This window comes from Pseudomonas triticifolii (genome assembly GCF_014358015.1).
Taxonomy (GTDB): Bacteria; Pseudomonadota; Gammaproteobacteria; order Pseudomonadales; family Pseudomonadaceae; genus Aquipseudomonas; species Aquipseudomonas triticifolii.
The window spans coordinates 113119-169009 of record NZ_JACONV010000003.1 but is presented as its reverse complement, the minus strand read 5'-3'; the positions used below and the strand labels follow the sequence as shown (position 1 = coordinate 169009).

Below are 55891 nucleotides of genomic sequence, written 5' to 3'. Positions count from 1 at the left end.
GAATCGATCACCTTGGATCGCGAAGTCGCTCACCTCAAGGATGAGCTGATGGCCAAGTACGCCAGTCTGATCTACACCGGCTACTGGTGGAGCCCTGAGCGTCTGATGCTGCAACAGATGATCGATGCGTCTCAGGCGCACGTGAATGGCGTTGTGCGCTTGAAACTGTACAAGGGCAACGTGATCGTGACCGGCCGCAAGTCTGACGATTCGTTGTTCGATGCCAACATTGCAACGTTCGAAGATGATGCGGGTGCCTACGATCAGGCTGACGCAGCAGGTTTCATCAAGCTCAATGCCTTGCGCATGCGCATCGCGGCGAACAAGGGTCGCAAGCTGTTCTGACCCAGTGGTTCGTTCGTTTGAAAATGCAGCCCTGAACGGGCTGCATTCAAAATTCAGGTTCGTTGATTGACCCGTTACGCTTTAAACGTTTTTCCCCTGCCTGCTTTACGTGCCTTTCCCTCGCGTCCTCCGTCAGCCGTTTTCTGCTCGCTCACGTTATTTGCAAAGAGTCCGAAAGGTGAGTTCAGAAAACTCAACAGGTCTTCTTTTTTCAGGCTGTAACGATTCATCAGCGAAAACAGTCTCTTCTCAAACTCCATCTCCTTCGACAGTTGGCTGTTGCCTTTCAGGCATTCCAGTCGCTCCATAAGAGCGTTCAGTTTTTTCTCAAGGTCTCGATACTCGCTTAACTTCGACATGGTGTGTCCACCGAAAGTTGGTTGAAAGAAAGTGTGTGTCACGGGTCAGGCTTTCCGGTGCGGCACGCTGTTTCATACCGCAGGGAGTGTTTATATATTTCACTGCATGTATAACCGTCTGGCGGCGTCTGAAGAGGCGCAGTGTTAGCGTGTTGAGACGGCATATAAAGCGCCTTGGGGTTGAAGTTTATCGTCAGAAAGAACAGCAGGACCAACGCGGAGGGGAACGCGATCAGGAACCAGATATAGATCTGTTGATTGTGTTCGTCCAGGTGTGGCAGTACGGCAGTTGCTGAAGCCTCGGATAAACTTGCGAATATCGCAATCATACTGATCGGGTTCATGACAGGGAGACGATTTTTCATAGCTTGACGTGCTTCTGTGAATGTAACGTTATCGAGTAGGGCGCTGATCATGCCGCCTGCCTCAATGCGACGTGCAGTGCGCAGGCAGTGCATGATCAGCGCGGTGTCATGGGTGTGTTTTACGGCAATGTTTGAGCGGTGTGCGTTAACGTTATATTTCAGGACTTTTTATTGCGTTGCAGCCTTCGCGTAAACACTCATGTTTAAATGACGCTGGTGCAGCCATCGGCTTCCAGCCGGTACCGCGCTAACGGTCCGGGTCGTGGCTGACCAGGCCACGTCTTTGGTTGAACTCGAACCGATAGGCCTTGCCGATATTCCATACCTCGCGAAGGCTCAAGCCCAGTACCTGGGCGATTTCGGGCGCTGTATAGCCCAGGCTGGAATAGTGCATCGCATGGCCAGCAACGACGTCATCAATATCGGTCGTGTCGTATCGTTTCTCCTTCTGGGTTAAGCGTATCGGTCGACTGAAGTTAAGCTTTATGCCATTTTCAACCGCCATCTGGCGGATGGCTTTCTTATTCATGCGCAGGGAATATTGAAGGGTGGAAACGCCAGCGCCCTTGGCCACAAGGTCTTTCAATAATTCGAGTTTGGCGAGTTTTTCGGCGTTAGAATCAAGCGTCGTTTCACGATTCAATAAAGGGCCTGACGTTTCTGTTCTTTCATCGTCATCAATGACGGCGATGATCCCACCCTGTGCAACGAACGCCTCCACGGCGTTGATCAGATCAAGTCTGGCGGGGTCGTCAGGGGGGTTACAAGCTTTCTTGATGTTCATGGTTCATTCCTTTTTGAACATGGTTATACACATGGCTCTATCTGCGGTTGTGCCAGTGCTGACAGGTAACTGCCCGCAGGCCGATGCAGGTGATGAGCCATGTTCATGTCGCCAGAATCCTTTCTGCTCTCGATAACAAGAGTCTATATAAGTGGTGCTTTTATAATATTGCTGGCTGGCAACGCGTGTCACAACACTTTAATAGTAGTGAGGTGAGTGCAAGCATCAATATTAATGAATGTGCTGTTAAAAAAGTAACGACTGGTAATAAAATTTGCAAGTAAAAAAGTAGAGCGTTACATGAATTGATTTGCGGGTTTTGACGTCGTCTTACGTACTCTATAACGTTGTCTGTAAGTTTTGTAGTACATTTCTTCTTTGCTCGACTGGCTATGGCTTTATAGCTGGATATGGTATTAGCTACTTGTCGGATGAGCTATTTTTGACAGTCGGCGTAAGATGCCAATGAAGGTTTCCGTAAGAAATACCTGTGCCGGTCGCTGATTTGATTGAATCTCGGGCCCGGAAAGTGTCGTCAGTACAGGATGTCGAGTCTTTCGAACGGTCAATTGGATGTAGGAAGTTTCTGTAATTTTTGTAGCTAAAGTCGTTAAACATTTATTTGTACAAAACTGCTGCTTTATGCGTGTAATTTCTCAACAGGATCCAATGATAAATGATGGCCATTTACATGTTAGCCGACCGATATGGACGCTTGAAAAAGCGTGCCTGTTTTCTGAGCGTTGACGCCAGTGCTCAATCGAGAAACGCGATTATCAGACAAGGCGCGTGGGCGTTGGGTCGTTGGAAGTGCACACTGAATGCGGCGGTGGATACCAGGACTCACCTGTTTTTAGACGGCATTGGCATAACGCAAGCCCGGCTTTATGTTCTGTGAGTGTGTGCAAGCAGCTTGTGTTGTAGAGCGTCACGAACCTGGCTCTACCTTGCGGGTTACTATCAGATTCTTCGACCCGCCGTGAGGGATATTGCCTTACCTCCCGGGAGAAACTCATGGATTCTAACGGCAATGCTCTATATCGGCGTTCTCTGTGGTCACAAATTATTGGATTCTCAAAAGGAAGGCTTCGTGAAAACTGTAAAAAAAGTGTTCGCTCACGGCGAGATTTGTAGGAGTTTTCTGCTGTGGTTGTATGAATGGTCTTTGGCTGTTAGTCCGCGGGGGTAAGCGCCATGCAAAGCACTAAACGACTAAGCTATTGTGCTGACTCTAAAAACTCGAATAGCGAAAATTGGACTGCCCATGAATAAAGTGCTGATCGTGGATGATCATCCCGTCATTCGCCTCGCTGTACGCATGCTGATGGAGCGTCATGGCTACGAGGTCATTGCGGAGACTGACAATGGAGTGGATGCGCTGCAGCTTGCCCGTGAACACCTGCCGGATATCGTCATTCTGGATATCGGTATTCCCAAGCTCGACGGGCTGGAGGTGATTGCGCGCCTGTCGGCCATGACCCTGCCGTTCAAGGTGCTGATCCTGACGTCCCAGGCTCCTGGCCATTTTTCGATGCGCTGCATGCAGGCGGGCGCGGCGGGCTATGTCTGCAAGCAACAGGACCTCACCGAGCTGTTGAGTGCGATAAAGGCCGTGTTGTCGGGCTACAGCTATTTCCCCAATCAGGCGCTGCATACGGTTCGTTCCAGTATGGGAAATGCAAGCGAATCAGATATGGTCGACCGGCTGTCCGGGCGCGAGATGATGGTTCTGCAACAACTCGCAAGGGGTAAAACCAACAAGGAGATTGCAGACGGCATGTTTCTGAGCAACAAGACCGTCAGCACATACAAGACACGTTTGTTACTCAAGCTGAATGCGCACTCACTGGTCGATCTCATCGAACTGGCACAACGAAACGGGCTGGTGTGAGGTGAGGCCCATGAGGGGCCGTGTGGCTGTTTGCCGTTCAATGCGCAGTACGTCAACCCGATTGAAGCCCCTTGCCAAAAGAGGCTTCAATGACGCTGGCATGCTCTGGCCATCCCGTACTCGAAACGGCTAGAGGTCGAAATCGTAGTCGGCCAGTTGCTTTTGCAGGCGTCGCTCCTCGAGCAGATTGTCAATGGTGCGCCGCTTGCTCAGATTGGTCTTGGCCGGTTCGTTCGGGGCTTGTTCGGTATCGTCCGCTTCGACGGCGACAAAATCGTCATCGATGTCTAATTGCTCTTTGCCAGTACTCATGAAGGTGACTCCAGGCTTCGGCTCTGTTGGCGCACCTTATATCGACAAACATGAAGCGGGTAAAAAAGATTTTTTCAATCGATCGGCCGGCAATAATCTATCTGCCTCAATCGTCGGACGTTTTTAGTTTGTAATCGCACAAATCTTCGATTCGGCAACTGCCGCAACGGGGCTTGCGTGCCTGGCATACGTAGCGGCCATGCAATATCAGCCAATGATGTGCATCCAGCAGATAATTTCTGGGTACAAATTTCATCAGCTGCTTTTCGACCTCCACGACGTTTTTGCCAGGAGCGATGCCGGTTCGGTTGCTGACCCGAAAAATGTGCGTATCAACGGCCATGGCAACCTGGCGAAAGGCCGTGTTGAGTACCACGTTGGCGGTTTTGCGTCCTACGCCCGGCAGTGCTTCCAGCGCTTCGCGGGTTTCGGGCACTTCACTGTTGTGCTGCTCCATGAGCAACCGGCAGGTTTCAATGACGTTTTTGGCCTTGCTGTTGTACAGGCCAATCGTCTTGATGTATTCGGACAGGCCATCGACGCCCAGCGCGTAGATCGTCTCGGGCGTGTTGGCGACGGGATACAGCCGAGCGGTTGCCTTGTTGACGCTGACGTCGGTGGCCTGCGCCGAAAGAATCACCGAAATCAGCAGCTCGAACGGGGTGGTGTACGCCAGTTCGGTCTTGGGATCGGGATTGTCCTCGTGAAGCCTGCGAAAAATTTCCAGACGTTTTGCAGCATTCATGAAAAACGCGATTCCTTGGGTGGGTCAGACTGCCAGATGGTGGCTGGGATCGTAATTTGCCACTGTACCGTCGGTTTGCCAAATGGCCCGGTGGCAGTGGGTCAGGTCGGTTAGTCAGCCGATGTCGACAGCGCGCGTTCTTCAGCGTCGAGTTTCTGCTGCGCATCCTGCAGTTGCTGATTCAGCGTGTCCAGATGCTCTGGCGCAGCGGCCGCCGTCTGCGCCTTCGCAAGGGCTGCACGGGCCATGGCCTGCTGAATTCTGGCGCGCTTGACTGCGCTGTCATCCTTCTTGGCTGTCGGTGGTGCCACCACAACGTGTGTAGCGCCAAGAAGCTGTTCCAGAGCCTGCTCGGCGGCTTCGTATTCGAGTTGAAGCTCGACCAGCCGTCTGGCCTGTTCGGCAATGGGCGGGTGCCCGAAGGCCTTGAGCGACTTGTTCAACTGCGCTCGACTCATGGCGACCGTGATACGGGCTTTTTTCAGTGCCTGCTCATCAATGGCAGCCACTTCAGTGCTGCTGTTCTCTTGCCGAGAAGTCGGGCCTGGAGCCGTTTTCTGCGCTCTGGCCATCCGTTCGGCCTGACGCTGGTCCTGTTCGCGCTGCAGGCGTCTGTTGCGCGATTCGAAGCGGCGGCGGGCGTGGTCGCGCTTGTGGAGACGGGCTTGCCGCTGCAGTGCGCTCAGTGCCAGGTCACCCACCAAGGGGATAACTGCGTTCACGGGCGATACCAGGGCTGGCAGAGGATGCATTTCAATGCAGTCCACAGGGCACGGTGCAACACACAAATCGCAGCCTGTGCATTCGTCGATGATCACCGTGTGCATCAACTTGGCGGCGCCGACAATCGCGTCGACAGGGCAGGCTTGAATGCATTTGGTGCAGCCGATGCACTCAGCCTCTCGAATGAAGGCGACCTGAGCCGGTGCCGATCCGCGCTCCGTATCCAGAGGCAGAACCGGAAGGGCCAGCAGTTTTGCCAGCCCGGCAATGGTTTCGTCACCTCCGGGCGGACATTTGTTGATTGCCTCGCCATCGGCAATGCCTTGCGCATAAGGCTTGCAACCGGGGTGCCCGCACTTGCCGCATTGTGTCTGCGGAAGGAGAGCGTCAATGTGCTGGATCAGGTTCATGCGCTTGCCGGGTAGCGAACAGGCGTTAGCCAGTAGGGTTCAGAGAGGGGCATTGTTGCGGATATGCAAAAGCCCGGCACCCGCCGTCTATCGGCGGATACCGGGCTTTTCTGTCGCTTACTTGATGCGTTGGCCCGGCTTGGCGCCGCTGTCCGGGCTCAACAGGTAGATTTCTTCACCGCCAGGACCTGCCGCCATCACCATGCCTTCCGAGATGCCGAAGCGCATTTTGCGAGGCTTGAGGTTGGCAATCATCATGGTTAGGCGACCTTCCAGCTCGCTCGGGTTCGGGTAAGCGCTCTTGATACCCGAAAACACATTACGCTGCTCGTCGCCGATATCCAGTGTCAGGCGCAGCAGCTTGTCTGCTCCCTCCACATGCTCGGCCTTGAGGATCAGGGCAACGCGCAGGTCGACTGCTGCGAACGCGTCGAAGTCGATTTCTGCTGAAAGAGGATCCTTGACCAGCTCGCCGTTGCCTTGAGGCGCGGTGTCGGTGGCGCTTGCTGCCAGATCTTCCCTGGATGCGGCGGTCATGGCTTCAACCTTGACCGGATCAATCCGCGTCATCAGTGCCGAGAACGGATTGAGCGTGTGGTTGACCAGCAGTGTCTTGTGGTCATCCCAAGTCAAAGGTGCGACGTTGAGGAACGCCTCGGCGTCGGCAGCCAGTTTCGGCAATACCGGCTTGAGGAAAATCACTAACTGGCGGAACAGGTTGATACCAAGGGCGCACACAGCCTGGACTTCATCCTGCTTGCCTTCCTGCTTGGCCAGCGCCCAAGGAGCCTTTTCAGCGATATAGGCGTTGGCGCGGTCGGCCAGGGCCATGGTTTCGCGCATGGCGCGGGCGAAATCGCGGGCTTCATAGGCCTCGGCAATGCCTGGCGCAGCGGCCAGGAATGCGTCAGTCAGCTCCGGCGCAGGGTTGGCAGACACCATGACCCCGGCATTGCCTTTATGGATGAAGCCTGCACAGCGGCTGGCGATGTTCACCACCTTGCCGATCAGGTCGGAATTGACCTTCTGGATGAAGTCTTCGAGGTTGAGGTCCAGGTCATCCACGCCACGGCCCAGTTTCGAGGCGTAGTAATAGCGCAGGTATTCGGGCGACAGGTGTTCAAGGTAGGTGCGCGCCTTGATGAACGTGCCACGGGATTTGGACATCTTCTGGCCGTTGACGGTCAGGTAGCCGTGAACATTGATCGCAGTTGGCTTGCGCAGGCCAGCCCCTTCCAGCATGGCTGGCCAGAAGAGGGCGTGGAAGTTCACGATGTCCTTGCCGATGAAGTGATACAGCTCGGTGGTCGCGTCCTTGCCCCAGTAAGCGTCGAAGTCGAGCTCAGGGCGGCGTGCGCACAGGTTCTTGAAGCTGGCCATATAACCGATAGGCGCATCGAGCCATACGTAGAAATACTTGCCTGGCTCGTCCGGGATCTCGAAACCGAAATACGGCGCATCGCGGGAGATGTCCCACTGTTGCAGGCCGCTGTCCAGCCATTCGGCAATCTTGTTGGCGACGGCGTCCTGCAGGGTTCCGCTGCGCGTCCAGTGCTTTAGCATGGCGTCGAACGCCGGCAGGTCGAAGAAAAAGTGTTTGGAGTCTTTGAGAACGGGTGTCGCACCGGAAATCGCCGACTTAGGGTCTTTCAGATCCGTGGGGGCGTAGGTCGCGCCACATTTTTCGCAGTTGTCGCCGTACTGATCCTCGGTACCGCATTTCGGACACGTGCCCTTGATGAAGCGGTCGGCCAGGAACATTTTCTTTTCCGGGTCGAAATACTGGGTGATCGAGCGCGTGGCGATGTGGCCTGCATCGCGCAGACGGGTATAGATCATGCTCGACAACTCGCGGTTTTCATCCGAGTGCGTCGAGTGGAAATTGTCGAAATCCACCAGGAAATCAGCAAAGTCGGCGCTGTGTTCGGCCTTGACGTTGGCGATCAGTTGTTCAGGGGTAATCCCTTCCTTTTCGGCACGCAGCATGATTGCCGAGCCATGGGCGTCGTCTGCACAGACATAGGTGCATTGATTGCCGCGATGCTTCTGGAAACGCACCCACATGTCGGTCTGAATGTACTCGAGCATGTGACCAAGGTGGATGGAACCATTGGCATAGGGCAGGGCGCTGGTAACGAGAATCTTGCGTGGCTCGGACATGGGGCTCGGCTACTTGAACTGAAACGGAGGTCGGCCACTATAAAGGTCTGAGCGATTTTTTTCACCTCGTGCGGTTGTGGGCATGCTCCTGGATGTGGAGTGAAACCATGTCGGCGTCCGGCAGAACAGGTAGGATAGCCGCCTGTTTTACTCAGTCTTTTTTCGGAGCGAGCCCATGAGCGCTGTCAATCGCGCGGCGGTGGAGACGATTCTTCGCCAGTACACCGACCCCTATCTGAATCAGGACCCGCTCAGCGCTGGCTGTGTACGGGCCATCGAGATCGAGGGGTCGCAGGTCACCTTGCGACTCGAACTGGGCTATGCCGCCGACTTGTTCAAGAACGGCTGGGCGCACGTCCTCAAGACGGCCATCGAGAATATTGAAGGTGTATCCGCTGCCAAAGTCGAAATCAGTACCGTCATCAATGCACACAAGGCTCAGGGCCAGATCCCCGGCCTGGCCAATGTGAAAAATATCGTGGCCGTGGCTTCTGGCAAAGGCGGCGTTGGCAAATCCACCACGGCGGCCAATCTGGCGCTGGCGCTGTCTCGCGAAGGTGCGCGGGTAGGGATTCTCGATGCCGATATCTACGGGCCCAGCCAGGGCGTGATGTTTGGCATCCCCGAAGGTACAAGGCCAAGGATCAGGGATCAGAAATGGTTTGTGCCGATTGAGGCGCATGGCATCGAAGTGATGTCGATGGCGTTTCTGACTGATGACAATACACCAATGGTCTGGCGTGGACCGATGGTGTCGGGGGCGTTGTTGCAACTGGTCACGCAGACCGCATGGAATGATCTGGATTACCTGATCATCGACATGCCGCCAGGCACCGGGGACATCCAGCTGACGTTGGCACAGAAAGTCCCGGTGGCCGGTGCTGTCATCGTCACCACACCGCAGGATCTGGCGTTGCTGGATGCGCGCAAGGGCGTCGAGATGTTCCGCAAGGTCAATATCCCGGTGCTGGGCGTCGTTGAAAACATGGCGGTACACATCTGCTCGAACTGCGGGCATGCCGAGCATCTGTTCGGTGAGGGCGGTGGCGAGAAGCTGGCTTCGCAATACGACGTCGAGTTGTTGGCCTCATTGCCGCTGTCGATGCTGATTCGCGAGCAGGCTGATGGCGGCAAGCCCACAGCGATTGCCGAGCCGGACAGTCAGATTGCGATGGTGTATCAGGAGTTGGCTCGCCATGTCGGCGCGCGGATCGTCTTGCAGGAGGCGGCCAGTCCGGCCATGCCGACGATCTCTGTCAGCGATGACTGATCGGTAGGTCGTTTGTTGAGAGCGGGTCGGCCTTGTTTGGCCCGCTTCAAGCCGGGATTACGGTTGGGCTTAAATCGCAGGCAATAAAAAACCCCGCTTTTGAGGGCGGGGTTTTTAAGCGAATCAGTACAAGTTAGATAACTTGAACTTCTTCAGCTTGCATGCCTTTCTGACCGCGGGTAGCGATGAAAGAAACCTGTTGGCCTTCTTTCAGGCTTTTGAAGCCGTCGGATTGGATAGCTTTGAAGTGTACGAACAGGTCGTCACCGGATTGTGGAGTGATGAAGCCGAAGCCTTTTTCATCGTTGAACCACTTAACGGTACCAGTTTGGCGATTGGACATAGTATATCTCCTTGGACAAAGTTAACTGCGGCGTAGGAAGAGCCCTGGCCGAGACTGAGTGCAAAGAGCTGGAAAATTCATGGAGATGGTTGGATCGAAATTCAACATCGTGTAGAGATTCTCAGTGACACAAGCAACACAGTGACGCCACCTTAACCCTTTTTGTCTGACGTGCCAATGGTCTGTCGAGGATTATTTCCATTCGCGTCGAAAGTGCGGCTCAGGTCTCATGGATGGCAGATATGTTGCCTTTGAACACGTGGCGCAGGCCCGGTAAGATGCAGCACATCTTTTTCACCTCGTAGATCAGGACATTCCCATGAGCATCAAATCGGACAAGTGGATTCGCCGCATGGCGCAAGAGCACGGCATGATCGAGCCCTTCGTCGAGCGTCAGATGCGTGGCGAAGGCGCAGACCGACTGATCTCCTACGGGGTGTCCAGCTACGGCTACGATGTGCGTTGCGCCGATGAATTCAAGGTCTTCACCAACATCAATTCGGCCACTGTCGATCCGAAAAACTTCGATGAAAAAAGCTTTGTCGACGTCAAGAGCGACGTGTGCATCATCCCGCCGAACTCGTTCGCGCTGGCACGGACCGTCGAATATTTCCGCATTCCGCGCAATGTCCTGACCATCTGTCTGGGAAAAAGCACTTATGCGCGCTGCGGCATTATCGTCAACGTCACGCCGCTGGAACCGGAGTGGGAAGGCCACGTGACCCTGGAATTCTCTAACACCACCACCTTGCCGGCGAAAATCTACGCCAATGAAGGCGTGGCCCAGATGCTGTTTCTTGAGTCTGACGAGGAGTGCGAGGTTTCCTACAAGGATCGCGGGGGCAAGTATCAAGGGCAGCGCGGCGTTACCCTGCCACGCGCCTGATTTTTTCGGTGTTCTCTGTCACACGATGGAATTAATGTTCGTTTTCGCACTCTATTGCCTCACATGCATTCGTTTACGGTTGTAGGCGAAAGCCATTGCTCAGGAGTGACCTATGAAGACCACGTTCAAAACCTCTGAACAGGAAACATCTCCTCCACTCAACGAGATCGGACTGCTGGCCTGGTCACTGATGGCTCATACAGAGTTGAACATGGTGGGGGGCGGCATTCCGGGAGATCCGGGACCAGACACGCCCTATCCCGAGCCGAGCGAGCCGGGTGTACCTACCGTGCCGGACGAGCCACCACCTGCACCTGTTGCCTGATTCCCGAACGCCCGCTGTCTCTATCGAGACCGCGGGCGTTTTCGTTTATCAAGCCTTCACGCTACCGGCCAGATTGCCCCGTCTCCGGTGACATAAATCATTGTGTTCTTCGCTGGGCGGATAGCGAAGCCCCCGGTGAACTCGCCGAACGCAGGCAGCAGGCTGACCTTCTGGCCGAGATAGAAACACGCCAGTCTCAAGCTCTGCCGACCCCGCCCATGCAGGCGGTAAACCGGGTGGACATGTCCTGCCAGAACATGATGCGTCGCGTGCGCGTCGGGTTCGTGTTGTAACGCGAACGGGCCCAGCAACAAGGGTTCTGCCACCACCTCTATATCCAGGCTGGTTGGCGGGTCGCCTGCACGCTTGTCGTGGTTGCCGCGTATCAGGGTGATTCTCAGTCCTGCCCGGCTCGCCCGCCATTCATGCAGCGAATGGAGCGTGCCCAAGGCATGAGACTCGGGGGCATGCATGAAGTCCCCGAGAAAGATCAGGTGCTCGCAGAGGTAGTCATCAAGTAACCGGTCCAGACGCCGCAGGTTGGCCTGGGTAGTGCCGTGCGGTACTGGCTGGCCCAGTTTGCGGTAGGCGGCTGCCTTGCCGAAATGTGCGTCGGCGATCAGCAGGGCGCGTTCGGCAGGATAGTAAATGGCCTTGTCGGCCAACAGCCACAGCTCTTCATCTGCCAGCGTGATAGCAATGCAGGGCTTCATTAATCAGATTCCGGGCCAGCGGCTTTTTCCAGATCGCGCACCATGCGCGCGATACGGTCAGCCAGTTTTTCCGAGCTGAGGCTCTCGCGAAAGCGCTCCACCAACAGGGGGAAGGCAAGTGGGGTGGCGCGTTTGATTGGATGCAGGTCGAGCCTGCGGGTGTTGATCTGGCGTAGGGTATGCGCCAGTCGGGCCAGGTCCAGTTCCTGGCGCAACACCTCCTGCTCAGCCTGCGTCAGCAACATGTTGTCGGCGTCGTATTGTTTGAATACCTCGAAAAACAGTCCGCTGGACGCCTGCAACTGACGGTTGCTCTTGGCCGCACCGGGATAGCCCGAGAACACCAGGCCCGAGATGCGGGCGATCTCGCGAAAGCGCCTTAGCGCCAGTTCGCCCGCGTTGAGGCTGGCCAGAATGTCGGCCATCAGGTCTTTCTCAGAAAACAGGTCAGCCTGCAATGCCTGTCTCCAGTCCATTTCGCTCGCGCTCAGCAGTTCGAGGCCGTAATCGTTGACGGCGATCGAGAAGGTCAATGGCCGGTGCTGGCTCAAGCGCCAGGCCAGCAGGCTCGCCAGCCCCAGATGCACATGGCGACCGGCGAACGGATAGAGAAACAGGTGCCAGCCCTCACGGGACTTAAGCGTTTCAGCCAGCAGCGTGTCGCGTTGTGGCAGCCCGGACCATTCTCGTTGTACTTCCAGCAGGGGTTTGACGGCCTGCATCTCGGGGCTGTCGAAATGACCATGCGCGGCGGCATCGAATTTCTCCACCACGGCGTCCGCCAGTTCGCTGGACAGTGGCATACGCCCACCATTCCAGCGCGGCACGGCGGCTTTCTTGCCCGTGGCGCGTTTGACATAGGCGGTCATGTTCTCGACCCGTACCAATTCCAGCAAGCGTCCCGCAAACAGAAAGCCGTCCCCGGGCTTGAGGCGTGCAATGAAGCCCTCTTCGACGCTGCCCAGAGAGCCGCCACCGCCGCCTTTCTTCCAGTATTTGAGATTGATCGTAGCGTCGCTGACGATGGTGCCGACGCTCATCCTGTGTCGACGTGCCAGCCGCGCATCAGGCACGCGCCAGATACCGTGCTCGTCCGGCTCGGCCCGTCGGTAGTCGGGGTAGGCCGTCAGCGAGTGGCCGCCATTGCGTACGAAGGCCAGCGCCCACTGCCACTGTTCATCGCTCAGGTCGCGATAGGCCCAGGCGGTACGCACTTCTGCCAGCAACTCGTCAGGCAGAAAGCCTCCGCCCAGTGCCACACTGACCAGATGCTGCACCAGCACGTCCAGCGGCTGGTGAGGCGATTCCCTTGGCTCGATCAACCGTGCGGCGACCGCATCATGGGCGGCGGCGGCCTCCACCAGTTCAAGGCTGTGGGTCGGCACCAGCGTTACCCGCGAAGGACGCCCCGGTGCGTGCCCTGAGCGCCCCGCGCGCTGCATCAGGCGCGCCACGCCTTTGGGGGACCCAATCTGCAGCACGCGCTCCACGGGCAGGAAGTCCACGCCCAGGTCCAGGCTGGAGGTGCAGACTACGGCCTTGAGCGAACCTTCCTTCAAGGCCCGTTCGACCCAATCGCGGACCTCGCGGGCCAGGGAACCGTGGTGCAGGGCGATCAGCCCGGCCCAGTCCGGGCGGGCTTCCAGCAGCGCCTGATACCAGATTTCCGATTGCGCGCGGGTATTGGTGAACAGCAGGCAACTGGCGCTTTTTTCAACCTCTGCGACGACCTGCGGCAGCATGCGCAAGCCCATATGACCCGCCCAGGGAAAGCGCTCGATGGAGGGCGGCAAGAGCGTATCGACCTGCAGCGTTTTGACCACCTTGCCTTGAACCGTGACGCCGCCTTCGCCCAGCAGCACTTCCTGCGCGTGCTGCTGGTTGCCCAGGGTTGCAGAAATGCCCCACACGATCAGTTGTGGATTCCATTGGCGCAAGCGGGCCAGTGCCAGTTGCAACTGAACGCCGCGTTTGTTGCCGATCAACTCATGCCATTCATCGACCACGACCATGCGCAACGTCGAGAGCGTCGGCTGGGCGTCAGCACGCGTCAGCAGCAGGGTCAGGCTTTCGGGGGTGGTGATGAGTGCAGACGGTAGTCGACGCCCTTGCCGGGCGCGTTCGCTGCTGCTGGTGTCGCCGGTGCGCAGGCCAACTGACCAGTTGATGTCCAGCTCGGCCAGCGGCGCTTCAAGCGCGCGCGTAGTGTCGGCGGCGAGTGCGCGCATGGGCGTGATCCAGAGGACGCTCAGCGGCGCGGCAGGCGGCTTTTTCTTGCGGGGTTTGTCTTCGGTCGAGGATTGGCTCAGGGCGAACCGGTTGAGCGCCGCGAACCACACCGCATAGGTTTTGCCTGAGCCGGTACTGGCGTGCAACAGGCCGGACTCACCCTGTTTCACCGCCGCCCAGACTTCCTTTTGAAAGGCGAACGCCTTCCAGCCTCGGGCGCGAAACCATCGCTGAGCGAAATCGTTGGGTCTGCTCATGCGGTCGAAATGCTCTGAAGGGCGATAACTCAGAGACAGCAGGAAAAGGGTAATAGTTTTAAACAGTTATCGAGGGATACCCTGATGTCTCTGATACGTGGGAGACACCGCCGCCTATTCAGGGCTGCGCTGTCTCGGCGCAAGTATGGGTTTGTGGGAGGCGGCTTGCCGGCGATGCAGGCGACGCGATGCGTCAGACAGACCGCATCCTATCGTTCATCGCCAGCAAGTTGAACTTCCACAGGTGCCGGATCCTGCCCACGCTCTGCGTCACCTGCAGCAATTACTTCAGGTTTCCGCTCAAGAACTGCTGCAACCGCTCGCTCTTGGGGTTGTTCAGCACCTCATCCGGGTGCCCGGATTCTTCGATCTGGCCCTGGTGCAGGAACACCACCTGGCTGGCCACTTTACGGGCAAAGCCCATTTCATGAGTGACCAGGATCATGGTGCGGCCTTCATCGGCCAGGCCCTGAATCACCTTCAGCACTTCACCGACCAGCTCCGGGTCGAGTGCCGAGGTCGGCTCATCGAACAGCATGATCTCCGGTTCCATCGCCAGCGCACGGGCAATCGCCACGCGCTGTTGCTGGCCGCCGGACAGAAACGCCGGGTACTGGTCGGCCACGCGCTCGGGCAGGCCGACCTTGTCCAGGTATTTGCGTGCACGGGCTTCGGCTTCGGCTTTAGGCACACCCAGCACCCGGCGTGGCGCCATGGTGATGTTTTCCAGCACGGTCATGTGTGCCCACAGGTTGAAGTGCTGGAACACCATGGCCAGTCGAGTACGGATACGTTGCAGCTCGTCCGGGTCGGCCACACGCATGCCATCCTTGTCGCTGACCATGCGCACTTGCTGGCCGTCCAGGCTCATGGCGCCGTCGTTGGGCTGTTCCAGAAAGTTGATGCAACGCAAAAACGTGCTCTTGCCCGAGCCGCTGGCGCCGATCAGGCAGATGACATCACCGCTGCTGGCCTTGAGCGACACGCCCTTGAGCACCTCGTTGTCGCCATAGCGCTTGTGCAGGCCATCGATGGTCAGTTTGTACATGAGAGGTCCTCAAGGAGAAAGTAGGTAGCCGCTGCGATAGGCCCGCGTGCCCGCTATATGGGCGATGACCATGCCTGCGGTGGCCATGCGGCGCAACGAGCGCGCATACAGCAGACCCGCATTGAGCGAATGAATGCTGGTCACCGCGTCGCTGATCGGGTCAATGATCTCGGCGATCAGTTGTCCGGCTTCGACGTGCTCGCCAGGCGTCGCACAGAACACCAGCAAGCCGCCGACCGGTGTCGCGACCGGCTCGACCGCTGCCAGAGGCGTCGCGGGGTACAGCAGTTCGGGCGGGATCTGCCGTTCGCCGTCGATCAGGCCGGCATCGACCAGGTAATTGATGATCGCCTGGCTGTCACGGCTGGCCAGTGAGTGATTGACGTCGCCTTGCCCACGCAGCTCAAGGGTCACCGAGAAGCTGCCCATCGGGATCGGGAAGCGCTCGCCGAAGCGCTGCTGCAATTGCCACCAGACCAGCGTGAAGCATTCGTCGAACGACTGACCGCCTGAATTGGTCGCCAGCAGGCTCGCCTGTGCGCCGAGGTAACGTGACAGCGGCTCGACCTTCGGCCAGGCTTCGGGCGTGGTGTACAGGTGCTCGACCGACTCGAAGTCGCAATGCAGGTCCAGTACCATGTCGGCATCGCAGGCCAGGCGCTGTAGCGTCAGGCGCAATGATTGCAACTGGGTGGTCGGTATCCGGGCGTTGAGCGCGGCGCGCAGGCTGTCGCGCACCAGGGTGCGGTTCTGAATCGGGTCCTGGGTCAGCCGCGCTTCAATCTCGTCGCCCACGTGTTGCCCGAGGTCGATGAACCCGCGATTGAAGTTCTGTCCGCTTTCCAGCTCGTAGCGGCCCAGCGGCGTGTCCATCAATACCTGTTCGAGACCTATGGGGTTGGCCACCGGCACCACGACGATTTCGCCCAGCAGGCGACCGGCGTTTTCCAGCTCGGCCAGCCGCTGCTTCAAGTACCAGGCCACCAGCATGCCGGGCAGTTCGTCGGCATGCAGGGAAGCCTGAATGTAGACCTTGCCCGCGCCGTTCTGAGGGCCGTAGTGAAAGCTGTGAACGCAACGCACGGTGCCCGGCAGCGGCGACAGCACGTCATGGGTGTGATGGAGCATGGTGGCGCTGTCCTGATTAATGAGCGGGGCCGAGGAAGGCCAGCCAGCGACGTTCGGCAAGACGGAACAACCCGACCAGAATGAACGTAACGGTCAGATACATCACGGCAGCGATCCCGAAGGACTGGAAGGTCATGAAGGTCGCCGAGTTGGCGTCCCGCGCGACTTTCAGAATGTCCGGCACGGTGGCGGTGAACGCCACGGTGGTTGAGTGCAGCATCAGAATCACTTCGTTGCTGTAATACGGCAGCGAGCGGCGCAGCACTGACGGCATGATCACATAGGCATACAACTTCCAGCCGCTCAGGCCGTAAGCCTTGGCCGCTTCGACTTCGCCATGGGCCATGCTGCGGATCGCACCGGCGAAAATCTCGGTGGTATACGCGCAGGTGTTCAGGGTGAACGCCAGGATGGTGCAGTTCATCGCATCGCGAAAGAACGCATCCAGCAAGGGTTGCTCACGCACTGCTGCAATGCTGTAGATGCCGGTGTAGCAGATCAGCAACTGGATGTAGAGCGGTGTGCCACGAAACAGATAGGTGTAGAACTGCACAGGCCAGCGGACCCAACGCCTGCTCGATACACGGGCGATGGACAGCGGAATCGACAGGCAGAAACCGATGGCGATAGAGGCGCTGAGCAGCCACATTGTCATCGCCAGGCCGGTCACATTCACGCCGTCTGTATAAAGGAAGGGCTTCCAGTATTCCTGAAGCAACTCGATCATCGCTGCGCCTCCCGGCTGCCTGCGGCGTAGTGCCGTTCAGCCCAACGCAGGGCGAAGTTCGATGCGCTGGTGATCGCGAGATAGATCAGTGCGGCCAGAACCAGGAAGTAAAACAGTTGATAGGTGCTCTTGCCCGCGTCCTGCGAAGCCTTGACCAGATCGGCCAGGCCAATGATCGACACCAGCGCGGTCGCCTTGAGCAGCACTTGCCAGTTATTGCCGATGCCGGGCAGCGCATAGCGCATCATTTGTGGAAACACCACAAAACGAAAACGCTGGCCGCGTGTGAGGCCGTAAGCGGTGGCGGCTTCTACTTGACCACGCGGCACTGAAAGAATCGCGCCGCGGAACGTCTCTGTGAAGTACGCCCCGTAAATGAAGCCCAGCGTGATGACGCCTGCGCTGAACGGATTGATTTCGATGTATTCCCACTCCATGGCGTCGGTCAGGCTGGTCAGCCAGGTTTGCAGGCTGTAGAAAATCAGCAGCATCAACACCAGATCCGGAACGCCACGGATCAACGTGGTGTAGACCTGTGCCGGCACGCGCAGCAGCGCCGAGCTCGACAGCTTGGCGCTGGCCCCGATCAATCCGAGCACGATGCTCAGAAACAGGGACAGCACCGAAAGTTGGACGGTCATCCAGGTGCCTTGCAGCAGCAGCGGGCCGAAGCCCTTCAGGCTGAAGGCCGAAAGTCCGAGGGTGTGCATCAGTGAGTCGAGCATGGATAAAACCTTGAGCGGTCACGAACAGAAACGCCCATCGAAGGGCGGCGAATCATCGCCGAAATCGATGGGCGTCGAGGTGTTATTTACCGCTGTACAGATTCAGGTCGCCAAAGTGCTTTTTCTGGATTTCGGCGTAGGTGCCGTCATCGTGCAGCGCTTTGATGCCTTTATCGAGAAGGGCTTTGAGTTCTTTGTTGCCTTTGGCGATGCCGATAGCGGTCTTGGATGGCAGCAGTGGGCTGTCTACCGGTTCGCTGACTTCGTAACCCGCACCGGCTGGCGATTTCAGGAAACCCAGTTCAGCTTGCAGCATGTCCTGAATGGATGCATCCAGACGGCCGGAAGTCAGGTCAGCGTAAACCTGATCCTGGTTGGCGTAGGCCTGGGTTTTCACGCCAGCCTTGTCCAGTACGGCCTTGGCATAGGCTTCCTGGATGGTGCCTTGCTCGTAGCCCACGGTCTTGCCTTTCAGGCTGGCCGGGTCAGCGGTGAGGCCTGCACCTTTCTTGAACACCAGTGAGGTCGGGCCGGAAAACAGTTCGTTGGAGAAATCGATGACTTTCTCGCGAGCCGGGGTCACGGTCATGGAGGAGATCACGCCGTCGAACTTACGGGCTTTCAAGCCCGGAATCATGCCGTCAAAGTCGCTTTCAACCCACTTGCAGGTGACTTTCAGCTCTTTGCAGATGGCGTTGCCCAGATCGATATCGAAGCCCACCAGGCTGCCGTCGGCGGCTTTGGATTCGAACGGTGCGTAGGAAGGATCAACGCCGAAGCGCAGCTCCTTGTACTCCTTGGCCATCGTGTTACCAGCGGCCAGGCACAAAGCCAGTGCGGAAAGGGTCAGCCATGCTTTTTTCATTATTCAGTCCTTAAAACCTGATGGGGGTGTTGGGAATGCGCGAGGCTTGTTGCTACCGGCGGGTGCCAGACGCTCTAAGGTAGCAATTTTTGAACCAGAGAGACGAACGTGCGTTTGAAGTGTAAGTGGTTGTCGCTATTTCATATAAATGCATGGCGTTCTGCCTTCGCGGCGCCACAGAGGTCCGCGAGGATGTCCCTTTTACGCGAGGCTGATCGCGTGCAAGAGGGCGTTGCAAGCAGATTGGTAACGATCCTGGCGAGCGCGCACCGGCAGAGTGTGTAGGAATGATCAGATTTGGTGCGCCTAATTTTGAGCGCACTCTTCGGGTGCGTCAGATCAGCAGGTCTTGCAGCGTGGCCAAGCTGTCGGCTTCAGATACGGGCTTGTCCTGCCGCCAGCGCAGCATTCGCGGAAAGCGCACGGCAATCCCGCTCTTGTGCCGTTTGGACAGCGCGATGCCCTCAAAACCGAGTTCGAACACCAGCGTGGGGGTCACACTGCTCACCGGGCCGAATTTTTCGACCGTGGTCTTGCGCACGATGGCGTCGACCTTGCGCATCTCTTCATCGGTCAGGCCCGAGTACGCCTTGGCAAACGGCACAAGGGTGCGCTCGCTCGATTCAGGCGGGCCGTCCCACACCGCGAAGGTGTAGTCGCTGTACAGGCTGGCGCGGCGTCCGTGGCCGCGTTGTGCATAAATCAGCACCGCGTCCACGCTGAACGGATCGACTTTCCACTTCCACCAAACGCCCATGTCCTTGGTGCGCCCGACGCCATACAGCGAATCCCGCGCCTTGAGCATCATGCCTTCGACACCCAGGCTGCGGGACGCTTCGCGCTGGCTGGCCAGGTCGAGCCAGTCCTTGCCAGTCAGCACCGGGGAGGGCATGAGCACTTCACTGCGCGCCTCGCCGATCAGCGTTTCCAGTTGTGTGCGGCGTTCATGTTGTGGGCGGCTGCGCCAGTCGTGGCCTTCCCATTCGAGCAGGTCGTAGGCCAAAACCACGACCGGGACGTCGGTGAGGATCTTCTTGCCCAGCGTCTTGCGGCCGATACGTTGTTGCAGTAACGCAAACGGTTGCACCGACGGGGTGGCCTGTGGAGTGTCGCTGTTGAGCGCAAACTTCGCGTCGCTGTCGGGTGCCGTTTCGGGTGCTTTCCAGACCACGATTTCGCCGTCGATCACGGTGCCGTCGGGCAGGCACTGAACCAGACTGTGCAGCTCGGGGAAGCGATCCGTCACCAGTTCTTCGCCACGCGACCAGATCCATAGTCGCCCATCGCGCTTGACGAGCTGTGCACGAATGCCGTCCCACTTCCATTCCACCTGCCATTGCCCGGCCGGACCTAACAGTTCCTCGAACTGGTCGGCAGGCTGTTGCAGCGAGTGGGCGAGAAAGAACGGGTAGGGCTGGCCGCCGCGCTGCGCGTGTTCGTCTTCCGACTCGGCGGCGATCAGTTTCAGGTAGCGTTCGGCGCTTGGCCGGTGCGACAGATCGGTGTAGCCCACCAGCCGTTGCGCGACCCGTTTGCTGTCGATATCGGCCAGCGAGGCAAGGGCGCGAGTGACCAGCAGCTTGGATACGCCCACCCGGAAGCTGCCGGTGATCAGCTTGATGCACACCATCAGACTGCTGCGGTCCAGCTGCGACCAGAACGCAGGCAGACGCTCGGCCAGTTCGTCAGGCGGCAGACCGCGCAAGGGCAGCAGCTTTTCTTCCATCCAGACCGCAAGGCCTTCATCGTTGCTGTGCTCGGCTTGTGGCAGCAGCAAGGAGAGGGTTTCCGCCAGATCGCCTACCGCCTGATAGCTTTCCTCAAACAGCCACTCTGGCAGGTTACCCAAGGTCATTGCCTGTTCGCGCAGAACGCGGGTTGGCACCAGTTGCCGAGGCCGCCCACCCGACAGGAAGTACACCGCCCAAGCGGCGTCCTGTGGGTCGGTCTGTTCGAAATACTCACGCATGGCCGCGAGCTTGGCGTTGCTTGAGGTGGTGGCGTCCAGCCGGCTGTACAGTTCGGCGAAGGCTTTCATGACGCTGCCTCGCTCGATTTGTCAGGCTCCGCCTGCGCTGGGGCGTCGTCTTCGTCGCCGTATTCGGTTGTGAAACCTTGCGCGTCCAGGCCCAGTTCGCGCAGGTAGCGCACCAGCACGCCGACCGAGCCGTGGGTGACCATCACACGCTCCGCCCCCGTCTGTTCGATGGCCCACAGAAGTCCCGGCCAGTCTGCATGGTCGGAAAGCACGAACCCCTTGTCGACGCCACGTCGACGTCGTGTGCCGCGCAGCATCATCCAGCCACTGGCGAACGCATCGCTGTACTCGCCGAAGCGCTTCATCCAACTGCTGCCGCCTGCCGAAGGGGGTGCCAGAATCAGCGCCTGCCGCAATGCTGGATCGGTTTTCTTGAAATCACCTGCATAGTGGGTTTCAGGGATTCGAATGCCGCCTTCGCGGTACACCCGATTCAAGGGTTCGACTGCGCCATGCACCAGAATCGGGCCGATGCTGGCGTCGATGCCGTGCAAAATGCGCTGGGCCTTGCCGAACGAGTAGGCGAACAGCACGCTTGCTTTGCCCTGGGCCGCGTTGGCGCGCCACCATTCGTTGATCCCCTCGAAAATCTGCGACTGCGGTGCCCAACGGTAGATCGGCAGGCCAAAGGTCGATTCAGTGATGAAGGTGTGGCAACGCACCGGTTCGAATGCGGCGCACGTGCCGTCCGGCTCGACCTTGTAGTCCCCCGATGCCACCCAGACTTCACCTTCGTATTCCAGACGAACCTGCGCCGAGCCCAGCACGTGACCGGCCGGATGCAGACTGAGCTTCACGCCGTGATGCGTGATGGACTCACCGTATTCGAGGGTTTGCAGATTGATGTCCTGCCCCAGACGCGAACGCAGAATCCCCTCGCCACTGGCTGCCGACAGGTAATGCTCATTGCCGGTACGGGCGTGGTCGCCATGCGCATGCGTGATCACCGCCCGCTCGACCGGACGCCAAGGGTCGATATAGAAATCACCGGGTGGGCAATACAAACCTTCAGGGCGCGCAACGACAAGATCCATGGGACAACCGTCTGGGTGGGCTTGTTAGCTAAGAGCGGGGGCAGGGCGGGAAGTTCGTGGAGTTTTGAGGCCGGGTGCCATCGCGCAGCAGTCAGCGACTGAACCACTGTATTCGCGGACAAGTCCGCTCCCACAAAGACGATGAGTGCTATGCCCAGGCTATCAGGCGCAACTCAAAACCGTGGGAGCGGACTTGTCCGCGAAAGAGCCAGTCGATCCAACAAGAATTCAGCGACTGAACCGCTGTATTCGCGAACACGCTGGCTCCCACCAAGACGATGAGTGCTCTGCTCAAGCTATCAGGCGCAACTCAAAACCGTGGGAGCGGACTTGTCCGCGAAAGAGCTAGTCGATTCAATAAGAAATCAGCGACTGAACCACTGTATTCGAGGACAAGTCCGCTCCCACCAAGACGATGAGTGCTCTGCTCAGGCTATCAGGCGCAACTCAATATCGTGGGAGCGGACTTGTCCGCGAAAGAGCCAGTCGATTCAACAAGAATTCAGCGACTGAACCACTGTATTCGCGAGCACGTTGGCTCTCACGAAAATGCTGGGCGATAGCGCTACGTCCAAGGCGTGGTGGAATCTCCCTCGGTCCAGGAGTCAGGCCGAGGGAGTGACGGCTTTACTTCCCGGGCGTCAACGTCAGACGCTGCTTGCCATAACCCTTCTCATAGTTCGGCTGCTGCAGCGGCATGGACATGTATTGCGCCTTCAGCCAAGGGTCGATGCTGTTGGCGTAATACGGGCTGGCCGGGTTGCCGGACTGGCCAGTGCTGATCACACCCGTCATCGGCTCCACCAGGCTGAAGTCGACGATCATGCGCAGGCCTGGCGCCATGCGTGTATCGAAGCTTTTGCCCCACTCGTAGCCGGACATGTTGATCGTCGTGTGATCGCCCCCTGCCGGTGAAGCGCTGCGGTTGTACTCGACGCCGCCCATTTGCTTGACCAGCGGGTAGGTCTGCGCCCAGTTATCGCGATGCAGCTTGCCCCACTGCCAGGCCTTGTGATCACTGCCCAACAGGCTGTCGCCACTGGTGACGGCTGCGGCAAGGCTGCGCGCCAGAATGGCGGGCTTGTCTTCTTTCTGCGGGGTTTTGACGTCGTCCCAGTAAGGGCTGTCGTCGCGGCCCAGCAAGTGGTCGGCCTGAGGCGAGTAAGACGAGCCGGCATTGGCGACCAGCGCCTGCCAGGCAGGGCTGCTTTCCGGTCCCAGTTCATCCAGGAAAATCTGTTTCGCGCTTTCCTGCAGGAAGAGTTCGTACAGCGCAGCATCGGCCGAGGTGGCGCTCAGTTTGCCGTCGAAGGCCATCAAACGGGTGTAGGTCTCGCGGGCTTTATTGCGTTCGGCCTCGGGCATTGAGTCGATCACCTGCTTGAGCGGTTTGCTCATGCCCGGTGCTTCGAACATGGTTTTGAGCTTGCCCGCAAAGGTGGTGGTCTGGTCGTACTGCATGGCGATGGTGCTGCGCAAATCCTGCTTGGCGCCGTTGGCCAGTTCGGCAATACGCTCGGCGCGCTCCGGGTTGCCCCACGAGTTGGAGAGCTGCATGCCGTAGCCCTTCGGAATCGTGCGCTGGTTGGCCGTGGCGATCCAGCCCTGACGCGGGTCCTGATCATAGGGATGCAGCATCGAGTCGGCGAAACCGTCCCAGTCGTACTTGCCATCCCAGCCCGGCGACGGCAACAAGCCCTGGCCTTCACGACGATTCGGGAAGCGGCCCGTGACCTGCCAGCCGATGTTCGAGGCGTCAGCGAACACCATGTTCAGGGTGATCGCGCGAATCTCGCGGCTGGTGTCGAAGGCTTTTTCCACGTTAGGCGCACGGGACAGATCGAAGAACGCGTCCAGGGTCTTGTCGTCCTTAAAGCTTGGCGTTTGCAACGCCAGGCTCAGGCCATTGCCAGGCGGTGTGGCGCTGGCGTTGAGCAGCGCGCCGTGACGCGTGGTGTAAACCGTTTCGCGAATGGCCCGGTTGCCTTTGACCAGAAAGGTCTCGTCGTGAGCAGTGGCGGGCACCCATTTGCCGTCGGCCATGTACGACACCCGATTGCCTTCGCGTTTGATCTTCTCCAGGAACAGGTCCTGATTGTCGCCTTTGACGTTGCTCATGCTCCACGCCAGCTTGCCGTTGAAACCACTGAGCACCAATGGCAGACCCGCGATGGAGACACCCGACACTTGATATTTCGGTGCGCGGATCTGCACGAAGCTCCAGGCCGAGTTCAAGCCGCCGGGAAACTGCATGTCGGTGGCCAGCAGACTTTTGCCGCTGCGGCTGCGCTGTGGGGCGATGGCCCAGTTGCTCGACGCTGCCACGCCCAGCATGTTCAGGTCGGAAAGCTGCAGCGCGACCTTGTTCAGATCACTCAGGTCGTTGACCTGATTGTTGAGGTTCAGGCCTTTGAGCTTGTCGGCCTCGGCGAACGGAAGTTCTTCATCAGGGTAGGTCGGCAGCAGCCAGGCAAGTTTGTCGGCACCGACTTTCTGCGCCAGTACCAGCCCGGACAGTTCTTCTTGCAGGTTCACCGACTGGCTGAAGTTGAGCAGGCTGAAAATCAGCGCCGAGTCTTCGGGCTTCCAGTACTCAGGCTTGTAGCCGGAGTTGGCTACGTCGGCAGGCAGTTTGTCGCGGTAGCGGAACAGGTAGGCGTTCACGCCGCGTGCATAAACGTCGAAGAAACGCTTGAGACGGGGCGACGAGGCATTGTACAGATCACTGGCGTTTTGCTTGAGGTTGACCGAGCGCATCAGACGGTCGACTTCCAGCGCGTCGGGCCCCGCCATTTCCGACAGACGGCCCTGCGCCAACAGGCGCATGCCAAGCATTTGACTGATGCGATCCCCAGCATGCACGTAGCCCAGCGTAAACAAAGCGTCATGATAGGTACTGCTTTCAATCAGCGGCATGCCCATGCTGTTGCGCCGTACCGACACATTTTGCGCCAGGCCTTTGAGCGCTACGGTCCCGGAAGCGGGCAGTACCGTGTCGTTGTCACCACTGCCCAGTTGGCAACCCGCCAGGCTCAGGAAACTCACCGCAGCGGCGGCAACGCCAAATCGGGGCAGAAAATGAAGAAAGGCTGGCGAGGCCATGGGCAAGCTCCTGGAGGGGGTATGTACAAAAGCCGCTACGTTAGTGAGCAGTCACTCGGCACGCAAGCCGGCTGGGCGAGTTATTTCAGGATTTTACCAAGAACGGCGTGCCAGCCTCGCCGGTGGCACGCTTGCAAGGCGTCAAGGTCTGGAAGGGTTGACCCGCTCGGCCAGCGCATAGGCCCGTTTGGTTGCGTCACGATTGGCGATGCTGTCGAACCAGCGTTTGAGGTGCGGGAAGTCGTTCAGATCCTGCTGCTGATAGGTGTGCGACACAATCCAGGGGTAGATCGCCATGTCCGCAATGCTGTAGTCGCTGCCTGCGACGAAGTCGCGATCCGCCAGGCGTTTGTTAAGCACGCCATAGAGGCGGGCGGTTTCGTTGACGTAGCGCTCGATGGCGTAGGGGATTTTCTCCTTGGCGAAACGATTGAAGTGATGATTCTGCCCGGCCATTGGCCCCAGCCCGCCCATCTGCCAGAACAGCCACTGCGACACTTCCTGACGGCCGCGCAGGTCCGTGGGGATGAAGCGGCCCGTCTTTTCGGCCAGATACAGCAGGATGGCCCCCGATTCGAACAGGCTAAGGGGCGCGCCGTCATCCGCCGGGTGGTGATCGACGATTGCCGGGATGCGGTTGTTGGGGGAGATTTTCAGGAAGTCGGGCTCGAACTGCTCGTTCTTGCCGATGTTGACCGGAAACACTTTATACGCCAGGCCCGACTCTTCCAGAAACAGGCTGATTTTGTGACCGTTGGGCGTGGTCCAGTAGTACAGGTCGATCATTGAGCGCTCCTTGTGGGTGACCGTAGCCCTCTGTTTTACGCTTTTCGCAGCGCATCGCACAAATAAAAACGGCCTGCGAGGCAGGCCGTTGGCAGAAAACCCGGCGTGTCAGGCGCCGTGGCATTTCTTGAATTTCTTCTCGCTGCCGCATGGGCAAGGGTCGTTGCGGCCCACGTCTTTCAAGGTGTTGCGTACCGGCTCCTGGTGAGCGTGGCCGCAGTTGGGGCCATGAACGTGGCCGTGCTGGTGGTCGTGATGATCATGGTCATGATCGTGGTTGCAATCAGGGCCATGAACATGGGCTTGCTGGTTCATCGGGGTTACTCCGCAATTAAATCGACGCGCATTATCCCGCAAATGGTCGCGAAGCTGTATCGAAGTGTTTTTGCTGGAAATACAGCCATTTTTTAAGCATGCTTACATCGTTGCGGCATCAGGCGCACGCTTTTATTTCCTCAAGCGCTGTAAGGCAGGGCCTATGAACAGACACGAACGCATTGCTCGGGCCATCGCTTTAAGTGGCAGAAAGAAAGGTGAGATCGCCGCTGCGTGCGGTGTCGCCAACTCTGCCGTCACCCAGTGGGTCAGCGGTGAGAGCAAGAGCCTGCGCCCGGAAAATCTCTATGCGCTGGCCAGAGCCACGGGCTTTCGCGCTGAATGGCTGGCGATTGGCGAGGGGCCGGAACGCGATTCGCCTCATGACGCCAACGTCGCACTGATAGATCAACCCAGGATGTCCTTCCGCTACCCGGTGATCAGTTGGGTCTCGGCCGGCTCTTGGGAAGAGGCGGTTGAGCCGTACCCTGAAGGCTTTTCAGATCGCTACGAAATTTCTGATTACGACTCCAAGGGACCCGCGTTCTGGCTGGAAGTCAAAGGCGATTCGATGACGGCCCCCACTGGCGTCAGCGTACCTGAAGGCATGATGATTCTGGTGGACACCGAAGCCGATGTTCAGCCAGGCAAGCTGGTGATCGCCAAGCTGCCGGCCAGCAACGAGGCAACGTTCAAGAAGCTGGTGGAGGATGGCGGCGTCCGCTATCTCAAACCCTTGAACCCGGCGTACCGAATGATCGAATGTGGTGCCGACTGTCGCATCATTGGCGTGGCGGTTCGGATGACCGGCAGGCTCTGAACCGGCTATCGGCAAGGTCGCGGGCTTTTTGCGGTCAACACTGATTCGATACTTTTCCTACTTGTACCTTGCCGACATCCTACGGCTGGAATACTGTATATAAATACAGTTATGCCAAGGAGGTGGTCATGGCTAGCGATCTGTATTCCACGGCCAGCGTTGCGTCTTCCTATCAACAGATCGGAAGACGCATCCAGCGCATGGTCGCAGCGCCCAATGTGCAAAAGGTCCAGTTCGTCACCGTCACTCGTCTTGACGGCGAGCCGTCCGATATCTGGGACACGGTGCTTCAGGAAATCGAGGACACCGAAGGCATCCAGGTCGATCGTCTGGAAGACGGCTCGGTGTGCATAGGCTGGAAGCGCTATATCGACAGCTGATCCGCGGTGCAATGCGGTGGCCAGTCGACGCCTCTCATAAGACGATCCATCCCGCACTCAGCGCGGTCACGCCGCTCCCGGCACTCTGCGCCCGCTTCAGAATGAACGGCAATTTTCCAGATACTGCTGCTGTTGATGATATTAAGTTAAGTATGCTTGACTAATTAATTAAGCATGCTTAAATATTGTTTCAATACTGAAACGTGACGTGATGTGAATTCCATCATTTTTGATACGGAGTCAGGCTCATGGAGCTCTTGAACGGCTTGGTAGACAGAGCAGACTGGTTGCTGGCCGGGCTGGTTGGCGCAATCATTTCTGGTTGGTGGCACCAGGCGAGCCTGCTGAACTGGCGAGCCTGGACGGTGTTCCTGATCACAGGTGTGGCGTGCGCCGTGTTTCTGACCGGTATCGCCAGCAATTACCTGGGTGTTGATGAGCCTCGCAACATCGCCGGGGTCGGTTTTCTGCTGGGCTCATTTGGTGGTGCACTGATCGCGGCCATCAATCGCGCCTTGTGGGCGGCAGACATCTGGAAGTTTCTGATGGAACTGATCAAGGGCCGACTGGGCGGTTAGGCTGGACCGTCTCAGCGTCTATGGATCAGTTCCTCGGGTGCCACGTCACCCGAGCGGCCTATCCGGATGCTGTTCCTGAACACCAGACCCGTCTTGAGTTTGCCTTCAAGCCGATAGTGGATGGCCTCATCGGGCCGCTTCAACAATTGGGCGATGTACTTCGCGTGCCGCCATAGATTGGTGCTGATCGGCACTACAAAGATCCTGGTACTGTGGGCGTCGACGAAAAACCAGTCGTTGGACCGGTCGTCGGCCAGCACCATGTCGTTCAGGGTGATCTTGTACTGAAAAGCGCGCACCAGAATCCGCGAATCGTTAGGGTTGTCGATCTCGAAATGCAGCTTGAAGTCCTGCTGCGTCAGCCTGGCCTTGACGACCTGCACCTTCAGCAAATGCACTTCCGGGTCCTGGAAGCTGTCGAAACTCCACAGGGAGCATCCCGAGAGCCCCAGCATGATCAGCGCAAGGCTCAGTGTTCTTGTAATGTGCGCCTGAAAAAACATGTGGTTGCTCCGAATGAGGCTTGAGTTTAGCAACTCGCGGGCCAAGGGTAACCCGCTTGTCCCGTTCTCCGACGCTGCGTCATACTTTGTCCACGTGCAACCGGGTGTCTCTCATGAGTCAATATGAAATCGTCTTCGACGGCCAGTTGGTGGTCGGAGCCCAGCCTGAGAGGGTCAAGGCCAACCTGGGAAAGCTGTTCCAGGCAGACGCGACGCGCCTGAACCTGCTGTTCTCGGGACGACGGTTGGTGCTCAAAAACGGACTTGATGCGACCACCGCGGAAAAGTATCGGGCAACGCTCGAACGGGCAGGTGCGCACGTTGAAGTCGTGCCGATGGCCGTTATCGACTCACCGCCCGATGAAATGGACGTTGAGGAGGTCGAACTGGCCCGCCCGCCTGACGAACCGGCCTGGCTGCGCAAGACCCAGGTCAGCGCCGGTCGGCTGCAGGTCAAGCCACGTGATCTCTATATGGCCGCGTTCGTAGATGTCGACGCACCGGACTATTCCCTGGCCGAAGCGGGCAGCGACATCCTGCCTCCACAACCCCAGCCTGCGCCGCCCCTGCTGGACCTGTCCCGGCTGAGCGTTGCGCCGGTGGGCACGAACATCGGGCAAGCCAGGAGCACTGATAATGAAAAGGCGCCCGACACCTCCCATCTGAAGCTGGTGTAACCCGTTACCGGGTCTTTCAACGCGCAGACACAGCAGATTTCCTGAAACGGAATTATTTTCAATCAGCTCTGTCACTTTCCGGTTTTCGCTCGGCTAACTGGCATTGAGAATATTCCCGTCAGGAGTTGCCCGATGTCCCGTTCGCTAGACACCCTTTTGCGCCCCAGCATGTTGGCGGTGGCCATTGCCCTTTGCGCGCCGCTGGCCAGCCCCTTGCTGATGGCCGCGCAACAGGCTGCCGAGGTCACGCCTTACGACCTGCCTGCGGCACCGCTGACGACCACGCTGAACCGGATCGCCAGCCAGAGCGGGCTGGTGCTGAGCCTCGACCCTGCGCTGGCTGCCGGGAAATCCAGCGCGCCGGTCAAAGGGCAATTCGACGCAGCGGGAGCCTTGCGCGAAGCACTGCGCGGCAGTGGGCTGCAATTGGTGCAGAGCAGCGCCGGAACCTACACCCTGATGGCGATGGAAGAGGGCACGCTCAGCCTCTCGGACGTGAACATCAATGCGCTGGCCACGGCTGCCGAGGGTTCGGAAGCGGCGGGCTATCGCAGCGAAAACGTCAGCAGCGTCGGCGCGTTGGGCGGCATGAAACTGCAGGATGCGCCTTACTCGATCAGCGTGACCCCGCAGGCCTTGCTCAAGAACATTCAGGCGACATCGCTGGACGACGTCATCAAGCACAACCCCTTCACCCAGATGTATTCCCCCACCAGCGCCGGATACGCCAGCGCCGTCAATATTCGCGGCTTCAGCAGCGCGGGCAGCCTGAACATCGCCAACGATGGCCTGCGCTTCACCAACGGCGCAGACGGCAGCAACTACCTGGAAGAAATGGAGCAACTGGAAGTCATCACCGGTTTGACCGGCTTCCTCTACGGTCCTGCTTCACCGGGCGGTCTGGTCAACTACGTGATCAAGCGTCCGACCTACCAGCGCTATAACAGCGTGACGATGGGCAATGCGGGTGGCGAGAACTACTACCTGCACGGCGACTTCGGCGGTCCGATCGACAGCGAAGGCACCTTCGCTTATCGCCTCAACGTGCTGACTCAGGACGGCGAAACGGCTGTCGACCTGAACAAGCGTCGCCGCGAGATGATCTCCCTGGCGCTGGACTGGAACGTTTCCGATGACTTGCTGGTGCAGTTCGACGCGTCGCACAAGAAAACCCAGATTCGTGGCCTGACCAGCTACTGGTTCTTCGGCGACCAGTCGCTGCGCCCGAGCGCCGCGTCGCTGGACAACGACAAACTGTACAGCCAGAAGTGGTCGTTCTCGGATTACGAGTCGGACAAGGCGGGCGTACGGGCCAAATGGCGTCTGAACGACACCTTCACCCTGCGCGCCGCGTTCGCCGCTCAGCAGTACACCAGCGAAAATACGTACACAGGTCCTACGGTCTACAGCGCAGGATCCTACTCGCAGCCGCTCTACGCCTTTGCGCCGATTGAAACCGAAGAAAAAACCGGCTCGTTGTTCCTTGATGCGGCGTTCGAGACGGGCTTTCTCGGGCACAAGGTCACGATGGGCTATCAGGGCAACACGTCTCGTCAGAAACAGTACGAAGACCACATTCCTTACACCCCGAGCCAGCCCGGTCCGCAATACACCTCGCCCGTCGGCACGATTGGCTTCGACCAGACCCCGCAGGTCGGCAAGCCTGCGTACTCCATCGGCCATGGCAATCAGCGCCTGGCCAACAGCTCGGAAAGCAATAATTTCCTGATCGGCGACGTGATCACGTTCAACGAGCAGTGGTCGGCGATCCTGGGGGTGACCAACACCCAGATCAAGACCTACGCCAACGAGTTCGTCTACGCCAGGGCCTTTGGTTCGGCGGAAACCGAAACCCGGTACAACGAAAGCAAGACCTCGCCGAACATCTCGCTGGTCTACAAGCCTGTGCCGTGGCTGACCACCTACGCGACGTACATCGAAGGGCTGCAATCAGGCGGTATCGCACCAAGCGGCACCGCCAACGCGGGTCAGGCCTTCGCGCCGGAAGTGAGCGAGCAGTACGAGATTGGTGCCAAGGCAACGCTGGGGGAAACGCTGTTGACTCTGGCACTGTTCAACATCGAGAAGCCCAATGGCTACACCACCGGCTCGAACATCTACGTCGTCGATGGCCGTCAGGAGAACAATGGCCTGGAGTTCAGCGTGACCGGCAAGGTCATCCCGGAACTGACGCTGGTCGGTGGCTTCACGCTGCTGGACCCGAAGATCAAGAAGACCGGCGTCGCAGCCGATGAAGGCAACGCGCCGACTAACGTCGCCAAACAACTGGCCAAGGTCTACGCCGAATACGACATCAATCAGGTGCCGGGGCTGGCGATGACGGGGGGCGCGTTCTACACCGGCAAACAGTACACCGACCAGAGCAACGACAACGACCTGCCATCCTTCACCACCTTCGATGCGGGTGCCCGCTACCGCCTGCGTGTTTCAGAGAACGACCTGACCTTGCGGGTCAACGTCAGCAACCTGGCCAACAAGGAATACTGGCTGAACAGCAGCTACCTGGGCGACCCACGGACCTTAGCGTTCTCGGCGCAACTGGAGTTTTGAGGGGGGCACGGGTGAGCCTGTGTCTTGAGAGGTCTGCGATCAGGGCTGTGTGTGCAAGCCCGTTTCCACGCTCTGGGCTCATCGTTGTATGCACGTCTGGAAGATGCGCAAAACGGGGCCAAAGCTAAAGTGTCTGACTGAACTCATACCCCGTGGGAGGCGGCTTGCCGGCGATGGCGTCCATTCAGTCACTTATGTATCGCTTCGGAAAAAGCATCGCCGGCAAGCCGCCTCCCACCGTCCATTGGTTGCCGCGAGACTTGGGTGTAGCGACGAGCGCACGTCTGGAAAATGCGCAAAACGGAGCCAAAACCAGAGTGTCTGACTGAACGCATACCCTGTGGGAGGCGGCTTGCCGGCGATGGCGTCCGTTCAGTCATTTATGTGTCGCGTCGGAAAAAGCATCGCCGGCAAGCCGCCTCCCACCGTCCGTTGGTTGCCGCGAGACTTGGGTGTAGCGACGAGCGCGTCGCGTGTTGATGCAGTCTGTGACACACAGGTCCAGAAAAGGCGCAAAAAAGGGGGCAAAGCTAAAGCGTCTGACTGAATGCACAGCCTGTGGGAGGCGGCTTGCCGGCGATGGCGTCCGTTCAGTCACTTATGTGTCGCTTCAGAAACAGCATCGCCGGCAAGCCGCCTCTCACAAGATCGCACTTCCTTTCGTAGATATCGTTTTGGCCCCGTCTCGTGCTTCTGTCGGGCTCAACTAACCGACATACGCCGAACAGCACTTCTTGAATTTCTGCTCGCTGCCGCAAGGGCACGCGTCGTTGCGTCCGGCCTTGAGCGGTACGGTGGAGTCGATGAAGTACCAGCGCTCCTGATTCTGCACGAACGAGGAACGCTCCTTGTGGCTATGCTCGCCGTTGCCGTCGTGCCAGCGTGCAGTGAAGGTCACGAACGCGTGTTCGGGTTTGCCGCCGAACACCTCGGCGCTTTCCACTTCAAGCCCCAGCCAGGTGCTTTGTGCACTCCATTGAGCAATGGCTTTCTGGTCCAGCCCGCCCTGCTGCGCAGGCAAGGTGGTGTGCACCAGGTAATCGGTCAGCCCCAGTACATAGGCGCTGTAACGCGAGCGCATCAGCTTTTCCGCGCACGGCGCAGGCTGGCCCGCGTGGTAACCCCCGCAGCAGGCGAGCAACAGGTCGCCGCTGCCACAAGGGCAAATGGCACTACTCATGATTCACCACCAATACTTTCCAAAATTTTCCGGGTTGGCCCAAAACTTCGCGTTCAGCCAGTCAGGCACTTGTTTGTATTCGCGCAGGTCGTAGGTGAACAGTGTCAGGACCTGCTCGTCGCGTGTGAACCGTTCGCTGGCCTGCAAGGCCAGCGAAAAGAAGTCGGTTTCCTGCCAGCCACAGGCTTTCAGGTCGGCCAGTACGGCGATGCGGCTGGCGTTGAGGTTGCGGATGCCGCCCAGCAGTTCCAGCCCGCTGCGCTTGGGCATGTGTTCAAGGCAATCGACCACCAATGCCAGGTCAAACCGCTGCGCCGCCAGGTGCGCAGGCAACAGGCCGGGCTCGGCTTGCGCCACTTCGGTCTGCGGGTGCGCTTCCTGGAAGGCCTGTAAGGCAGGAAACGCCTGCGCCCCGATCAGCAGCAGCCGTGCTGGCGCGTAGCGGTCGAGCAGGGCAGCCAGCGCTTGTTGGGGCGTGCGGGTGGAAAAACCGACAGTCATCGAAAGTCCTCTGAGTGACTGACAAGACTAGCCTGCCAGACGAGTGCTGAAAAGCGTGGTCCCGGTTGCGTGAAAAGCGCCAGGGGTGACAAATGTCCGGTGCCTTCGAGCCTGTTTCGAGCTATATCTACCGATGGTGCATGTTTTTTCACACACCGCTGGCATATTCGGTGGGCAGCACGTCTACTGTGCGGCGACGAAAAGCGTGCGAAGAATTCGCTTTCGTAAAAGGATCATGACCAGGGGGCATGCGATGAAGTGGGTTTGGGGATTGGGAAAGGTGCTGATGCTGGGTTTCTGGCTGGTGGTGCTGGTCAATGCGGTCGTTGAAGCACCGAGCCCGTTCGGCGTGATGATTGATATGGCGGGCAGCCTGTTGCTGCTGACTCATCTGCTGGAATTGATTCTGTTCAACGCCAGCCTGCGAGGTCGCAAGCACCCATGGCGTGACAGAGGCAAAATCGTTCTGTTCGGCATCTTTCATGTCCAATCCATCGGCCGTTCGGCTTCGGGGCACTCTCATGCGTAATCTCGTTTTACTGGCCGCTCTGTTCAGTCCACTGGCAATGGCCCAAGCCATCATCGTCGCGCCACACTCCCTGATGCGTCTCCCCGGCAACAGCAGCGTTCTGCAGGTCGAGCGCCTCGAAGTGGCCGATTACGGCACCCTCCTGATTCCGGCTGGCATTGATGACGTGAAGATCGGCCAGTTGGTGCTCGGTCACGAAGCGCGTATCGCCATTGTCCCCGGCGTGCAGACCTTCAAGCTGGTCGTTGATCGCGGCGAGTTCGGTACGGGCAGTCAGATCACGGCACGCGGCGCACCCGGCACGTTCGAAAAGCCCGCTCTGCCAGGCCGTAACCTGACCCTGCGCGTGAATAATCTGAGCGCCGAGCAACTGTCGATCGATGCGCGCGGCGGCGCAGGTGGTCCGGGGTATGTCGGTCTTGATGGCGGCACGGGCGAAGAGCCTGGCTGCACCTGGGGTCAGGCCGGGCGTGGTTACAACGGTGACAATGGCGGCAATGGTCATGACGGCGCAGCCGGCGCGCAGGTTCGCCTCGAGTTGCCGTACAGCTATGCGGCCGAGCGGATCAAGGTCAATGTCGAGGGTGGTGCGCCGGGCAAAGGCGGCGAGGGCGGCAAGGCGGGCAAGGGTGGCGCGTCCAAGGGCTGTATCGTGTATCGCGCCGATGGCGGCAAGTCAGGAAAATCGGGTGAGCCCGGCCAGCCAGGTGTCGCAGGACCTGCAGGTGCGCTGATCCTGCAACGCTTGTAAACAGCGCCTGGCAGGCTGCGGGCTTGAGCAGCCCGCAGCGCTGTCAGCGTTCAGCTTTTATTGCGGCACGCCGTTTTCCCAGTTCTTCCAGTCCTTGACGATCGCCTGCACCAGCGGATTGCCGGTGCGGTACAGGTTTTCCAGCGCGGGTACGAATGCGCCCTGATCGGCATACTTCAGCAGGTTGTCCACTTCGCTGTAGCCCGGATAGGGGCGGTCGAAGTCCGAGCCTGCGCGGACCACGGCGAGGCGATTGACGTCAACCTTACCCGCCTTGCTCGCCCGCAACAGTGCCTCGTACGTCGAGTTATCTTCCTGCTGGGTCGTGCAGTACACACCCTTGTTGTCCGTCAGCAGGCGCGTCCAGACTTCCGCTCGCTCGCTCAAACGCGTGCCCGAGAACCACGTATTGCCCGCCAGCGTGTCGCACCGCGTGACCTGTGGCGGCTGGTTGGCGGGGGCGTAGGGATATTTCACCCGCCACGCCGCAGATTCCTTGCTCTCGCTAAGCGTAACGTTCTGCGACAGCGCGAAGGCCTTGGCCTGCAGTGTTGGGTTGAGCTCGAAGACTTCGGTCTTGTAGTCCAGTGGCGGCTTTTCGTTCGGGCCTTTGGTGTTGATGCCCAGATAGCCGGTCGGCCAGTCCTTGGGCACATCGCGTGAATCGATTTCCCATTGAGTACCGAACTCCACCAGATAGTGGGCCCAGGCCGTGGTGCCGAGCGTGCCGTGATGCGGATTGATCCCAGCGATCCCGGCGACGATGAAGTAGGTCTTGCGCAGATCGAACTGCGGCGACAGGGCCAGCGCCAGTGTGGAGGCCGCGGCGTTGGTCTGGCCCATGCCCGTGACCATCAGGCAGGTGTCCTGATCGTTGCAGCGGATGGTCGGGTATTCGGCGGCAAGACCCGGCACCTCGATCTCTTTGGTCAGGTGCAGGCGGTCGATCCAGTTCTGCGCCTCGGGGGCGAACATGGCGATCAGCATGACCTTGGGCGTGACCGGTGCGTCGGAGGCCCAGATGCCGGGGCTGAGCAGTGCAAGCGAGGCGCAGAGGGCGTTACGAGTAATGCTGTTCATGAGAACTCCTGTCGTCAAAATCATGGTCAGAACTGATAGCCGACACCGGCGTAGTAACCCCAGCCGTCCGAGCGGGCGCGGAAGTTGCCTTCGCCAAAATTCAGCTCGCTGCCGTCCTGCCAGTTGCCGCCGTTATGGAAATAACGACCGACCAGGGTGAAGCGCAGATGGGTGAAGGCGTACAGCAATACGTTGGTGGCCACCGTCGAGTTGGCGGTACGTGCCGGATCGTCCTTGAGGTCCGAGCCGAAATCGAAGTTGGTGAAGCCGATGTAGGTCAGGGATGCGCCGTTGTCGAATTTGGTTATCGGCACGATGTACTTGAGTTGGGCGCGATAGCCGTCCCACGAGTATTCATTGCTGGCACCATAGTTTTCCCACTGATAGCGGCCATAGAAGTTGGCTGACAGATTGACCCGCGACCGGGTGTCGATGTCGGTGCCGATACCGCTGTACAGCGTGTTGGCGCGGTTGGCCGAGTTGCTGCCGTGGTCGTAGATCCAGTCGAACGCCACGTACCACTCTTTGAACGGCCCCACGGCCAGGCTGCGACCTGCCAGATAATCGATTGAAATGCGCGGCTCATGCTCCATGAACACGGGCGAGCCATGGTCCCAGACGCCCTTGTCGTTGCGGTTGCCGATGTCGAGGATCTTCGGCACATCGATGTAGCCGTACAGCTCGAACGGGCCTTTGCGGCCGAAGTACTCATATTCCAGATACACGTCATCGACCGGTTGCGGACCGAAGCTGATGTCCTTGCTGCCTATAAGTGTGAGGTCTTGATTGAACCAGTCCGACAGGTACGCGCCTTTGCCTTCCTTGGGCGAGGCGGGCGGGCTGAGGGCCTCACCCTGTGCGGAGTCTTCGGCGGGTCTGTTCTGCGCCTGCACGGCTGTGCACGGCAGTGCGACGGCGGCGGCTAATAAGAGAGGGATCAGATATCTGGGCGGGGCGATGAACTGCGTAGAGGACTGCATCGGTGTTGAAACTCCTTTTAATGGCACGCGCGGCGTGATCCGCAAACGATTGCACAGGACGTGCCAAAGGAATTCAAGCTACTGAAAGTAAAGAATATTCATTAAATAAAGTGACCGATCGGGCAGGATTTTGCCCGTCTGCTGTGCGCGGTGTCACGCATGGTGCCCCGTGATGTTTCGTTTCGCACAGCAGGCGTGCCCGGTCGATCAGAAGCCTGGACGTGCAGCAGCGATCACCACCACTGCCAGCCCGATGATCAGGTTGACGCCAACCAGTCGTCGGATTCTACCCAGCGCTGCTGCGCCTTCAGCCCACTGTTCGGCGTCCACCGCACGGCGCAGTTCCGGCAGTTGCAATGAATGGATACGAAGAAACAGCGCGACCATGACCACGTAGAGCCCCATCATGATCTGCACATAGCGCGGGGCGGTTTCGAAACCGGTGAAGCTCAATTGAATCATGCCGATACCCGTGACCGGCAGCACGATCACCGCGGCCCAGACCCAGACGAAGAACCTCGGAAACACCTGGACCCACACTTTCAAGCGAGACGGTCCTTCAAGTGCTGCAATGATTGCCGGGCGCAACACCATCCAGGCGAAGAACATACCGCCGACCCAGACCAGAGCAGCCAGCAGATGCAACGTATATACAGGGGAAAATGCGCTCATCAGGTACTCCGTTCTGCGCGGATGGATTTAGCGCGCTATGATAGCGCCCACTCAGAACCACTGAAAATTTATCCAGCCTTTTTTGCCGTGCCCCCGAACCGAAGCCAATGATCAGTACCGAACTCAAATCCCAGATCCAGGGCGCTTACTCGCGTTTCCTCGAAGCCAAGAGCCTCAAGCCACGGTATGGCCAGCGATTGATGATCGCTGAAGTCGCCAAGGTGCTGGGGGACATCGATACCGATGAAGAAGGGCGGCGCTCGGGCGATCCGGCCGTGGTCGCCGTTGAAGCTGGCACCGGTACGGGAAAGACCGTGGCGTACGCCATCGCGTCGATTCCGACCGCCAAGGCGGCTGGCAAGCGTCTGGTGATCGCTACGGCCACCGTCGCGCTGCAGGAGCAGATCGTCTACAAGGACCTGCCGGACCTGATGCGCAACAGCGGCCTGAGTTTCACCTTTGCCCTGGCCAAGGGGCGTGGCCGTTACATGTGCCTGTCCAAGCTCGACATGCTGCTGCAGGAAAGCGATGCCACCAACGCGACCGCGCAACTGTTCGAGGAAGAAGGCTTCAAGATCGAAGTCGACGAAGCCAGCCAGAAGCTGTTCACCAGCATGCTGCAGAAACTGGCCGGCAACAAATGGGACGGCGACCGCGACAGCTGGCCCCAGGAACTGGCCGATCAGGACTGGGCGCGCCTCACCACCGATCACAGCCAGTGCACCAACCGGCATTGCCCCAACTTCCAGCAATGCGCCTTCTATAAGGCACGTGAAGGCATGGGCAAGGTCGATGTGATCGTCACCAACCACGACATGGTGCTGGCCGACCTTGCACTGGGTGGCGGTGCCGTGCTGCCGGACCCGCGTGACACGCTCTATGTGTTCGACGAAGGCCATCACCTGCCGGACAAGGCCATCGGCCACTTCGCGCATTACACCCGTCTGCGCTCCACAGCCGACTGGCTGGAGCAGACCGCCAAGAACCTCGCCAAACTGCTCGCCCAACATCCTCTGCCTGGCGATCTGGGCAAGCTGATAGAGCAAGTGCCGGAGCTGGCGCGCGAGATCAAGGGGCATCAGCAGTTCATGTTCGGTGCCTGCGAGCAACTGGCCGATTTTCGCGCGGGTGAAGACATGCAGGGCCGTGAACGCCCGCGTCATCGCTTCGTCGGCGGCGTCATTCCCGAGCACATCCGCGAGATGGGCATCGAACTCAAGAAAGGTTTCGCGCGCCTGGACGACCTGTTCACGCGCCTGACCGATCTGCTCAAGGAAGGCATGGACGGCGAGGTCAACATCGGCATCGCCAGCCATCAGGCCGAAGAATGGTATCCGCTGTTCGGCAGCCTGCTGGCCCGTGCTCATGGCAACTGGGAGCTGTGGACCGCCTTCACCGCCGAAGACCCGGAAGACAGCCCTCCGATGGCCCGCTGGCTGACGTTGGCCGACAGCGGTGCGCTGTTCGACATCGAGGTCAACGCCAGCCCGATCCTGGCGGCCGAGATGCTGCGGCGCAACCTGTGGAACGTCGCCTATGGCGCGCTGGTCACGTCGGCAACCTTGACTGCACTGGGCAAGTTCGACCGTTATCGCATGCGTGCCGGCCTGCCGAAGGGCGCCGTCACGGCAGTCGTGCCCAGCCCGTTCCATCACGCCGATGCCGGTGTGTTACGTGTGCCGGACCTCAAGGCCGACCCGCGTGACGCAGTCGCTCATACGGCGGCGATCATTCGTGACCTGCCAGGCCTGGTCGAAGGCTCGCGCGGCACGCTGGTGTTGTTCTCCTCGCGCAAACAGATGCAGGACGTGTTCGACGGGCTGGACCGCGACTGGCGCAAACAAGTCTTCATTCAGGGCAACCTGTCCAAGCAGGAAACCCTGAACAAGCACAAGGCGCGCGTCGACAGCGGCGAGTCCAGCGTGCTGTTCGGGCTGGCCAGCTTCGCTGAAGGGGTGGATTTGCCCGGGGCTTATTGCGAGCACGTGGTGATCGCCAAGATTCCGTTCGCGGTGCCGGACGATCCCGTCGAGGCGGCATTGGCCGAATGGATCGAGGCTCGCGGTGGCAACCCGTTCATGGAAATCGCGGTACCGGATGCTTCCCTTCGTCTGGTTCAGGCCTGCGGCCGTCTGCTTCGCACGGAGGAAGACCGAGGCACCATCACGCTGCTGGATCGCCGTGTGGTGACCCAGCGTTATGGCAAGGCGATTCTCAACGCGCTGCCACCGTTTCATCGAGAGATTTCCTGAACACCGGCTGACAGGCGGGCAGCGACTGTTCCCAAAGCGTCCAATCGCTGGAACAATATGCGCCCAGTTAGTTGGCCGGATTCAGGGCCTTCAACGCAATATTCAGGAGTCAGCGGTTTGCAGATCCAGGGTCATTTCGAACTTGAATTCGAAGCAGTGCGTGAAGCCTTTGCGGCATTGTTCGACGATCCTCAGGAGCGAGGCGCTGCGTTGTGCATTCAGGTTGGCGGGCAGACGGTCGTCGACCTGTGGGCGGGCACCGCAGACAAGGACGGTGCCGAAGCCTGGCACACCGATACCATTGCCAATCTGTTCTCCTGCACCAAGACCTTTGCCAGTGTCGCCATTTTGCAACTGGTCGAAGAGGGCAAGCTGCAACTGGATGCTCCCGTGGCCCGGATCTGGCCCGAGTTTGCCGCTGCAGGCAAGGCTTCGATTACTTTGCGTCAGTTGCTGTGCCATCAGGCGGCGCTGCCAGCCATTCGCACACAACTGCCAGCAGAAGCGCTTTACCAATGGGACACCATGACCGCCGCCCTGGCGGCCGAAGAGCCTTGGTGGACTCCCGGCCAGGGCCATGGCTACGCCGCCATTACGTACGGCTGGCTGATTGGCGAGATCCTGCGCCGCGCCGATGGTCGTGGTCCGGGCGAGTCTATCGTTGCGCGGGTTGCACGTCCGTTGGGGCTGGATTTTCATGTCGGTCTGGCGGACGACCAGTTCCATCGCGTGGCACACATTGCACGCGGTAAAGGCAATGTCGGCGACGACGCAGCGCAGCGTGTGCTGCAGGCGACGATGCGCGAACCGGCTTCGATCACGGCCAGGGCCTTTACCAACCCGCCGTCGATTCTGACCAGCACCAACAAGCCGGAGTGGCGCCGCATGCAACAGCCTGCGGCCAATGGCCACGGTAATGCCCGCAGCCTTGCAGGCTTCTATAACGGTCTGCTGGATGGCAGCCTGCTGGAAGCCGAAATGCTCAATGAACTGACCCGTGAACACAGCGTCGGCCAGGACAAGACACTGCTGACCTCGACCCGCTTCGGTCTGGGTTGCATGCTTGATCAGCCGACCGTGGCCAACGCCACGTATGGGCTGGGTCCGAAGGCGTTCGGTCATCCGGGCGCTGGCGGTTCGGTCGGTTTTGCCGATCCTGACCGCGAGGTGGCGTTTGGCTTTGTGACCAACACGCTCGGGCCTTACATTCTCATGGATCCGCGTGCCCAGAAGCTGATCAGGGTGCTTGGTGAGTGTTTGCAGTAACTATCGGCTATAAGTGCTTGTTTCATACCGACTGTCAGTTAATGGGCGCAACGGGAACCGTACGACGGTTTCTCTTTACACCTGTAACTTCATGCGTGTTATACGGACGTAACAACGTTCCCTCTGTCTGATCAAAACTGTTGTGGGTCATCCATGTCGTCCAATAAAAGCCTCGTTCTCGCTCTGTGTATCGCCGTCACCGGCTGTGCTCAAACCCCTCAATCCGATTCTGCTGCGACTGAAGGCCATTGGTGGCAGTTTGGTTCGGGCAGTGCCGTCGACAATGCGTCTGCCAAGGCTCCGGCTTCCAGCCCAGCGCCTGCTGCGCCCGTAGCCAAGGCCGCTGACAAACCAGCACCTGCTGCTGACGCACAGAGCAGCAGTCCTTGGTATTGGCCATTCAGCTCGGACGACAAGGCCGCGGCAAAACCTGACACAGTCGCCAGCAAGCCAGCGGACAAGCCGGCTGCCCCTGCGCTGGTCGCCAAGTCTGAAACGGACAGCAAGTGGTGGTGGCCATTCGGCAGTTCCGAGGTCAAGAAGGACGAGCCTAAAGCCCTGCCCATGCCTGATCCGAAAGTGACCAAAGCCTGGCTGGACGAATACGAGCCGCGTGTGCGCGCAGCCATCAAGGACACGCCGTTTGAACTGGAGCGCCGAGAAGACCTGTTGGCGATCACTGCACCGGTAGACAGCTCGTTCAACCCGGATCGCCCGGCGATGTTGCTGCCGGTCACGCTGGGTCCGATTACCCGTCTGGCCAAGGCAGTCGAGGGTGACAAGCGCACGGCCGTGCTGATTCTGGGCCACGCCGATACCTCGGGCCCAACGGACGCCAATCAGAAAATCAGCCAGGAACGCGCACAATCGGTGGCCGCAATCTTCCGCCTCAGCGGTCTTGAGCGTCAGCGTTTGAGCCAGCGTGGCATGGGCGCGGTGATGCCGCGTGCAGCCAATGACAGCGCGCAGGGTCGTGCACTGAACCGTCGCGTCGAAATCCTGATGACGCCACAGGACACCATGCTCGCGCTGATGAGCCGCTACGCACTGCCGCCGGTTGCCCCGACGCTCGTCGCCGTGCAGGACGTCAAGCCAGCGCCTGCTCCGGCACCCGCCAAGAAAGCGGCTGCGACGAAGAAGGACACAGCCAAGAAAGCGGCACCGGCCAAGGCCAGCACCGCCAAGAAGGCTGCTCCGGCCAAGTCGACCGCCGCAGCGAAGAAGCCTGCCGCGACCAAGACTCCAGCCAAGGATGCTACAGCCAAGAAGCCCGACACCCAGGCCAGCAACTGATCGCCTGATCGCGCGCCTCTGGCCTGATCGCTCCAAGGCATTGCGTGGGGCACCTCTTCGTACGCTCTGGGTCTCTGACACGACACAGAGCGTCACGGCTGCATGCCCAGGCGCGTGGGCACTATTCGCTAGCCAGTCAGCCGTCGAACAACCAGCCGCACCAAAAGGAATGACACCATGACCCAGACCCTGGCTGACATGCGCCGTGACTACACCCGCGACGGGCTGACCGAAGCGCAGTCACCGGACGAGCCGTTCGCGTTGTTTCATCAGTGGTTCGCCGAGGCGGTCAAGACCGAGCAGGCACCGGTCGAGGCCAACGCCATGACCCTGGCGACGGTCGATGAAGAGGGGCGTCCGCACTGCCGAGTGCTGCTGCTCAAGGGCCTCGACACACAAGGTTTCACTTTTTTTACCAATTACGACAGCGCCAAAGGGCAGCACCTGGCCGCTCGCCCGTTCGCCGCGATGACGTTTTTCTGGCCGACGCTCGAACGTCAGGTGCGCATCGAGGGGCGTGTGGTGAAGGTCACTGCGCAGGAATCGGATGCTTACTATCAGGTTCGTCCGCTGGGCAGTCGGCTCGGTGCATGGGCGTCGCCGCAAAGCCGGGTCATCGCCGACCGCGAAGCGCTTGAAAATCTGATCAAACAGACCGAACAGCGCTTTCTCGACACCGCGCCCCATTGTCCCGAACACTGGGGTGGCTATCGTCTGCTGCCTGAGCGAATCGAGTTCTGGCAGGGTCGTTCCAGTCGCCTCCATGACCGTTTGAACTATCGTTGTGTAGACGGCCAATGGACGCGTGAGCGCCTTGCACCCTGATTGAATTATTGGCGGGTCGCACCGTCTTAGCCTTAGGTAAGCGGGCAGTCGCTGTATGGCGCCTGAATGAATTTAATTTGCGGATCCGGGGCCGTGACAGCACCTGTGTCGGGTAGTCTAATGGCCACTGGTTCCTCTGGAGATACCTTTTATGCGCAAGTCTGCTCTTCTGGCTGCCTCGTTCACTGCCATGGCACTGACGTTGGGCGGCTGTACTTCCAATCTCACCGGTGACTCGTATTCCCGTGATGAGGCCCGGACTGTACAAACCGTTCGCCTGGGCACCGTTGAATCGTTGCGTCCGGTGAAAATCGAAGGCACCAAGACCCCGATTGGCGCAGGTGCCGGGGCGGTGGTGGGTGGTGTAGGCGGTAGCGCAATCGGTGGTGGTCGTGGCAGCGTCGTGGCAGCGGTGATCGGTGCTGTGGCGGGCGGCTTGTTGGGTTCTGCGACCGAGGAAGGTCTGACCCGGACTCAGGGCGTGGAGATCACCGTACGTGAAGACGACGGCAGCATGCGCGCCTACGTGCAGCAGGTTCAGGAAAACGAGATTTTCCGGGTCGGCGAGCGCGTCCGCATCATGACCGTCAACGGCACGAGCCGCGTGACACACTGATCTGCCTGGCGGATCACTCAAAACCCCGAGCCTGATGCCTCGGGGTTTTTCGTTTCATGCTGTCGGGTCAGCGTTTGAGCGATGCCCGGCAGGCAGCAGCCATCACGCCATAGCCGATGATGGCCGACAGTATCGATCCGGTCAGGATGCCCATGCGATCTTCCCCCGCAAAGGCACTGACACCTGGTTCGAATGCCAGCGAGCCGACGAACAGGCTCATGGTGAAGCCGATGCCGCACAGGATCGAAACCCCCAGCACATGACCCCAGTTCGCCTCCTTTGGCAGCGAAGCCATGCGCGTCTTGACCGCCAGCCACGTCAGCCCGAACACCCCCAGCGTCTTGCCCAACAACAGGCCTGCAGCGATGCCCAGGGGTACCGGGTGAGTGAAGTTGTCCATCGTTACGCCCGCCAGCGACACACCGGCGTTGGCAAACGCGAACAGCGGCAGGATGCAATAGGCGACCCAGGGATGCAGACTGTGCTCAAGCGTCAATAATGGTGAAGCCTTGGCGCGTGTTCGAAGTGGAATGCAGAACGCCAGCACCACCCCTGCCAGCGTCGCATGGACGCCGCTTTTCAGGACGCATACCCACAACACCAGTCCAATCAGCAGATAAGGCGCAAGTTTACTCACGCCCAACCGGTTCATCACGATCAGTGCGACGATCGATACCGCTGCCAGTATCAGCGAAAGTTGCGACAGCTCGCCGGAATAGACCAGCGCAATCACGAGGATCGCGCCCAGGTCATCAATGATTGCCAAGGTCATCAAAAACAGCTTGAGCGAGACGGGCACCCGCTTGCCGAGCAGCGCGAGCACGCCAAGGGCGAACGCGATGTCGGTGGCCATCGGAATGGCCCAGCCGTTCAAGGCTTCTGGGTTACCGGCGTTCAGCGCAACGTAGATCAGCGCCGGAACCACCATACCGCCAATGGCGGCCGCACCCGGTAATACAATTTGCGAGGGCCTGGAGAGATGACCTTCGAGGACTTCGCGTTTGACCTCCAGACCAATAAGCAGGAAGAACAGGGCCATCAGGCCGTCGTTGATCCATAACAATAACGGTTTGGCGATTTGCACTGCGCCAATCTGCGTCACAACAGGTGTTTCAAGAAAAGCGTTATAGAGCCAGGAAAGTGGCGAGTTATTAATCATCAAAGCCAAAGCAGCAGCGGCGATCAACAGCAGGCCGCCAGCCGCCTCAAGCTGGAAGAAGCGTGTAATGGTATTTCGCATGGGCGCGACCATTCTCCGTCAACGGTAAAAAAAAGGATCGATACCCTAACGTGTTGACTGGAAAGTTAAAGCTAAAGTTTTAGTCGTTTTCGGTCTAATGATGACAGGGTGTTACTTGGTTTGAATTGGCTATTAGTTGATTAAGGATTTCAGTCGTAACTATTTCTTTTTATGCTGTAGGAAGATTCCTAAAAAGCCTGTTTCTTATTGTTGAGTTGTAACTTCGTTAGTGTGTGGAACAGAACGTGTGAGATCGGGCTCAAGGTGAGCGGTATGGAATGCCACTATCAAGAACGCCGTTATGGCGTCCGTGATAGCGACATCAAAGCGTCAGCCTTCAATCCCCAGCATGTCGCGCACCAGCGCTTCGGCAATGCGGATGCCGTCCACGCCTGCGGACAGGATACCGCCGGCGTAGCCCGCGCCTTCACCGGCCGGGTACAGGCCCTTGGTGTTAAGACTCTGCATGTCAGGGCCACGCGTAATACGCAGGGGTGCAGAGGTGCGGGTTTCGATGCCGGTCAACACGGCGTCGTGCAACGAGAAGCCTTTGATCTGCTTGTCGAAGGCGGGCAGTGCCTCACGAATGGCTTCGATGGCAAAGGCAGGCAATGCATCAGCCAGATCGACCAGTTTCACGCCCGGCTTGTAGGAAGGCTCGACGCTGCCCAGCGCCGTGGATGCCTTGCCCGCAATGAAATCGCCGACCAGTTGCGCAGGCGCTTCATAGGTGCTGCCGCCCAACAGGTAAGCGTGAGACTCCAGACGCTCTTGTAGCTCGATGCCGGCCAGCGGGCTGCCCGGAAAGTCCTGCTCCGGCGTGATACCTACCACGATGCCCGAGTTGGCGTTGCGTTCGTTGCGCGAGTACTGGCTCATGCCGTTGGTCACCACGCGGTTCGGCTCGGACGTTGCGGCGACCACCGTACCGCCAGGGCACATGCAGAAGCTGTACACCGAACGACCGTTACTGGCGTGGTGGACCAGCTTGTAGTCAGCAGCACCCAGTTTCGGGTGACCGGCGTACTTGCCCAGTCGTGCACGGTCGATCAGCGACTGGGGATGTTCGATACGAAAGCCCACCGAAAACGGCTTGGCTTCCATGAACACACCGCGGCCGTGCAGCATGCGGAAGGTGTCACGGGCGCTATGGCCCAAGGCTAGAATCACATGGCGTGACGCGATTTGCTCGCCGCCATCCAGTACGACGCCATTCAATTGGCCGTCTTCGATCATCAGGTCAGTGACGCGCTGCTCAAAGCGTACTTCGCCGCCCAGTGCCTCGATCTGATGACGCATGTGTTCGACGACGCCAGTCAGGCGGAAAGTACCGATGTGAGGCTTGCTGACGTAGAGAATTTCCTCCGGCGCGCCCGCTTTCACGAACTCATGCAGGACCTTGCGGCCATGAAAATAGGGGTCCTTGATCTGGCTGTACAGCTTGCCGTCAGAGAACGTGCCCGCGCCACCCTCGCCGAACTGGACGTTGGATTCCGGATTGAGGACGTTCTTGCGCCACAGGCCCCAGGTGTCCTTGGTGCGCTGACGCACTTCCTTGCCGCGTTCGAGGATGATCGGTTTGAAACCCATCTGTGCCAGCAGCAGCCCGGCGAAGATCCCGCAAGGGCCGAAGCCGACGACGATCGGTCGCTCGCTCAGGCCTTCAGGCGCGTGGCCCACCACCTTGTAGCTGACGTCAGGCGCAGGGCCGACGTGGCGATCATTGGCCAGCTTGCGCAGCAAGGCGTCTTCGTCGCTGACCTGAAAGTCGATGGTGTAGATAAAGCACAGTTCGGAGGACTTCTTGCGCGCGTCGTAGCTGCGCTTGAACAGCGTGAAGTCCAGCAGTTCGCTGCTGTCGATGCCCAGACGCTGCAAGAGAGCGGGGCGCAGGTCTTCTTCCGGGTGGTCGATCGGCAGTTTGAGTTCGGTGATTCGTAACATGAAGAGGTCCAGTTTTCGGGCCGCAGGTTCAGCCCGACAGCACTACAAGAACCGGCGATTATAAGCGCTGAACCCCTTTGACGGCGAGTCGAGGTGTGCGGTCCTGGCGACGATGGGTGCCATCGGTCGCCAAAAACGGGTAATGGGTCGGATCAATCGTCTCGCGAACCGCCATAGTAGCCGCAGCCACGCTGGGCTTGACCATTCAGACGCAGTTCGGCGGTGAGGTGTTGCACCGAGCCGTTGACGCTGTCGACGCAGCGCTGAGGCGCCACCCAGACTTCAATGCGCTGGTTATTGGCCTCGCTGCTGACACTGAAGCTGCCGTCCGGCAGTTGCTCTTCCAGGTAGGGCACAGCGAGAGGCGGCTGGCCTTCACGTTCCAGCACCATGCCCTTGCCGCTGACGTTGACGTTCCAAGCGGGTTTGTTGCCATTGACGTGCAGGGTCAGGCGCTTGAAGTTCAGATCATCGCAGGACTGGCCGGGCCGCTCGACACGGTAAACCTGATGCAGGTCCAACTGGCCGTCGCTGTTGGCTGCCTTGCTGGCGGCAAACGAACCACGCAGGTCGGCAAAGACACGGCCCTTGCTGTCGGCAAGGCTCGCGGCTTCCTGCAGGATGCCGGTATTGTTTCGGTCCTTGACCACATAACGGCGCTGCTCGTTGCACGGTTTGAACAACAATTGCCCGTTCTCCCCGGTCAGGTCGCCCTGCATGCGGATCATGCCGGCCGTGGAGACGGTTGGTGTGTCGGTCTTGCTGCCAAGCATCTGGCAGCCGGCAAACAGTGGCAGAAGCGCGAATACGAGGACGGAACGAGCAGCGAACATGGGGCGGGTCTCCAGACAAGTGTCGCCACGTTACGCAGACTGTTGCCGCATCACAAGACCTGATACGTCTGTCCGGTGTGCAAGCCTTCTACGCTCTTGGCGTAGGCCAGTGCAACGTCGGCAGCCGGGACCGGTTTGAAGCCTCTGAAGTAAGCGCCGTACCGCTCCATGGATTCGAGCAGCACAGTCGGGCTGACCGAGTTCACCCGCATCCCGTGTGGCAACTCTATAGCCGCTGCACGCACGAAAGCGTCAATCGCACCGTTGACCAGACTGGCCGAACTGCCCGACAGGATCGGTTCCTGACTCAGCACGCCCGATGTAAACGTGAACGACGCACCCTGGTTGGCAAACGCCTTGCCGATCAGCAGCAGGTTGACCTGGCCCATCAGCTTGTCCTTCAGGCCCAATGCGAAATCGGTTTCGCTCATGTCAGCCAAAGGTACGAACTCCACACTGCCGGCTGCGCAGATCAGTGCATCGAAGCTGCCCACACGTTCGAACATTGCACGGATCGAGGCGCTGTCGCTGATATCGACATGCTCCTTGCCACTGTTGCGACCTATCCGCACGATCTCATGCCGTGACCCCAGTTCGCGTTCAATCGCCGAGCCCACGGTTCCGCTTGCTCCAATCAACAGGATTTTCATTGCGCCGCTCCAGAAGGATCAAATGAGCGGTTAGTGTAGAAAGCTGTATATCCATCGATAAAGATGCTAATTGGAAACCTTTGGTTCTTGATAGGAAACAATCCGTGAGCGAGATGGAGGATCTGGCGGCCTTTGCGGTTCTGATCGAGGCAGGCAGTTTTACTGCCGCCGCACAGCGTTTGAGCTGCAGCAAGGGGCGTTTGTCGAAGCGGATTTCTCAGTTGGAGAAGACCTATGGCGTGCAGTTGCTGCACCGCACCACGCGCACGTTAAGCCTCACCTCGGCCGGAGCTGCGTTGTTGCCTCAGGCCCGGCAGTTGATAGCTCACATGGAGCGGGCACGTAGCATTGTGGAGCTGATGCGTGATGAGATGGTCGGGGAGGTGCGTATCACAACACCCGTTTCGTTGGGTGAAACTTTCTTTGACGGCTTGTTGATGGAATTTTACGAGGCCTATCCGCAGGTGAAAATCGAGCTTGAGCTGAGCAACAGCTTCAGCGACCTGCGGCGTGAAGGGTTTGATCTGGCGATACGCTCACAGGTCGCAAGCGATGAACGGCTTGTGGCTCGACCGCTGCTGGCGATGCAGGAACTGACCTGCGCCAGTGCGCGGTATCTGGATGAGCATGGCTGGCCGCAGACGCCTGAAGATCTGACGCAGCATCGTTGCCTGATCAATAGCCATTACAACAGCGGCCGGTATCAGTGGCTTTACCATCAGCATCACGAACTGAAGCGTGTGCAGATCGATGGCCCGTTTGCCAGTAATCACTACAGTCTTTTGAAAAAGGCAGCATTAGCCGGTGCGGGCATAGCGCGGCTACCGTTCTATATGGTGCACCAGGAACTCGACGACGCACGCCTGCACTGGCTGTTTCGCGAATACCAGACGGCAACCACGCCGATGTTCCTGGTACACCCCTATGAAAGCAAAGTGCCTCGAAGGGTGCAGGTGCTGGCAGATTATCTGGTGGGATGGTTCGAACGCAGCGGCTCGGCGCTGGAGCGGTTGGCTTGATGTTGAGTGATGGCATGATCGTAGCCACGCAGGCGCGATCGTCGTTATGCACAAGCCCGGAAGACGCGCAAAACGGAACCAAAACAAAAATGGCTGACTGAATGCATGCCCTGTGGGAGGCGGCTTGCCGGCGATGGCGTCAGTTCAGTCACGGATAGGTCGCTTCAGAAAAAGCATCGCCGGCAAGCCGCCTCCCACAGTTCGTTGGTTGCAGCAAGACGTGTGTATAGCGATGAGCGCTGGAGCGTGGGCACGATCATCGCACATCGCGCTAGCCGCCCAGATACGCGTCCCGCACTTTTGGATCGACCAACAGTTCTTCACCTGTGCCCTGCATTACCACGCGACCGTTTTCCAGCACGTACGCGCGGTCAGCAACTTTCAGGGCCTGGTTGGCATTCTGCTCGACCAGGAATACGGTCACGCCATCACGTCGCAGTTGTTCGACGATCTCGAAAATCTGCTGAATGATGATGGGAGCCAGACCCAGCGACGGTTCGTCCAGCAGCAACAGCTTGGGCTTGCTCATCAGCGCGCGGCCGATGGCGAGCATCTGCTGTTCGCCGCCGGACATGGTGCCACCGCGTTGTGTGAAGCGTTCCTTGAGGCGCGGGAACAGGTGCAGGACTTTGTCCATCTGCTCCTGATAATCACCCTTTTCGGTGAAAAAACCGCCCATGGCCAGGTTTTCTTCGACGGTCAGGCGGGCAAACACGCGGCGGCCTTCCGGCACCACTGCGATGCTCTTGCGCATGATCACCGACGAGTCCTGACCAACCAGTTCCTCACCCATGTAGCGGATGCTGCCGCTGTGAGCGCGTGGCGAGCCGCACAAGGTCATCAGCAACGTGGACTTGCCAGCGCCGTTGGCACCGATCAGGGTGACGATTTCGCCCTGACGTACTTCCACGTTGACGCTGTGCAGCGCCTGGATCTTGCCGTAGAACGTGGAAACGTTTTCGAACTGCAGCATTTACGCTTCCCCCAGGTAGGCTTTGATCACTTCAGGATTGTCACGAATCTGTTCCGGCGTACCGTCGGCCAGTGGCGTGCCCTGATTGATCACTACGATGTGGTCGGAAATGCTCATCACCAGTTTCATGTCGTGTTCGATCAGCAGCACCGTGGCGTTATGCTCGTTGCGCAGCACGCCGATCAGCGCTTTCAGGTCTTCGGTTTCCTTGGGGTTCAGACCGGCTGCCGGTTCGTCCAGCATAAGGATGCGCGGGCGCGTCATCATGCAGCGGGCGATTTCCAGGCGGCGTTGCTGACCGTAGGCCAGGGTGCCTGCGGGGCGGTTGGCGAATTCCTTCAGGTTGACGGCGTCCAGCCAGTGCTCGGCGTAGTCCATGGCTTCGCGTTCGCTGCGGCGGAAGGCGGGCGTCTTGAACAGGCCCGACAGAAAGTTGGTGTTCAAGTGACGATGCTGGGCAACCAGCAGGTTCTCGACCGCGGTCATTTCCTTGAACAGACGTACGTTCTGGAAGGTACGCACCACACCCTTGCGGGCGATCTGGTGACCGGCCAGGCCCTGAATCGGCTCGCCGTCCAGCAGGATCGTGCCGCCGCTGGGTTTGTAGAAACCAGTCAGGCAGTTGAACACGGTGGTCTTGCCCGCACCGTTGGGGCCGATCATCGAGACGACCTGTTTTTCATGGACGGTGAGGCCCACGCCATTGACGGCGAGCAGACCACCGAAGCGCATGCTCAGGTTTGTGGCTTGCAGAAGAGGCTGGCTCATTTGGCCACCTCCGCTTTCAACTTCATGACAGGTCGTTGCATTGGCAGGAAACCTTGAGGACGCCAGATCATCATCAGCACCATCAGGGCACCGAACATCAACATGCGGTAATCACTGAACTCACGCATCAATTCAGGCAGCAGGATCATCACGATAGCCGCCAGAATCACGCCCAGTTGCGAGCCCATGCCGCCGAGTACCACGATGGCCAGGATGATTGCCGACTCGATGAAGGTGAAGGACTCAGGCGTGACCAGACCCTGGCGGGCGGCGAAGAAGCTGCCTGCGAAACCGGCGAACGCTGCGCCCAGGGTAAATGCCGAGAGCTTGATCACGGTCGGATTCAGACCCAGTGCACGGCAGGCGATTTCGTCCTCGCGCAACGCTTCCCAGGCACGACCGATCGGCATGCGCAGCAGGCGATTGATGACGAACAGCGCGGCCAGGGCCAGCAGCAGGGCGATCAGGTAGAGGAAGATAACCTTGCTGATCGGGTTGTAGTCCAGACCGAAATACTGGTGGAACGTCTGCGCACCTTCGGCAGCACGGCGTTCGAAGCTGAGGCCGAACAGGGTTGGTTTCTCGATGTTGCTGATGCCGTTCGGGCCGCCAGTGATCTCGGTCATGTTGCGCAGGAAGATACGGATGATTTCACCGAACCCGAGCGTCACGATGGCCAGATAATCTCCGCGTAGCCTCAGAACCGGGAAGCCCAGCAGGAAGCCGAATAGCGCCGCCAGCAGACCGGCCAGCGGCAGGCACTCCCAGAAGCTCAGGCCGAAGTAGTGCGACAGCAGGGCGTAGCCATAGGCGCCGACCGCGTAGAAACCTACATAGCCCAGGTCCAGTAGACCCGCCAGACCGACCACGATGTTCAGGCCCAGGCCCAGCATCACGTAGATCAGAATCAGCGTCGCGATATCCACCGCGCCGCGTGAGCCGAAGAACGGCCAGACGAACGCCAGCACGATCAGTGCTGCAAGACCCCAGCGCTGTGTGCTCGGCCGGGTCATGAGGTCGCTGGTTTTCTGCGAAATCAGCGGAGCGCGTTCGCCACGGCGCAGGCCGCTGATCTTCTCGGCGAACAGCACGCGCAGAAACAGCAGGACTGAACAGATCGCGATGATGGTCAGGGTCATGGGGCTGGCGTTCTGCACTTGCAGGGTCACGCCGGAAAAGGCCAGTTTCAGGCCGAACACCGGATAGGCAACGGCCCACACCAGTGCAGCGCTGAACAGCGCCTGTTTGAAGGACTTGCTCATACTTTTTCAACCTCCGGACGACCCAGAATGCCGGTCGGGCGGAACAGCAGCACCAGAACCAGCAGGCCGAAGGCCACGACGTCCTTGTACTGATCACCAAAGATGTCGGCACCGAAGGCTTCGGCGACGCCCAGCACCAGACCGCCCAGCACAGCGCCGGGGATCGACCCGATGCCGCCCAGTACCGCAGCCGTGAATGCCTTGAGGCCCACCAGGAAGCCGGCGCTCGGGTTGATCACACCGTATTGCATGCTCAGCAACATGGCGGCAACGGCAGCCAGCGCGGCACCGACCACGAAGGTCAGGGCAATGATGGTGTTGGTGTTGATCCCCAGCAGATTGGCCATCTTCATGTCTTCGGCGCAGGCGCGGCAGGCGCGGCCCATGCGCGAGCGGGATATGAACAGGGTCAGTCCGGTCATGGCCAGCAGCGTGACGACGAACACCACGATCTGCATGTAGGAAATCAGCACTTCCTGTGCGCCGCCTGGACCGAAAGACAGGCTGCCGGGCAGCAGGTTGGGGATAGCAAAGTTGCCGGAACCCTGTGAAAGCTGAACCGAGTTCTGCAGAAAGATCGACATCCCGATCGCAGAAATCAGTGGAATAAGACGGTTGCTGTTGCGCAACGGACGGTAGGCGACGCGCTCGATGCTGTAACCGTAGGCACTGGTGACGATGATGGAGGCGGCGAAGCCTGCGATCATCAACAGCGGCAGGCTGTCGATACCCATCATTGCAAGGCCGGCAAGCGCCATGAACGCAACGTAGGAACCGATCATGTACACCTCGCCGTGGGCGAAGTTGATCATTCCGATGATGCCGTAAACCATCGTGTAGCCGATGGCGATCAATGCATACGTGCTGCCAATGGTCAGGCCATTGACCAACTGTTGCATGTAGTGGAATAACTCGGGCATTTACCGCGCTCCTAAAAACCTGATCTGCATTTCTCCGGCCTGCGTCGGGTACGCATTCTGTCGATGCGTTGCCAGTGACGCTGCCAGCGAACCGCTGGTAACGGTTTTAAGATTTTCAGGGGGCCTCGTTACCGGATCTCGGCAGGCGGGCCATGATTCGTAAAACAAAGCCCACTGCGGTTGCAGTGGGCTTCGGTTATCAACGCAAGCTGCTTATTTTGCGGCTTCGGTCTTCGGCTTGCCGAAGTGCCACTCGTAGACCACGAACTGGAAGTTCTTCAGGTCGCCCTTGGCGTCGTAGCTCAATTCGCCCATCGGGGTCTTGAAGGTACCGGCGTGGATGGCGGCTGCCACTTTGTCGGTGTCTTCGGACTTGGCGGCAGCGATGCCGTCAGCAACGACCTGAACGGCGGAGTAGGACGGGTACACGAACGGACCGCTCGGGTCCTGGTTCTTGTCCTTGAATGCCTTGGTCAGCGCCTGGTTGGCAGGGTCCTGGTCGAAGGACTTCGGCAGGGTGACCAGCAGGCCTTCGGAGGCTTCGCCAGCGATTTGCGAGATGGACTCGTTGCCCACGCCTTCAGGACCCATGAACCTGGCGTTCAGGCCTTTTTCCTTGGACTGGCGCAGGATCTGGCCCAGTTCCGGGTGGTAGCCGCCGTAGTAGACGAAGTCGACATTGGCTTGCTTGAGTTTGGCGATCAGCGAAGAGAAGTCCTTGTCGCCGGCGTTGATGCCTTCGAACAGGGCAACCTTGACGCCTTTGTCTTCCAGGGTTTTCTTCACCGCAGAGGCAATGCCTTCACCGTATTGCTGCTTGTCATGAATGACTGCAACGATTTTAGGCTTGGCGACGTCGGCGATGTAGTTACCGGCTGCCGGGCCTTGCGCGCTGTCCAGACCGATGGTGCGGAACACCAGCTTGTAGCCACGGCTGGTGATGTCAGGGCTGGTGGCTGCCGGGGTCACCATAATGATGCCTTCGTCTTCATAGACGTCGGAAGCAGGTTGAGCGGAGCTGGAGCACAGGTGACCGATGACGTATTTCACGCCGTCGTTGACGACCTTGTTGGCGACTGCAACGGCCTGTTTCGGATCGCAGGCATCATCGTATTCGACGGCTTCGAGTTTCTTGCCACCCACGCCGCCTTTGGCGTTGATCTGCTCGATGGCCATCTTGGCGCCGTTGAACTGCATGGTGCCGTACTCGGCTACAGGGCCGGTTTTCGGGCCGGCGATGCCGATCTTGATGGTGTCAGCTGCGAACGAATGGCTGGCAACCCCTGCCATAACCAATGCGGCAAACAGCTTGGAAAGCTTCTTGGTACCCTTAGTCATGATGCTCCACTCTTGCGTTGTAGTTTTTATAATCCTGCTGGCCAAGGCTACAGGACCGGCTTCGACACCGGCCTTTCCCCGCTCCGCCAACTGTACCGGAACAGTTTAGAGTGCCGGTGAATCGCTTGGAAAGCGTGGGGCGGGGGAGTGGACCGGTGTGTGTCGCTTAATCGAAAGAAAGTTACATAATCCAACCACATAGGGTTTTGAAAGACCCGGCGCAGCGTGGTGGATGTGTGGGCTCTCCTGCAATCAATCACTTGCTTCTGGGTTTGTCTGCGGGAAAGGCGGCGGTATCATTGCGCCGATTTTCTTTTTGGTGAAACCCATGACGCAAGAACCTAGCACCCTCTATGCCAAACTGCTTGGTGAGACCGCTTCTATTTCGTGGAAAGAATTGCAACCATTCTTTGCCAAGGGTGCCCTGTTGTGGGTCGAGCTGCCGCTGGATTTGATCGAAGTGGCCGAGGCGGTGGCCGAAAATGACGCACCCAAAGTGTCTGCGTGGCTGGCCGAAGGACAGGTCGGCAAGGTGTCTGAATCAAAGGCAATGGAGCTTGTGGAGCAGGATCCGGTGCTTTGGGCAGTGGTAGTGGCACCTTGGGTGTTGATTCAAAACAGGGCGGCTGACTGATCGTTGCTCTTTTTTGGTGCGCTGGGCGTTGAGTAATTGGGTGAGAACGTAACCCGGCTTTCGTCTTCGTATCCAAACGCAACAGTGGTCGACTTCATTCAGGTGCTTCACCGGGCCCCTCAATCGGTTGAGCGTGAGCGTTTAGTGCGCAGCGGATTGCGGGCAGCGATGGCATGTTCCGCGCCAGGCAGGTCTTCAAACAGGTCCATTGATATGGGCGTGTCGCGCTCCTGCACTCTCGCTTCTAGCATGAGCGAGGCGGGCCATAGGCTGACAGGCTCGCGTTGATTCATTTGCCTGACCAACGGCAGTATCCGCTCCAGCGGTTGCGGCTTGCTGAACAGGTAGCCTTGCACATAATCGCTGCCGAACTGGCTCAGAAATTCCAGTTGTGCGGGAGTCTCCACGCCTTCCGTCACGACCTTGAGGCGCAGCGTGTGTGCCATGACGATAATCGCCTGAACGATCTCCATGTCCTGGGGGGACTTGGGAATATCGATAATGAAGGATCGGTCGATTTTCAGTGTGTCCAGCGGCAGGCGTTTGAGGTAGGCCAGTGACGAGTAGCCTGTGCCGAAGTCGTCGATGGACAACGAGACCCCCAGGCTTCGGATGTGTTTGAGCATCAGGATGGTAGTGCTGATGTTGCCCATCAGCGCGTTTTCGGTCACCTCAAGCTCCAGTCTGCCGGGAGCCACGTTCGCCTCGCTCAAGGCGTGTTCGACTTCTTCGGCCAGCTCGTCGCGGTTCAGGTTCAGCGCGGAGCAATTCACCGTGATGATCAGATTGTTCAGACCGTCAGCGCCCAGGGCACCCAGGTCCTGGCACGCTCGACGCAACACCCAGTTGTCCAGTTCTGCAATCAGGCCGTTGGCCTCGGCGATGCTGATGAATCGATCCGGCACCAGCAGCCCGTGCTGTGGATGGTTCCAGCGCACCAGGGCTTCGAGC

At 59.0% G+C, this 55891-nt stretch carries 55 protein-coding genes (2 of these 55 running past the window's edge); 19 read left to right on the top strand and 36 right to left on the bottom strand.

Annotation, left to right across the window (positions count from 1 at the left end; translation table 11 throughout):
• Positions 1-345, top strand: partial view of an argininosuccinate synthase gene (locus H8S56_RS08130; RefSeq protein ID WP_004881872.1) — the end only. Its footprint begins 873 nt before the window's first position; the window shows 345 of its 1218 coding nt (coding positions 874-1218); its start codon lies off the left edge, out of view; it ends in the stop codon at positions 343-345.
• 74 nt (positions 346-419) lie between these two features.
• On the opposite strand, the gene H8S56_RS08125 is transcribed toward H8S56_RS08130, so the two are convergent.
• The 3 genes from H8S56_RS08125 to H8S56_RS08115 form a co-directional block, all read right to left on the bottom strand.
• Entirely contained in the window at positions 420-704 is a 285-nt protein-coding gene (locus tag H8S56_RS08125; protein WP_073170132.1) for a hypothetical protein, read from the bottom strand.
• A gap of 38 nt (positions 705-742) precedes the next feature.
• Positions 743-1120: a hypothetical protein gene (locus tag H8S56_RS08120; protein ID WP_050586064.1), complete on the bottom strand. Its 378-nt coding sequence runs from the start codon at positions 1118-1120 to the stop codon at positions 743-745.
• 196 nt (positions 1121-1316) lie between these two features.
• Positions 1317-1853, bottom strand: coding sequence for a hypothetical protein (locus tag H8S56_RS08115; protein ID WP_187518344.1), 537 nt, complete (start codon positions 1851-1853; stop codon positions 1317-1319).
• A 1264-nt stretch (positions 1854-3117) separates the two neighbouring features.
• On the opposite strand from H8S56_RS08115, the gene H8S56_RS08110 reads away from it, so the two are divergent.
• Positions 3118-3744, top strand: a complete 627-nt coding sequence (locus H8S56_RS08110; protein ID WP_002554843.1) for a response regulator transcription factor — start codon at positions 3118-3120, stop codon at positions 3742-3744.
• A 129-nt stretch (positions 3745-3873) separates the two neighbouring features.
• Here the strand turns inward: H8S56_RS08110 and H8S56_RS08105 are convergent, their stop codons facing one another.
• The 4 genes from H8S56_RS08105 to metG all read right to left on the bottom strand — a co-directional run bounded on the left by H8S56_RS08105 (position 3874) and on the right by metG (position 8094).
• The gene (locus H8S56_RS08105) at positions 3874-4056 is read right to left on the bottom strand and encodes a PA3496 family putative envelope integrity protein (RefSeq protein ID WP_024686872.1); all 183 of its coding nucleotides are present in this window, start codon (positions 4054-4056) and stop codon (positions 3874-3876) included.
• A gap of 106 nt (positions 4057-4162) precedes the next feature.
• Positions 4163-4801, bottom strand: coding sequence for an endonuclease III (gene nth / locus H8S56_RS08100; protein ID WP_024686873.1), 639 nt, complete (start codon positions 4799-4801; stop codon positions 4163-4165).
• Between the two features lie 110 nt (positions 4802-4911).
• Positions 4912-5934, bottom strand: coding sequence for an electron transport complex subunit RsxB (gene rsxB, locus H8S56_RS08095; protein WP_187518343.1), 1023 nt, complete (start codon positions 5932-5934; stop codon positions 4912-4914).
• Positions 5935-6051: 117 nt separating this feature from the next.
• Positions 6052-8094, bottom strand: coding sequence for a methionine--tRNA ligase (gene metG / locus H8S56_RS08090; protein ID WP_024686875.1), 2043 nt, complete (start codon positions 8092-8094; stop codon positions 6052-6054).
• 175 nt (positions 8095-8269) lie between these two features.
• Here metG and apbC point away from each other — a divergent pair, with 175 nt between their 5' ends.
• Positions 8270-9364, top strand: coding sequence for an iron-sulfur cluster carrier protein ApbC (apbC, locus tag H8S56_RS08085; protein WP_187518342.1), 1095 nt, complete (start codon positions 8270-8272; stop codon positions 9362-9364).
• Positions 9365-9497: 133 nt separating this feature from the next.
• Here the strand turns inward: apbC and H8S56_RS08080 are convergent, their stop codons facing one another.
• Positions 9498-9707, bottom strand: a complete 210-nt coding sequence (locus H8S56_RS08080) for a cold-shock protein (RefSeq protein ID WP_002554837.1) — start codon at positions 9705-9707, stop codon at positions 9498-9500.
• Positions 9708-10026: 319 nt separating this feature from the next.
• On the opposite strand from H8S56_RS08080, the gene dcd reads away from it, so the two are divergent.
• Both dcd and H8S56_RS08070 read left to right on the top strand, forming a co-directional pair.
• Positions 10027-10593 (top strand): dCTP deaminase, encoded by a 567-nt coding sequence (dcd, locus tag H8S56_RS08075; RefSeq protein WP_024686877.1) that lies wholly within the window; start codon positions 10027-10029, stop codon positions 10591-10593.
• A gap of 112 nt (positions 10594-10705) precedes the next feature.
• Entirely contained in the window at positions 10706-10918 is a 213-nt protein-coding gene (locus tag H8S56_RS08070; RefSeq protein WP_024686878.1) for a hypothetical protein, read from the top strand.
• A gap of 56 nt (positions 10919-10974) precedes the next feature.
• Here H8S56_RS08070 and pdeM read toward each other — a convergent pair whose 3' ends face one another.
• The 12 genes from pdeM to H8S56_RS08010 all read right to left on the bottom strand — a co-directional run bounded on the left by pdeM (position 10975) and on the right by H8S56_RS08010 (position 25885).
• Complete coding sequence (gene pdeM / locus H8S56_RS08065) at positions 10975-11631, bottom strand: ligase-associated DNA damage response endonuclease PdeM (RefSeq protein WP_024694870.1); 657 nt, start codon at positions 11629-11631, stop codon at positions 10975-10977.
• Complete coding sequence (locus H8S56_RS08060; RefSeq protein ID WP_187518341.1) at positions 11631-14117, bottom strand: ligase-associated DNA damage response DEXH box helicase; 2487 nt, start codon at positions 14115-14117, stop codon at positions 11631-11633. The genes pdeM and H8S56_RS08060 overlap by 1 nt, the downstream gene beginning before the upstream one ends.
• Positions 14118-14400: 283 nt before the next feature.
• Positions 14401-15165: an ABC transporter ATP-binding protein gene (locus H8S56_RS08055; RefSeq protein ID WP_024694872.1), complete on the bottom strand. Its 765-nt coding sequence runs from the start codon at positions 15163-15165 to the stop codon at positions 14401-14403.
• 9 nt (positions 15166-15174) lie between these two features.
• Positions 15175-16293 (bottom strand): succinylglutamate desuccinylase/aspartoacylase family protein, encoded by a 1119-nt coding sequence (locus tag H8S56_RS08050; protein WP_187518340.1) that lies wholly within the window; start codon positions 16291-16293, stop codon positions 15175-15177.
• A 16-nt stretch (positions 16294-16309) separates the two neighbouring features.
• Positions 16310-17020: an ABC transporter permease gene (locus tag H8S56_RS08045; protein ID WP_024694874.1), complete on the bottom strand. Its 711-nt coding sequence runs from the start codon at positions 17018-17020 to the stop codon at positions 16310-16312.
• Complete coding sequence (locus H8S56_RS08040; protein ID WP_187518339.1) at positions 17017-17745, bottom strand: ABC transporter permease; 729 nt, start codon at positions 17743-17745, stop codon at positions 17017-17019. The genes H8S56_RS08045 and H8S56_RS08040 overlap by 4 nt, the downstream gene beginning before the upstream one ends.
• Positions 17746-17827: 82 nt before the next feature.
• A complete protein-coding gene (locus H8S56_RS08035; RefSeq protein ID WP_024686885.1) occupies positions 17828-18610 on the bottom strand; it encodes a transporter substrate-binding domain-containing protein in 783 nt (260 codons plus the stop codon).
• Between the two features lie 334 nt (positions 18611-18944).
• A complete protein-coding gene (locus H8S56_RS08030; protein ID WP_187518338.1) occupies positions 18945-20648 on the bottom strand; it encodes an ATP-dependent DNA ligase in 1704 nt (567 codons plus the stop codon).
• Positions 20645-21682, bottom strand: a complete 1038-nt coding sequence (locus tag H8S56_RS08025; protein WP_024686887.1) for a ligase-associated DNA damage response exonuclease — start codon at positions 21680-21682, stop codon at positions 20645-20647. Before H8S56_RS08025 ends, H8S56_RS08030 begins: the two co-directional genes overlap by 4 nt.
• 627 nt (positions 21683-22309) lie before the next feature.
• Positions 22310-24784, bottom strand: coding sequence for a penicillin acylase family protein (locus tag H8S56_RS08020; protein WP_187518337.1), 2475 nt, complete (start codon positions 24782-24784; stop codon positions 22310-22312).
• 141 nt (positions 24785-24925) lie between these two features.
• Positions 24926-25570 (bottom strand): glutathione binding-like protein, encoded by a 645-nt coding sequence (locus H8S56_RS08015; protein ID WP_187518336.1) that lies wholly within the window; start codon positions 25568-25570, stop codon positions 24926-24928.
• 108 nt (positions 25571-25678) lie between these two features.
• On the bottom strand, positions 25679-25885 hold the full coding sequence (locus H8S56_RS08010) for an SEC-C metal-binding domain-containing protein (protein WP_032610343.1): 207 nt from the start codon (positions 25883-25885) through the stop codon (positions 25679-25681).
• 163 nt (positions 25886-26048) lie between these two features.
• On the opposite strand from H8S56_RS08010, the gene H8S56_RS08005 reads away from it, so the two are divergent.
• The 3 genes from H8S56_RS08005 to H8S56_RS07995 all read left to right on the top strand — a co-directional run bounded on the left by H8S56_RS08005 (position 26049) and on the right by H8S56_RS07995 (position 27663).
• Positions 26049-26705, top strand: a complete 657-nt coding sequence (locus tag H8S56_RS08005) for a LexA family protein (RefSeq protein ID WP_187518335.1) — start codon at positions 26049-26051, stop codon at positions 26703-26705.
• Between the two features lie 128 nt (positions 26706-26833).
• Positions 26834-27085, top strand: coding sequence for a DUF1654 domain-containing protein (locus H8S56_RS08000; protein WP_024688262.1), 252 nt, complete (start codon positions 26834-26836; stop codon positions 27083-27085).
• Between the two features lie 248 nt (positions 27086-27333).
• Positions 27334-27663 (top strand): hypothetical protein, encoded by a 330-nt coding sequence (locus H8S56_RS07995; protein ID WP_024688261.1) that lies wholly within the window; start codon positions 27334-27336, stop codon positions 27661-27663.
• Positions 27664-27674: 11 nt separating this feature from the next.
• On the opposite strand, the gene H8S56_RS07990 is transcribed toward H8S56_RS07995, so the two are convergent.
• Entirely contained in the window at positions 27675-28166 is a 492-nt protein-coding gene (locus H8S56_RS07990) for an LEA type 2 family protein (RefSeq protein ID WP_187518334.1), read from the bottom strand.
• A 113-nt stretch (positions 28167-28279) separates the two neighbouring features.
• On the opposite strand from H8S56_RS07990, the gene H8S56_RS07985 reads away from it, so the two are divergent.
• On the top strand, positions 28280-28843 hold the full coding sequence (locus tag H8S56_RS07985; protein WP_187518333.1) for a hypothetical protein: 564 nt from the start codon (positions 28280-28282) through the stop codon (positions 28841-28843).
• A 132-nt stretch (positions 28844-28975) separates the two neighbouring features.
• Complete coding sequence (locus tag H8S56_RS07980; protein ID WP_187518332.1) at positions 28976-31414, top strand: TonB-dependent receptor; 2439 nt, start codon at positions 28976-28978, stop codon at positions 31412-31414.
• 706 nt (positions 31415-32120) lie between these two features.
• Here H8S56_RS07980 and H8S56_RS07975 read toward each other — a convergent pair.
• Positions 32121-32594: a YchJ family protein gene (locus H8S56_RS07975; protein ID WP_187518331.1), complete on the bottom strand. Its 474-nt coding sequence runs from the start codon at positions 32592-32594 to the stop codon at positions 32121-32123.
• Between the two features lie 3 nt (positions 32595-32597).
• Positions 32598-33095, bottom strand: coding sequence for a DUF6231 family protein (locus tag H8S56_RS07970; RefSeq protein WP_024684728.1), 498 nt, complete (start codon positions 33093-33095; stop codon positions 32598-32600).
• A 253-nt stretch (positions 33096-33348) separates the two neighbouring features.
• Here H8S56_RS07970 and H8S56_RS07965 point away from each other — a divergent pair, with 253 nt between their 5' ends.
• Positions 33349-33624 carry a DUF1145 domain-containing protein gene (locus H8S56_RS07965; RefSeq protein ID WP_024684729.1) on the top strand — a complete coding sequence of 92 codons (276 nt, stop codon included), beginning with the start codon at positions 33349-33351 and terminating at the stop codon, positions 33622-33624.
• A complete protein-coding gene (locus H8S56_RS07960; RefSeq protein WP_187518330.1) occupies positions 33617-34375 on the top strand; it encodes a collagen-like protein in 759 nt (252 codons plus the stop codon). Before H8S56_RS07965 ends, H8S56_RS07960 begins: the two co-directional genes overlap by 8 nt.
• A gap of 57 nt (positions 34376-34432) precedes the next feature.
• Here H8S56_RS07960 and H8S56_RS07955 read toward each other — a convergent pair whose 3' ends face one another.
• The 3 genes from H8S56_RS07955 to H8S56_RS07945 all read right to left on the bottom strand — a co-directional run bounded on the left by H8S56_RS07955 (position 34433) and on the right by H8S56_RS07945 (position 37107).
• Complete coding sequence (locus H8S56_RS07955; protein WP_187518329.1) at positions 34433-35455, bottom strand: purine-nucleoside phosphorylase; 1023 nt, start codon at positions 35453-35455, stop codon at positions 34433-34435.
• A gap of 26 nt (positions 35456-35481) precedes the next feature.
• Positions 35482-36435, bottom strand: coding sequence for a nucleoside-specific channel-forming protein Tsx (locus tag H8S56_RS07950; RefSeq protein WP_187518328.1), 954 nt, complete (start codon positions 36433-36435; stop codon positions 35482-35484).
• A 207-nt stretch (positions 36436-36642) separates the two neighbouring features.
• On the bottom strand, positions 36643-37107 hold the full coding sequence (locus tag H8S56_RS07945; RefSeq protein ID WP_024684733.1) for a CopD family protein: 465 nt from the start codon (positions 37105-37107) through the stop codon (positions 36643-36645).
• Positions 37108-37214: 107 nt separating this feature from the next.
• Here H8S56_RS07945 and dinG point away from each other — a divergent pair, with 107 nt between their 5' ends.
• The 5 genes from dinG (at position 37215) to H8S56_RS07920 (ending at position 43359) form a co-directional block, all read left to right on the top strand.
• Complete coding sequence (dinG, locus tag H8S56_RS07940) at positions 37215-39359, top strand: ATP-dependent DNA helicase DinG (protein WP_187518327.1); 2145 nt, start codon at positions 37215-37217, stop codon at positions 39357-39359.
• 117 nt (positions 39360-39476) lie between these two features.
• The gene (locus tag H8S56_RS07935) at positions 39477-40625 is read left to right on the top strand and encodes an EstA family serine hydrolase (protein ID WP_024684735.1); all 1149 of its coding nucleotides are present in this window, start codon (positions 39477-39479) and stop codon (positions 40623-40625) included.
• Positions 40626-40778: 153 nt separating this feature from the next.
• Positions 40779-41918: an OmpA family protein gene (locus tag H8S56_RS07930; protein WP_024684736.1), complete on the top strand. Its 1140-nt coding sequence runs from the start codon at positions 40779-40781 to the stop codon at positions 41916-41918.
• Between the two features lie 177 nt (positions 41919-42095).
• Complete coding sequence (pdxH, locus tag H8S56_RS07925) at positions 42096-42743, top strand: pyridoxamine 5'-phosphate oxidase (RefSeq protein WP_024696066.1); 648 nt, start codon at positions 42096-42098, stop codon at positions 42741-42743.
• Between the two features lie 151 nt (positions 42744-42894).
• The gene (locus tag H8S56_RS07920; protein ID WP_024684738.1) at positions 42895-43359 is read left to right on the top strand and encodes an outer membrane lipoprotein; all 465 of its coding nucleotides are present in this window, start codon (positions 42895-42897) and stop codon (positions 43357-43359) included.
• Between the two features lie 67 nt (positions 43360-43426).
• Here H8S56_RS07920 and nhaA read toward each other — a convergent pair whose 3' ends face one another.
• The 4 genes from nhaA to H8S56_RS07900 all read right to left on the bottom strand — a co-directional run bounded on the left by nhaA (position 43427) and on the right by H8S56_RS07900 (position 48026).
• The gene (nhaA, locus tag H8S56_RS07915) at positions 43427-44611 is read right to left on the bottom strand and encodes a Na+/H+ antiporter NhaA (protein WP_187518326.1); all 1185 of its coding nucleotides are present in this window, start codon (positions 44609-44611) and stop codon (positions 43427-43429) included.
• Positions 44612-44929: 318 nt separating this feature from the next.
• Positions 44930-46543, bottom strand: coding sequence for an NAD(P)/FAD-dependent oxidoreductase (locus H8S56_RS07910; protein WP_187518325.1), 1614 nt, complete (start codon positions 46541-46543; stop codon positions 44930-44932).
• Between the two features lie 152 nt (positions 46544-46695).
• Positions 46696-47376 carry a COG3650 family protein gene (locus H8S56_RS07905; protein WP_024684741.1) on the bottom strand — a complete coding sequence of 227 codons (681 nt, stop codon included), beginning with the start codon at positions 47374-47376 and terminating at the stop codon, positions 46696-46698.
• A gap of 50 nt (positions 47377-47426) precedes the next feature.
• Positions 47427-48026, bottom strand: a complete 600-nt coding sequence (locus tag H8S56_RS07900) for a short chain dehydrogenase (RefSeq protein WP_187518324.1) — start codon at positions 48024-48026, stop codon at positions 47427-47429.
• 104 nt (positions 48027-48130) lie between these two features.
• On the opposite strand from H8S56_RS07900, the gene H8S56_RS07895 reads away from it, so the two are divergent.
• Positions 48131-49045: a LysR family transcriptional regulator gene (locus H8S56_RS07895; RefSeq protein ID WP_187518323.1), complete on the top strand. Its 915-nt coding sequence runs from the start codon at positions 48131-48133 to the stop codon at positions 49043-49045.
• A 271-nt stretch (positions 49046-49316) separates the two neighbouring features.
• Here H8S56_RS07895 and H8S56_RS07890 read toward each other — a convergent pair whose 3' ends face one another.
• The 5 genes from H8S56_RS07890 to H8S56_RS07870 form a co-directional block, all read right to left on the bottom strand.
• A complete protein-coding gene (locus H8S56_RS07890; protein ID WP_024688527.1) occupies positions 49317-50018 on the bottom strand; it encodes an ABC transporter ATP-binding protein in 702 nt (233 codons plus the stop codon).
• Positions 50019-50786, bottom strand: coding sequence for a high-affinity branched-chain amino acid ABC transporter ATP-binding protein LivG (livG, locus tag H8S56_RS07885; RefSeq protein WP_024695491.1), 768 nt, complete (start codon positions 50784-50786; stop codon positions 50019-50021). It lies immediately after the preceding gene.
• On the bottom strand, positions 50783-52048 hold the full coding sequence (locus tag H8S56_RS07880) for a high-affinity branched-chain amino acid ABC transporter permease LivM (protein ID WP_024688525.1): 1266 nt from the start codon (positions 52046-52048) through the stop codon (positions 50783-50785). The genes livG and H8S56_RS07880 overlap by 4 nt, the downstream gene beginning before the upstream one ends.
• Positions 52045-52968, bottom strand: coding sequence for a high-affinity branched-chain amino acid ABC transporter permease LivH (livH, locus tag H8S56_RS07875; RefSeq protein WP_024688524.1), 924 nt, complete (start codon positions 52966-52968; stop codon positions 52045-52047). The genes H8S56_RS07880 and livH overlap by 4 nt, the downstream gene beginning before the upstream one ends.
• A gap of 213 nt (positions 52969-53181) precedes the next feature.
• Positions 53182-54306: a branched-chain amino acid ABC transporter substrate-binding protein gene (locus tag H8S56_RS07870; protein ID WP_024688523.1), complete on the bottom strand. Its 1125-nt coding sequence runs from the start codon at positions 54304-54306 to the stop codon at positions 53182-53184.
• Positions 54307-54634: 328 nt separating this feature from the next.
• On the opposite strand from H8S56_RS07870, the gene H8S56_RS07865 reads away from it, so the two are divergent.
• Positions 54635-54940, top strand: coding sequence for a DUF2288 domain-containing protein (locus H8S56_RS07865; RefSeq protein WP_187518322.1), 306 nt, complete (start codon positions 54635-54637; stop codon positions 54938-54940).
• Between the two features lie 119 nt (positions 54941-55059).
• Here H8S56_RS07865 and H8S56_RS07860 read toward each other — a convergent pair whose 3' ends face one another.
• Positions 55060-55891: the 3' portion of a putative bifunctional diguanylate cyclase/phosphodiesterase gene (locus tag H8S56_RS07860; protein ID WP_187518321.1), read on the bottom strand. 1484 nt of this gene lie beyond the right edge of the window; only the last 832 of its 2316 coding nucleotides appear in the window; its start codon lies beyond the right edge, outside the window — the gene reads right to left on this strand; it ends in the stop codon at positions 55060-55062.

What these genes read in the sequence shown, in the direction of transcription:
- H8S56_RS08060 (WP_187518341.1), bottom strand. Translation starts at nt 14,117, where the DNA reads ATGAGCAGACCCAACGATTTCGCTCAGCGATGGTTTCGCGCCCGAGGC.
- H8S56_RS08050 (WP_187518340.1), bottom strand. Translation starts at nt 16,293, where the DNA reads ATGCTCCATCACACCCATGACGTGCTGTCGCCGCTGCCGGGCACCGTG.
- H8S56_RS07965 (WP_024684729.1), top strand. Translation starts at nt 33,349, where the DNA reads ATGAAGTGGGTTTGGGGATTGGGAAAGGTGCTGATGCTGGGTTTCTGG.
- H8S56_RS08035 (WP_024686885.1), bottom strand. Translation starts at nt 18,610, where the DNA reads ATGAAAAAAGCATGGCTGACCCTTTCCGCACTGGCTTTGTGCCTGGCC.
- H8S56_RS07995 (WP_024688261.1), top strand. Translation starts at nt 27,334, where the DNA reads ATGGAGCTCTTGAACGGCTTGGTAGACAGAGCAGACTGGTTGCTGGCC.
- H8S56_RS07905 (WP_024684741.1), bottom strand. Translation starts at nt 47,376, where the DNA reads ATGTTCGCTGCTCGTTCCGTCCTCGTATTCGCGCTTCTGCCACTGTTT.
- H8S56_RS08045 (WP_024694874.1), bottom strand. Translation starts at nt 17,020, where the DNA reads ATGATCGAGTTGCTTCAGGAATACTGGAAGCCCTTCCTTTATACAGAC.
- nhaA (WP_187518326.1), bottom strand. Translation starts at nt 44,611, where the DNA reads ATGGTCGCGCCCATGCGAAATACCATTACACGCTTCTTCCAGCTTGAG.
- H8S56_RS07970 (WP_024684728.1), bottom strand. Translation starts at nt 33,095, where the DNA reads ATGACTGTCGGTTTTTCCACCCGCACGCCCCAACAAGCGCTGGCTGCC.
- H8S56_RS07870 (WP_024688523.1), bottom strand. Translation starts at nt 54,306, where the DNA reads ATGACTAAGGGTACCAAGAAGCTTTCCAAGCTGTTTGCCGCATTGGTT.
- rsxB (WP_187518343.1), bottom strand. Translation starts at nt 5,934, where the DNA reads ATGAACCTGATCCAGCACATTGACGCTCTCCTTCCGCAGACACAATGC.
- apbC (WP_187518342.1), top strand. Translation starts at nt 8,270, where the DNA reads ATGAGCGCTGTCAATCGCGCGGCGGTGGAGACGATTCTTCGCCAGTAC.
- livH (WP_024688524.1), bottom strand. Translation starts at nt 52,968, where the DNA reads ATGCCCGAGTTATTCCACTACATGCAACAGTTGGTCAATGGCCTGACC.
- H8S56_RS07920 (WP_024684738.1), top strand. Translation starts at nt 42,895, where the DNA reads ATGCGCAAGTCTGCTCTTCTGGCTGCCTCGTTCACTGCCATGGCACTG.
- livG (WP_024695491.1), bottom strand. Translation starts at nt 50,786, where the DNA reads ATGAGCCAGCCTCTTCTGCAAGCCACAAACCTGAGCATGCGCTTCGGT.
- H8S56_RS08020 (WP_187518337.1), bottom strand. Translation starts at nt 24,784, where the DNA reads ATGGCCTCGCCAGCCTTTCTTCATTTTCTGCCCCGATTTGGCGTTGCC.
- H8S56_RS08070 (WP_024686878.1), top strand. Translation starts at nt 10,706, where the DNA reads ATGAAGACCACGTTCAAAACCTCTGAACAGGAAACATCTCCTCCACTC.
- pdeM (WP_024694870.1), bottom strand. Translation starts at nt 11,631, where the DNA reads ATGAAGCCCTGCATTGCTATCACGCTGGCAGATGAAGAGCTGTGGCTG.
- H8S56_RS07890 (WP_024688527.1), bottom strand. Translation starts at nt 50,018, where the DNA reads ATGCTGCAGTTCGAAAACGTTTCCACGTTCTACGGCAAGATCCAGGCG.
- H8S56_RS08105 (WP_024686872.1), bottom strand. Translation starts at nt 4,056, where the DNA reads ATGAGTACTGGCAAAGAGCAATTAGACATCGATGACGATTTTGTCGCC.
- H8S56_RS07955 (WP_187518329.1), bottom strand. Translation starts at nt 35,455, where the DNA reads ATGAACAGCATTACTCGTAACGCCCTCTGCGCCTCGCTTGCACTGCTC.
- H8S56_RS08000 (WP_024688262.1), top strand. Translation starts at nt 26,834, where the DNA reads ATGGCTAGCGATCTGTATTCCACGGCCAGCGTTGCGTCTTCCTATCAA.
- H8S56_RS08015 (WP_187518336.1), bottom strand. Translation starts at nt 25,570, where the DNA reads ATGATCGACCTGTACTACTGGACCACGCCCAACGGTCACAAAATCAGC.
- dcd (WP_024686877.1), top strand. Translation starts at nt 10,027, where the DNA reads ATGAGCATCAAATCGGACAAGTGGATTCGCCGCATGGCGCAAGAGCAC.
- H8S56_RS08080 (WP_002554837.1), bottom strand. Translation starts at nt 9,707, where the DNA reads ATGTCCAATCGCCAAACTGGTACCGTTAAGTGGTTCAACGATGAAAAA.
- H8S56_RS07900 (WP_187518324.1), bottom strand. Translation starts at nt 48,026, where the DNA reads ATGAAAATCCTGTTGATTGGAGCAAGCGGAACCGTGGGCTCGGCGATT.
- dinG (WP_187518327.1), top strand. Translation starts at nt 37,215, where the DNA reads ATGATCAGTACCGAACTCAAATCCCAGATCCAGGGCGCTTACTCGCGT.
- H8S56_RS07910 (WP_187518325.1), bottom strand. Translation starts at nt 46,543, where the DNA reads ATGTTACGAATCACCGAACTCAAACTGCCGATCGACCACCCGGAAGAA.
- H8S56_RS08030 (WP_187518338.1), bottom strand. Translation starts at nt 20,648, where the DNA reads ATGAAAGCCTTCGCCGAACTGTACAGCCGGCTGGACGCCACCACCTCA.
- H8S56_RS07930 (WP_024684736.1), top strand. Translation starts at nt 40,779, where the DNA reads ATGTCGTCCAATAAAAGCCTCGTTCTCGCTCTGTGTATCGCCGTCACC.
- H8S56_RS07985 (WP_187518333.1), top strand. Translation starts at nt 28,280, where the DNA reads ATGAGTCAATATGAAATCGTCTTCGACGGCCAGTTGGTGGTCGGAGCC.
- H8S56_RS07960 (WP_187518330.1), top strand. Translation starts at nt 33,617, where the DNA reads ATGCGTAATCTCGTTTTACTGGCCGCTCTGTTCAGTCCACTGGCAATG.
- H8S56_RS07990 (WP_187518334.1), bottom strand. Translation starts at nt 28,166, where the DNA reads ATGTTTTTTCAGGCGCACATTACAAGAACACTGAGCCTTGCGCTGATC.
- metG (WP_024686875.1), bottom strand. Translation starts at nt 8,094, where the DNA reads ATGTCCGAGCCACGCAAGATTCTCGTTACCAGCGCCCTGCCCTATGCC.
- H8S56_RS08115 (WP_187518344.1), bottom strand. Translation starts at nt 1,853, where the DNA reads ATGAACATCAAGAAAGCTTGTAACCCCCCTGACGACCCCGCCAGACTT.
- H8S56_RS08010 (WP_032610343.1), bottom strand. Translation starts at nt 25,885, where the DNA reads ATGAACCAGCAAGCCCATGTTCATGGCCCTGATTGCAACCACGATCAT.
- H8S56_RS08125 (WP_073170132.1), bottom strand. Translation starts at nt 704, where the DNA reads ATGTCGAAGTTAAGCGAGTATCGAGACCTTGAGAAAAAACTGAACGCT.
- H8S56_RS08110 (WP_002554843.1), top strand. Translation starts at nt 3,118, where the DNA reads ATGAATAAAGTGCTGATCGTGGATGATCATCCCGTCATTCGCCTCGCT.
- H8S56_RS08040 (WP_187518339.1), bottom strand. Translation starts at nt 17,745, where the DNA reads ATGCTCGACTCACTGATGCACACCCTCGGACTTTCGGCCTTCAGCCTG.
- H8S56_RS07880 (WP_024688525.1), bottom strand. Translation starts at nt 52,048, where the DNA reads ATGAGCAAGTCCTTCAAACAGGCGCTGTTCAGCGCTGCACTGGTGTGG.
- H8S56_RS08025 (WP_024686887.1), bottom strand. Translation starts at nt 21,682, where the DNA reads ATGGATCTTGTCGTTGCGCGCCCTGAAGGTTTGTATTGCCCACCCGGT.
- H8S56_RS07980 (WP_187518332.1), top strand. Translation starts at nt 28,976, where the DNA reads ATGTCCCGTTCGCTAGACACCCTTTTGCGCCCCAGCATGTTGGCGGTG.
- H8S56_RS08005 (WP_187518335.1), top strand. Translation starts at nt 26,049, where the DNA reads ATGAACAGACACGAACGCATTGCTCGGGCCATCGCTTTAAGTGGCAGA.
- H8S56_RS07950 (WP_187518328.1), bottom strand. Translation starts at nt 36,435, where the DNA reads ATGCAGTCCTCTACGCAGTTCATCGCCCCGCCCAGATATCTGATCCCT.
- H8S56_RS07865 (WP_187518322.1), top strand. Translation starts at nt 54,635, where the DNA reads ATGACGCAAGAACCTAGCACCCTCTATGCCAAACTGCTTGGTGAGACC.
- H8S56_RS07945 (WP_024684733.1), bottom strand. Translation starts at nt 37,107, where the DNA reads ATGAGCGCATTTTCCCCTGTATATACGTTGCATCTGCTGGCTGCTCTG.
- H8S56_RS08055 (WP_024694872.1), bottom strand. Translation starts at nt 15,165, where the DNA reads ATGTACAAACTGACCATCGATGGCCTGCACAAGCGCTATGGCGACAAC.
- pdxH (WP_024696066.1), top strand. Translation starts at nt 42,096, where the DNA reads ATGACCCAGACCCTGGCTGACATGCGCCGTGACTACACCCGCGACGGG.
- H8S56_RS08120 (WP_050586064.1), bottom strand. Translation starts at nt 1,120, where the DNA reads ATGATCAGCGCCCTACTCGATAACGTTACATTCACAGAAGCACGTCAA.
- nth (WP_024686873.1), bottom strand. Translation starts at nt 4,801, where the DNA reads ATGAATGCTGCAAAACGTCTGGAAATTTTTCGCAGGCTTCACGAGGAC.
- H8S56_RS07975 (WP_187518331.1), bottom strand. Translation starts at nt 32,594, where the DNA reads ATGAGTAGTGCCATTTGCCCTTGTGGCAGCGGCGACCTGTTGCTCGCC.